This window comes from Sinorhizobium americanum (genome assembly GCF_001651855.1).
GTDB classification, from domain to species: Bacteria; Pseudomonadota; Alphaproteobacteria; order Rhizobiales; family Rhizobiaceae; genus Sinorhizobium; species Sinorhizobium americanum.
In genome coordinates this window covers 170,435-227,542 of the sequence record NZ_LNQC01000053.1, presented here as the reverse complement: position 1 = coordinate 227,542, position 57,108 = coordinate 170,435, and the positions used below count along the sequence as shown (strand labels likewise).

53 protein-coding genes and 1 pseudogene (2 of these 54 only partly in view) are annotated in these 57,108 nt (G+C 63.4%); 29 read left to right on the top strand and 25 right to left on the bottom strand.

The window, feature by feature from the left end:
* The 3 genes in view from ATC00_RS14985 to ATC00_RS14975 are tightly spaced (each overlapping or abutting the next) and all read left to right on the top strand, a layout consistent with a single transcriptional unit that may run on beyond the window.
* A protein-coding gene (locus tag ATC00_RS14985) for an ABC transporter permease (protein WP_064253395.1) crosses the window boundary here: on the top strand, positions 1-427 show its 3' end. The gene continues 524 nt to the left of window position 1, outside the view; 427 of the gene's 951 nt are visible here — the last part of the coding sequence; its start codon lies off the left edge, out of view; it ends in the stop codon at positions 425-427.
* Positions 424-1,290, top strand: coding sequence for an ABC transporter permease (locus ATC00_RS14980; RefSeq protein WP_082912346.1), 867 nt, complete (start codon positions 424-426; stop codon positions 1,288-1,290). Before ATC00_RS14985 ends, ATC00_RS14980 begins: the two co-directional genes overlap by 4 nt.
* Positions 1,290-2,951, top strand: a complete 1,662-nt coding sequence (locus ATC00_RS14975; RefSeq protein WP_064253393.1) for an ABC transporter ATP-binding protein — start codon at positions 1,290-1,292, stop codon at positions 2,949-2,951. Before ATC00_RS14980 ends, ATC00_RS14975 begins: the two co-directional genes overlap by 1 nt.
* A 212-nt stretch (positions 2,952-3,163) precedes the next feature.
* Here ATC00_RS14975 and ATC00_RS14970 read toward each other — a convergent pair whose 3' ends face one another.
* The gene (locus tag ATC00_RS14970) at positions 3,164-3,640 is read right to left on the bottom strand and encodes an Lrp/AsnC family transcriptional regulator (RefSeq protein WP_064253465.1); all 477 of its coding nucleotides are present in this window, start codon (positions 3,638-3,640) and stop codon (positions 3,164-3,166) included.
* Between the two features lie 241 nt (positions 3,641-3,881).
* On the opposite strand from ATC00_RS14970, the gene ATC00_RS14965 reads away from it, so the two are divergent.
* Entirely contained in the window at positions 3,882-5,207 is a 1,326-nt protein-coding gene (locus tag ATC00_RS14965) for an NAD(P)/FAD-dependent oxidoreductase (protein ID WP_064253392.1), read from the top strand.
* A 486-nt stretch (positions 5,208-5,693) separates the two neighbouring features.
* Here ATC00_RS14965 and ATC00_RS14960 read toward each other — a convergent pair.
* From ATC00_RS14960 to ATC00_RS14935, 6 genes and pseudogenes are all read right to left on the bottom strand, one after another.
* Positions 5,694-6,534, bottom strand: a pseudogene (locus tag ATC00_RS14960) (sugar phosphate isomerase/epimerase family protein).
* Complete coding sequence (locus ATC00_RS14955) at positions 6,534-7,739, bottom strand: NAD(P)/FAD-dependent oxidoreductase (protein ID WP_064253391.1); 1,206 nt, start codon at positions 7,737-7,739, stop codon at positions 6,534-6,536. The pseudogene ATC00_RS14960 and the gene ATC00_RS14955 overlap by 1 nt, the downstream one beginning before the upstream one ends.
* Before the next feature lie 62 nt (positions 7,740-7,801).
* On the bottom strand, positions 7,802-8,746 hold the full coding sequence (locus ATC00_RS14950) for a substrate-binding domain-containing protein (RefSeq protein ID WP_064253390.1): 945 nt from the start codon (positions 8,744-8,746) through the stop codon (positions 7,802-7,804).
* A 77-nt stretch (positions 8,747-8,823) separates the two neighbouring features.
* Entirely contained in the window at positions 8,824-9,135 is a 312-nt protein-coding gene (locus ATC00_RS14945; protein ID WP_064253389.1) for a MocE family 2Fe-2S type ferredoxin, read from the bottom strand.
* Entirely contained in the window at positions 9,132-10,166 is a 1,035-nt protein-coding gene (locus ATC00_RS14940; RefSeq protein WP_064253388.1) for a sterol desaturase family protein, read from the bottom strand. Before ATC00_RS14940 ends, ATC00_RS14945 begins: the two co-directional genes overlap by 4 nt.
* Positions 10,167-10,339: 173 nt before the next feature.
* Positions 10,340-11,341, bottom strand: coding sequence for a LacI family DNA-binding transcriptional regulator (locus ATC00_RS14935; protein WP_064253387.1), 1,002 nt, complete (start codon positions 11,339-11,341; stop codon positions 10,340-10,342).
* 190 nt (positions 11,342-11,531) lie between these two features.
* On the opposite strand from ATC00_RS14935, the gene ATC00_RS14930 reads away from it, so the two are divergent.
* The 4 genes from ATC00_RS14930 to ATC00_RS14915 all read left to right on the top strand — a co-directional run bounded on the left by ATC00_RS14930 (position 11,532) and on the right by ATC00_RS14915 (position 14,369).
* Entirely contained in the window at positions 11,532-11,942 is a 411-nt protein-coding gene (locus ATC00_RS14930) for a hypothetical protein (RefSeq protein ID WP_064253464.1), read from the top strand.
* Between the two features lie 149 nt (positions 11,943-12,091).
* Positions 12,092-12,574, top strand: a complete 483-nt coding sequence (locus ATC00_RS14925; protein ID WP_064253386.1) for a VOC family protein — start codon at positions 12,092-12,094, stop codon at positions 12,572-12,574.
* Between the two features lie 186 nt (positions 12,575-12,760).
* Positions 12,761-13,678 (top strand): aldo/keto reductase, encoded by a 918-nt coding sequence (locus tag ATC00_RS14920; protein WP_064253385.1) that lies wholly within the window; start codon positions 12,761-12,763, stop codon positions 13,676-13,678.
* 34 nt (positions 13,679-13,712) lie between these two features.
* On the top strand, positions 13,713-14,369 hold the full coding sequence (locus ATC00_RS14915) for a DUF6064 family protein (protein ID WP_064253384.1): 657 nt from the start codon (positions 13,713-13,715) through the stop codon (positions 14,367-14,369).
* 6 nt (positions 14,370-14,375) lie between these two features.
* Here the strand turns inward: ATC00_RS14915 and ATC00_RS14910 are convergent, their stop codons facing one another.
* From ATC00_RS14910 to ATC00_RS14880, 7 genes are all read right to left on the bottom strand, one after another.
* The gene (locus ATC00_RS14910) at positions 14,376-15,275 is read right to left on the bottom strand and encodes a carbohydrate ABC transporter permease (RefSeq protein WP_064253383.1); all 900 of its coding nucleotides are present in this window, start codon (positions 15,273-15,275) and stop codon (positions 14,376-14,378) included.
* Positions 15,276-15,290: 15 nt separating this feature from the next.
* Positions 15,291-16,223 carry a carbohydrate ABC transporter permease gene (locus ATC00_RS14905; protein ID WP_026187182.1) on the bottom strand — a complete coding sequence of 311 codons (933 nt, stop codon included), beginning with the start codon at positions 16,221-16,223 and terminating at the stop codon, positions 15,291-15,293.
* Between the two features lie 98 nt (positions 16,224-16,321).
* Positions 16,322-17,629, bottom strand: coding sequence for an ABC transporter substrate-binding protein (locus ATC00_RS14900; protein ID WP_064253382.1), 1,308 nt, complete (start codon positions 17,627-17,629; stop codon positions 16,322-16,324).
* 143 nt (positions 17,630-17,772) lie between these two features.
* Positions 17,773-18,840 (bottom strand): ABC transporter ATP-binding protein, encoded by a 1,068-nt coding sequence (locus tag ATC00_RS14895; RefSeq protein WP_064253381.1) that lies wholly within the window; start codon positions 18,838-18,840, stop codon positions 17,773-17,775.
* 70 nt (positions 18,841-18,910) lie between these two features.
* Positions 18,911-19,687, bottom strand: coding sequence for an SDR family oxidoreductase (locus tag ATC00_RS14890; RefSeq protein ID WP_064253380.1), 777 nt, complete (start codon positions 19,685-19,687; stop codon positions 18,911-18,913).
* 1 nt (position 19,688) lies between these two features.
* Positions 19,689-20,672, bottom strand: coding sequence for a D-erythronate dehydrogenase (denD, locus tag ATC00_RS14885; protein WP_064253379.1), 984 nt, complete (start codon positions 20,670-20,672; stop codon positions 19,689-19,691).
* 34 nt (positions 20,673-20,706) lie between these two features.
* The gene (locus ATC00_RS14880) at positions 20,707-21,483 is read right to left on the bottom strand and encodes a FadR/GntR family transcriptional regulator (protein WP_064253378.1); all 777 of its coding nucleotides are present in this window, start codon (positions 21,481-21,483) and stop codon (positions 20,707-20,709) included.
* Positions 21,484-21,745: 262 nt separating this feature from the next.
* On the opposite strand from ATC00_RS14880, the gene ATC00_RS14875 reads away from it, so the two are divergent.
* Complete coding sequence (locus ATC00_RS14875; RefSeq protein WP_082912345.1) at positions 21,746-22,681, top strand: DUF817 domain-containing protein; 936 nt, start codon at positions 21,746-21,748, stop codon at positions 22,679-22,681.
* Between the two features lie 86 nt (positions 22,682-22,767).
* Here the strand turns inward: ATC00_RS14875 and otnC are convergent, their stop codons facing one another.
* Both otnC and ATC00_RS14865 read right to left on the bottom strand, forming a co-directional pair.
* Positions 22,768-23,445 carry a 3-oxo-tetronate 4-phosphate decarboxylase gene (gene otnC, locus ATC00_RS14870; RefSeq protein WP_064253377.1) on the bottom strand — a complete coding sequence of 226 codons (678 nt, stop codon included), beginning with the start codon at positions 23,443-23,445 and terminating at the stop codon, positions 22,768-22,770.
* Between the two features lie 19 nt (positions 23,446-23,464).
* Positions 23,465-24,469 carry a LacI family DNA-binding transcriptional regulator gene (locus ATC00_RS14865; protein WP_064253376.1) on the bottom strand — a complete coding sequence of 335 codons (1,005 nt, stop codon included), beginning with the start codon at positions 24,467-24,469 and terminating at the stop codon, positions 23,465-23,467.
* A gap of 213 nt (positions 24,470-24,682) precedes the next feature.
* On the opposite strand from ATC00_RS14865, the gene ATC00_RS14860 reads away from it, so the two are divergent.
* From ATC00_RS14860 to otnK, 4 genes are all read left to right on the top strand, one after another.
* Complete coding sequence (locus ATC00_RS14860; RefSeq protein ID WP_064253375.1) at positions 24,683-25,999, top strand: MFS transporter; 1,317 nt, start codon at positions 24,683-24,685, stop codon at positions 25,997-25,999.
* A 71-nt stretch (positions 26,000-26,070) separates the two neighbouring features.
* Complete coding sequence (gene ltnD / locus ATC00_RS14855) at positions 26,071-27,006, top strand: L-threonate dehydrogenase (RefSeq protein ID WP_064253374.1); 936 nt, start codon at positions 26,071-26,073, stop codon at positions 27,004-27,006.
* A 12-nt stretch (positions 27,007-27,018) separates the two neighbouring features.
* Entirely contained in the window at positions 27,019-27,795 is a 777-nt protein-coding gene (otnI, locus tag ATC00_RS14850) for a 2-oxo-tetronate isomerase (RefSeq protein ID WP_064253373.1), read from the top strand.
* Between the two features lie 3 nt (positions 27,796-27,798).
* The gene (gene otnK / locus ATC00_RS14845; RefSeq protein WP_064253372.1) at positions 27,799-29,079 is read left to right on the top strand and encodes a 3-oxo-tetronate kinase; all 1,281 of its coding nucleotides are present in this window, start codon (positions 27,799-27,801) and stop codon (positions 29,077-29,079) included.
* A 191-nt stretch (positions 29,080-29,270) separates the two neighbouring features.
* Here otnK and ATC00_RS14840 read toward each other — a convergent pair whose 3' ends face one another.
* From ATC00_RS14840 to gcl, 6 genes are all read right to left on the bottom strand, one after another.
* A complete protein-coding gene (locus tag ATC00_RS14840; RefSeq protein WP_064253371.1) occupies positions 29,271-30,209 on the bottom strand; it encodes a DUF930 domain-containing protein in 939 nt (312 codons plus the stop codon).
* 80 nt (positions 30,210-30,289) lie between these two features.
* A complete protein-coding gene (locus ATC00_RS14835) occupies positions 30,290-30,781 on the bottom strand; it encodes an ureidoglycolate lyase (RefSeq protein WP_064253370.1) in 492 nt (163 codons plus the stop codon).
* Positions 30,782-30,822: 41 nt separating this feature from the next.
* A complete protein-coding gene (locus tag ATC00_RS14830; protein WP_064253369.1) occupies positions 30,823-32,091 on the bottom strand; it encodes a glycerate kinase type-2 family protein in 1,269 nt (422 codons plus the stop codon).
* A gap of 266 nt (positions 32,092-32,357) precedes the next feature.
* The gene (locus ATC00_RS14825) at positions 32,358-33,242 is read right to left on the bottom strand and encodes a 2-hydroxy-3-oxopropionate reductase (RefSeq protein WP_064253368.1); all 885 of its coding nucleotides are present in this window, start codon (positions 33,240-33,242) and stop codon (positions 32,358-32,360) included.
* Between the two features lie 5 nt (positions 33,243-33,247).
* Positions 33,248-34,063, bottom strand: coding sequence for a hydroxypyruvate isomerase (hyi, locus tag ATC00_RS14820; protein WP_064253367.1), 816 nt, complete (start codon positions 34,061-34,063; stop codon positions 33,248-33,250).
* A gap of 71 nt (positions 34,064-34,134) precedes the next feature.
* The gene (gene gcl / locus ATC00_RS14815) at positions 34,135-35,919 is read right to left on the bottom strand and encodes a glyoxylate carboligase (RefSeq protein ID WP_064253366.1); all 1,785 of its coding nucleotides are present in this window, start codon (positions 35,917-35,919) and stop codon (positions 34,135-34,137) included.
* Between the two features lie 175 nt (positions 35,920-36,094).
* Here gcl and ATC00_RS14810 point away from each other — a divergent pair, with 175 nt between their 5' ends.
* On the top strand, positions 36,095-36,925 hold the full coding sequence (locus ATC00_RS14810; RefSeq protein WP_037385083.1) for an IclR family transcriptional regulator: 831 nt from the start codon (positions 36,095-36,097) through the stop codon (positions 36,923-36,925).
* Positions 36,926-36,932: 7 nt separating this feature from the next.
* On the opposite strand, the gene ATC00_RS14805 is transcribed toward ATC00_RS14810, so the two are convergent.
* A complete protein-coding gene (locus tag ATC00_RS14805) occupies positions 36,933-37,808 on the bottom strand; it encodes a LysR family transcriptional regulator (RefSeq protein WP_037383951.1) in 876 nt (291 codons plus the stop codon).
* A gap of 241 nt (positions 37,809-38,049) precedes the next feature.
* On the opposite strand from ATC00_RS14805, the gene ATC00_RS14800 reads away from it, so the two are divergent.
* From ATC00_RS14800 to ATC00_RS32960, 13 genes are all read left to right on the top strand, one after another.
* Positions 38,050-39,399 (top strand): C4-dicarboxylate transporter DctA, encoded by a 1,350-nt coding sequence (locus ATC00_RS14800; RefSeq protein ID WP_064253365.1) that lies wholly within the window; start codon positions 38,050-38,052, stop codon positions 39,397-39,399.
* Between the two features lie 37 nt (positions 39,400-39,436).
* On the top strand, positions 39,437-40,273 hold the full coding sequence (locus tag ATC00_RS14795; protein WP_064253364.1) for a bifunctional allantoicase/(S)-ureidoglycine aminohydrolase: 837 nt from the start codon (positions 39,437-39,439) through the stop codon (positions 40,271-40,273).
* Positions 40,274-40,361: 88 nt separating this feature from the next.
* A complete protein-coding gene (gene ligD / locus ATC00_RS14790) occupies positions 40,362-42,815 on the top strand; it encodes a DNA ligase D (RefSeq protein ID WP_064253363.1) in 2,454 nt (817 codons plus the stop codon).
* 25 nt (positions 42,816-42,840) lie between these two features.
* Positions 42,841-43,725 (top strand): non-homologous end joining protein Ku, encoded by an 885-nt coding sequence (ku, locus tag ATC00_RS14785; protein ID WP_064253362.1) that lies wholly within the window; start codon positions 42,841-42,843, stop codon positions 43,723-43,725.
* Entirely contained in the window at positions 43,725-44,810 is a 1,086-nt protein-coding gene (locus tag ATC00_RS14780; protein WP_064253361.1) for a tetratricopeptide repeat protein, read from the top strand. The genes ku and ATC00_RS14780 overlap by 1 nt, the downstream gene beginning before the upstream one ends.
* A gap of 92 nt (positions 44,811-44,902) precedes the next feature.
* Positions 44,903-45,541 (top strand): alpha/beta hydrolase family protein, encoded by a 639-nt coding sequence (locus ATC00_RS14775; protein WP_037383932.1) that lies wholly within the window; start codon positions 44,903-44,905, stop codon positions 45,539-45,541.
* A gap of 6 nt (positions 45,542-45,547) precedes the next feature.
* Positions 45,548-46,321: an exodeoxyribonuclease III gene (gene xth / locus ATC00_RS14770; RefSeq protein WP_064253360.1), complete on the top strand. Its 774-nt coding sequence runs from the start codon at positions 45,548-45,550 to the stop codon at positions 46,319-46,321.
* Between the two features lie 182 nt (positions 46,322-46,503).
* The gene (locus ATC00_RS14765; protein ID WP_082912355.1) at positions 46,504-47,391 is read left to right on the top strand and encodes an NAD(P)-dependent oxidoreductase; all 888 of its coding nucleotides are present in this window, start codon (positions 46,504-46,506) and stop codon (positions 47,389-47,391) included.
* Positions 47,392-47,642: 251 nt separating this feature from the next.
* The gene (locus ATC00_RS14760) at positions 47,643-48,452 is read left to right on the top strand and encodes a TIM barrel protein (RefSeq protein ID WP_064253359.1); all 810 of its coding nucleotides are present in this window, start codon (positions 47,643-47,645) and stop codon (positions 48,450-48,452) included.
* A gap of 237 nt (positions 48,453-48,689) precedes the next feature.
* Positions 48,690-49,619, top strand: a complete 930-nt coding sequence (locus tag ATC00_RS14755; protein WP_064253358.1) for a sugar ABC transporter substrate-binding protein — start codon at positions 48,690-48,692, stop codon at positions 49,617-49,619.
* Positions 49,620-49,761: 142 nt separating this feature from the next.
* Entirely contained in the window at positions 49,762-51,303 is a 1,542-nt protein-coding gene (locus ATC00_RS14750) for a sugar ABC transporter ATP-binding protein (protein ID WP_037385080.1), read from the top strand.
* Between the two features lie 30 nt (positions 51,304-51,333).
* Positions 51,334-52,359, top strand: a complete 1,026-nt coding sequence (locus tag ATC00_RS14745) for an ABC transporter permease (protein ID WP_037383918.1) — start codon at positions 51,334-51,336, stop codon at positions 52,357-52,359.
* A gap of 200 nt (positions 52,360-52,559) precedes the next feature.
* On the top strand, positions 52,560-52,703 hold the full coding sequence (locus tag ATC00_RS32960; RefSeq protein ID WP_162843166.1) for a hypothetical protein: 144 nt from the start codon (positions 52,560-52,562) through the stop codon (positions 52,701-52,703).
* 21 nt (positions 52,704-52,724) lie between these two features.
* Here ATC00_RS32960 and ATC00_RS14740 read toward each other — a convergent pair whose 3' ends face one another.
* Positions 52,725-54,104, bottom strand: coding sequence for a sensor histidine kinase (locus ATC00_RS14740; protein ID WP_064253357.1), 1,380 nt, complete (start codon positions 54,102-54,104; stop codon positions 52,725-52,727).
* Entirely contained in the window at positions 54,101-54,778 is a 678-nt protein-coding gene (locus tag ATC00_RS14735) for a response regulator transcription factor (protein ID WP_037383914.1), read from the bottom strand. Before ATC00_RS14735 ends, ATC00_RS14740 begins: the two co-directional genes overlap by 4 nt.
* Positions 54,779-54,856: 78 nt before the next feature.
* On the opposite strand from ATC00_RS14735, the gene ATC00_RS14730 reads away from it, so the two are divergent.
* Both ATC00_RS14730 and ATC00_RS14725 read left to right on the top strand, forming a co-directional pair.
* Positions 54,857-55,924, top strand: coding sequence for an ABC transporter substrate-binding protein (locus ATC00_RS14730; RefSeq protein ID WP_064253356.1), 1,068 nt, complete (start codon positions 54,857-54,859; stop codon positions 55,922-55,924).
* Positions 55,925-56,177: 253 nt separating this feature from the next.
* Positions 56,178-57,108, top strand: the 5' portion of a protein-coding gene (locus tag ATC00_RS14725; RefSeq protein WP_037383911.1) for a Bug family tripartite tricarboxylate transporter substrate binding protein. 14 nt of this gene lie beyond the right edge of the window; 931 of the gene's 945 nt are visible here — the first part of the coding sequence; the start codon lies at positions 56,178-56,180; its stop codon lies off the right edge, out of view.

Here is a 57,108-nt window from a genome sequence, read left to right as displayed (position 1 = left end):
CCACAGCCTCACCGACATGTTGCGCATCTATGCCATGCCGGTGGTCACCCTGACCTTTGTCATTTCGGCGCAGATGATCCGCATGACACGCGCGGCGGTGATCGAGACGCTCAATACCCCCTATGTCGAGATGGCACTGTTGAAGGGTGCCTCCCGGCCGCGCATGGTGTTTCGCCACGCGCTTCCGAATGCGTTGGGCCCGATCGTCAATGCCGTCGCGCTTTCGCTTTCCTATCTGCTTGGCGGCGTCATCATAGTCGAGACGATCTTCAACTATCCGGGCATCGCCAAGCTGATGGTCGATGCGGTTTCCACCCGCGACCTGCCGCTCATTCAGAGTTGCGCGATGATCTTCTGTCTCGGTTACCTGCTGCTGATCACAACGGCCGACATCATCGCCATTCTTTCCAATCCGAGGCTTCGATGACAATGTCCACTTCGAGCACATCGACCACCTCCGTGCATAAGTACGGGAGCCGGTTCGGCTATCGCTTCAACCTCGTCGGCATCATCGGCCTCGCGGTCATCCTGTCCTGGGCCCTTGTCGCGGTCTTCGCGCCGCTGATCATCCCCTATCCCGTCGGCGAGATCGCCGACCTCGATTATTTCGGCCCGATGAGCCAAGACTTCTGGCTCGGCTCCGACTATCTCGGCCGCGACATGCTCTCGCGAATCCTGATGGGAGCCCGCTACACGGTCGGCATCTCGCTTGCGGCCGTGACCATCGCCTGCTTCTCGGGCGTGGTGCTCGGCATGATCGCAGCGGTCGCCGGCGGCTGGCTCGACACAGTCCTGAGCCGCTTCCTCGATGCGCTCAACTCAATCCCGAGCAAGCTCTTCGGCCTCGTCGTCGTCGCCGCCGTCGGCTCCTCCATTCCGGTGCTGATCCTGACCCTGTCGGTGATCTACATCCCCGGTGCCTATCGCTTTTCCCGGGCGCTCGCCGTCAACATCAATGCGATGGATTTCATCACCGTCGCCCGCATCCGCGGCGAGAGCACGCTCTATCTCATCCGCTCGGAAATCCTGCCGAACATCCTCGGGCCGGTGCTTGCCGATCTCGGCATCCGCTTCGTCTTCATCGTTCTGCTGCTCTCCGGCCTCTCCTTCCTCGGCCTCGGCGTCCAGCCGCCCTATGCCGACTGGGGCGCGCTGGTGCGCGAGAACATCGGCGGCCTGCCCTTCGGCGCGCCGGCGGTGATGTTTCCGTCGCTGGCGATCGCCAGCCTGACGATCAGCGTGAACCTGTTGATCGACAACCTGCCGCAGAAAATCAGGGACCGCGCATAATGGCAAACCTCGTCGAAATCCGCGACCTGAAGGTCGAGGCCACCACCGATTCCGGGCGCCGGGTCGAGATCATCAAGGGGATCAGCCTGGACATCGCCGACGGAGAAATCGTCGCGCTGATCGGCGAAAGCGGCTCGGGCAAGACGACGATCGCCCTGACGCTGATGGGTTACGCCCGCCCTGGCTGCCGCGTTTCCGGCGGCAGCGTTTCCGTCGCCGGCAAGAACATGGTCCGACTTAGCGAAAAGGAGCGCGCCCGCATCCGCGGCACGGAGGTTGCGTATGTGCCGCAATCGGCCGCCGCCGCCTTCAATCCGGCCGCCACCATCATGGATCAGGTGATCGAGATCACCCGCATCCATCAGCTGATGTCGCCCGACGAGGCGCGCGCCAAGGCGGTCGAACTCTTCCGGGCGCTCTCGCTGCCCGAACCGGAGACGATCGGCACCCGCTACCCGCACCAGGTCTCCGGCGGACAGCTGCAGCGCCTCTCCGCCGCCATGGCGCTGATCGGTGGCCCGAAGCTCGTGATCTTCGACGAGCCGACCACCGCGCTCGACGTGACGACGCAGATCGAGGTGCTGCGCGCCTTCAAGTCGGTGATGAAGGCCGGCGGCATTGCCGGCGTCTATGTCTCCCACGACCTCGCCGTCGTCGCCCAGATCGCCGACCGCATCGTCGTGTTGAAGGGCGGCGAAATGCAGGAGACCGGCACAACGCAAGAGATCCTCAACAACGCCAAGCACCCCTATACGTGTGAGCTCCTAGACGCCTTCGAGCCAAAGCCGCGCGGGGCGGCTGGTCCAGCCGACCCTCAACCGGCGCCGCTTCTGAAGATCAACACGCTGGTCGCCGGCTACGGGCCGCGGCAGACGGACGGGCTGCCGCTCGTGCGCGCGGTTCAGCACGTGTCCCTCGAAGTCGAAAAAGGCCGCAATCTCGGCATCATCGGCGAATCCGGCTGCGGCAAGTCGACCCTTGCCCGCGCCATCGCCGGCATTCTGCCCGCGGTTTCGGGCAGCATCCACTTCGACGGGCGCGAACTCGGCCGCAGCGCCCGCGAGCGCTCGCGCGAACAGCTGCGCGAGATGCAGATCGTCTTCCAATATGCCGACACCGCGCTCAACCCGGCAAAGTCCGTCGAGGATATCCTCGACCGGCCGCTCGCCTTCTACCACAGCATGCGTCGCAGCGCCCGCAGCGTCCGCATAGATGAATTGCTCGACATGGTCCGCCTGCCGCGCAACCTGCGCCAGCGCCGGCCGTCGGAGCTCTCGGGCGGCCAGAAGCAGCGCGTCAATTTCGCTCGGGCGCTGGCCGCCGAGCCGAAGCTGATCCTCTGCGACGAGATCACCTCCGCCCTCGATACGGTCGTTGCCGCCGCGATCATCGATCTGCTCAAGGAACTGCAGCGCGAGCTCGGCCTCTCCTACGTCTTCATCAGCCACGATTTGTCGACTGTCCAGGCGATCTGCGACGAGGTGGTCGTCATGTATGCGGGCGAGAAGGTCGAACAGCTCGCCGCGGCCGAGCTTGCGAGCGGCGCGAAGCACCCCTATTCCAAGCTGCTCTTCGCCTCCGTGCCGAAACTCGACACCGGATGGCTCGACGGCCTCGATCAGAGGCCGGAGATGGCGCGGGCGTTCAGCAAGGCGGGGTAGAAATCTTCTGCTGGCGAATGCAATTGCTCCTCATCCGCCTGCCGGCACATTCTCCCCGCCTACGGGGAGAAGGGACGAGCCGCGGGCTCCCAGTCCCGCCTTGACGACGGCCGCTGCTGTAGCCTGATAGGCCGCGAGCTCCAGTCCGCTCTCCCCGCGTGCGGGGAGAGGGTTAGGGTGAGGGGCAATTACACGGAAAGCGGTCGACTTTTCTACACCTGAAACAGGCTGGTCAGCGGCATATGCGATTTGACGATCGGCGACTTCAGCACGACATAGCTGAAATACTTGTCGATACCGACTTCCATGTCGATCAGCCGTTCCATGATCGTCTGGTATTCGACGATGCCGCCCGTGACGAACTTCAGAAGATAATCGTAACCGCCGGAAACGAGGTGGCACTCCACGACCGAGTCGACCTTCTCGATGGCGGCGAGAAAGCGGGCGAAGTCGATCTGGCGATGATTCTTGAGCGTCACCTCGGTGAAGACAGTCAGGGTCTGCCCGAGCTTGGCGATGTTGATCTGCGCCGAATAGCCGACGATATACCCCTCGGCCTGCAATTTCTTCACGCGCATCAGACAGGGGCTGGGCGAGAGATTGACGAGTTCGGCGAGCTCGACATTGGTGATGCGGCCGTTCTTCTGCAGTTCGTAGAGGATCTTGATGTCGATTCGGTCGAGTTTCATCGGCACCCCCCAATTGGCAGAAGCCGGATACGGCTACTGCGCCTCAGCATTTTATGCGGTCTGGACTGACTGACAAGCTGAACAAACCCGCCCCGTCGTGATAAGCTTATGAGATTTCCCTCAGAATAGACATTGGCCATTTTACCAGCGAACGGAAGAATATGCTGCGATCCGCTGATGTGCGGCAGCCTTGCAGTCGCCGAAACGCTAGAATGCCGTTCCGTTAGACCGGAGACCGCCGATGCCTGCCCCGCTTCTTCATATCGAAACGACGCCCGCGCTGCCAGCGAGCGCCGACGCCGTGGTCATCGGCGGGGGCATCGTCGGGGCATTTGCCGCCTACTATCTGGCACGGCGGGGCCTGAAGGTCGCCCTCCTCGAGAAAGGCCTGATCGGCGCCGAGCAATCCAGCCGCAATTGGGGCTGGTGCCGGCAGCAGAACCGGGATGCGCGTGAACTGCCGATGGCAACCAAAAGCCTGTCGCTTTGGGAAAGTTTCGCCGCGGAAACCGGCGAAGACACGGGCTTTCGGCGCTGCGGCCTGCTCTATCTCAGCAATGATGAAAGCGAGCTTGCCGGCTGGGCACGCTGGGGTGACTTTGCCCGCGGCGTCGGAGTGACGACCCACATGCTCGATCAGACGCAGGCGAGTGAAAAGGGTGCGGCGACCGGCCGCCGCTGGAAGGGCGGCGTCTTTTCGCCGAGCGACGGCACCGCCGATCCCTCGCGGGCCGCGCCGGTGGTCGCCCGCGCCGTCATGAAGCTCGGCGGATCCGTGCACCAGATGTGCGCCGCCCGCGGCATCGAGCTCGAGGGCGGGCGTCTCAGCGGCGTCGTCACTGAAGCCGGCACCATCCGCACCCGGATCGCCGTACTTTCCGGCGGCGCCTGGGCCTCCTCCTTCTGCCGGCAGCTCGGCATCCGCTTTCCGCAGGCCTCGATCCGCTCCTCGATCCTCTCCGTGGCGGCCGGTGCCGAGGACCTGCCGCCAGCGCTGCACACCGCCGCGGTCTCGGCGACGCGGCGCGGTGACGGCGGCTATACGCTGGCGATCAGCGGCCGCGCCCGGGTCGATCCGACGCCGCAGCAGATGCGCTTTGCCCGGCATTTCGTGCCGATGTTCGCGCGACGCTGGCGCAGCCTCGCGCCCGGGGGGATCGAGGGCTGGAAGTCCGGTCATGAGACGCTATCGCGCTGGCGGCTCGACAGGCCGACGCCGATGGAGTTCAACCGCATCCTCGATCCTCGCCCTGACCAGACGCAGATACGGTTGACTCTGGAGCGGGCCCGGGCGCTCCTGCCGGCGCTTGAGAAGCGACCGGTCAGCGCCGCCTGGGCCGGCTATATCGACAGCACCCCGGATGGGGTTCCGGCAATCGGCGAGGTCGGCTCGCTTCCCGGCTTGGTGCTCGCCGCCGGCTTCAGCGGCCACGGCTTCGGCATTGGCCCGGGCGCAGGCCACCTTATCGCGGATATCTTAACGGGTGAGCCGCCGATCGTCGATCCGAAAGCCTATTACCCCGACCGGCTGAACGGCTCGGCTTGGGGCAAGGTCGCCGATTTCTGACGGGGCGCGTGCTGGGGCGAAGGCAAGCCGCCTCCACCCCGTCGCCAGGAAGGCCGGGGCGCATATGATCTTGCCTTTCTTCATGCCACGCGGAACCATCGACGCGGTGTCTATTTCCTCTGAGCTCAGGCGTCGCGGCTGCTATCCTCACTACCGTTTGCATAGCTTTCACACGCAGGCGCAGCAGATGCAAAGAAGAGAGGTGGACGGGAGCCACCTCTCTTCTTCCAACCGCAACTCGTGGAGGTGAGTTGCGGTCCGGTTAGGGGGGCCGGGGCGAGGTTCTCGTTCTCGTGTCCTGACGTCGCATCGGTCCCGGATAGGATCGCGGCTCGATCAGCCGCCGTGCAAAAGGCTACCGGTCGGTAATGGATCACGACTCGAATAGACCTGCCTTCGTAAATCAAATCGAACGCGGTGTTGATCTCATCCAGGCCTTTGGTGTCGTTAAAATTGGATAGGCGACCGATCGCGATTGTTCGCGGGCTACGTTGGATCAGCGGTCGCGATCCACAGCTCACGCACCATCTGCCGAAGCAACAGAGCCTCCGCCCACCTGTCCGTCGAGTCGTTGCCGTCTCTCCCCGTGATCGCATAGGGTTTAGGGCCTAGCTCGCAGGTAAAGATCAGTTGGGCGTCCCGCGCAGCGCGCGATCGCCAATTCCGAAAACCGTACTCCCACCATTCAAGGAACAGATCGACCCAAGGACGGTGATGCGGGAAGGTGATCTCGATCTGAACCTGTTCGCGCGAGGCCGACGCGGCCGTGAAAAGCATGCGCATTCCGGAGAATACGCCTTATCAAGACGTGGTTCTCCTCGACGACCGGAAAGGCGAATTCCCGACCGACCAGAAAATGCGACAGGTCACCCAACAGCGGCAAATCGGGCCGCTGCCCCAGCAGATCCAGCGTGAAGAACAGATCCGTGGTCATCCGGTCCCGATGTGTTTCGATGAGCACCGGGATGCCTGCCTCTTCGGCAAGCCGCATCCACCCGTCAAGAAGCGGCAGGCATTCCTCGATCCGGCGCGGGCGGATATCGGGTTGCAGGTTGATGTGGCTGACCGGGAATTCCGCGGCAAGTTCGAGCGGCAGGCGCAAGTCCTCGACTGAGCGGGGAAAGCAGACCGCTTCGATCTTCAACCCGGTACCGCGGATAGTTTCATTCAGGCGAACGACATCCTGACGGTTCGTGTAATGCGCGCTGATACCATCGAATGAGGCCTCCGAGATCATCGCGATATTCTCGTCGAGGCTGCGCTCGTGGCCGTCCGTATGCCGGCGCTCCATGGCCCAGAGCGACTGGAAGACAAGCAATTTCTGCATCAAGCGGCCCGGGTGCTTTTCAGAAGAGCTTTGAGGTTCATGTCCGGGTCGGCCAATGCCTCAGAACCAGGCCTGACGCCTGCGGCAATCAACATCTCGGACAGCTTGATGTCCTTGGCCACGCTATTGCCGATCCCGAGACCAGCCGCGGCGACGAGGCGCCCATCGTCCAGATAGAACTCAAGCTCGCCGTCGCCGATAGAGCGCACGACGCTCTGATGCCATGGTTGCGGCAACCCCACCACCTGCAAGCCAAGATCGTATTGGTCGGACCAGAACCAGGGAATGGCGTTGAAGACCTCGGCCGCACCGGCCATGTTCCTGGCAGCAGTCCCGGCCTGTGTTCTCGCGTTCCGCCAGCTCTCGAAGCGAGCATGTCCGCCACCGGGCTGAGCCACCGCCGCGCAGTCGCCGGCGGCGAAAATCTCTGGCGCACTGGTGCGAAGGAACGTATCCGTCAGAATTCCGTCGCCCGTGGCCAGTCCGGCCGCTTCGGCCAAATCGATTTCGGGCAGGACGCCGATGGCGCTGACAACAAGATCTGCGGGCACCGTGCTGCCATCGGCCAGGATGACGCCATCATTGTCAATTGCCACAACGCCCCGATCCAGGTGGAAATGCACCCCTTCCGCAACATGTCTGGCATGCAACCTGTCGGCAAAGCGCTGGGGGACTGCGCGACCCAGGGGCTTCTGCGCGGCTTCGATCACACTTACATCGACGTCTTTTTCGCGAAGGACCGATGCCACTTCCATCCCGATCAACCCGCCGCCGATGATCGCAACCGCTTGAGCTGCCCCAACTCGGGCGAAAATCGCCTCGGCCTGAGCATGGGTACGGAACTCCAGCGCGCGCTCTGCACCGGGACAGGCGAGCCGTCTCGGACGCGCACCGGTGGCGAGAAGCAACTTTTCATAGCTTAGAACCCGGCCATCGCTTAACGTCACGGTTCCGGCATCAGCGTCCAGCTTCGAGGCCGACGAGCCCTGAAGGTAATTGATAGCGGCCGCCTCCAGCGCTTCCTTCGCGCAGATCAGCTTCATCTCAACCGCACCGTTCATCGGCTTCGACAGCGGTGGCCGTTCATAGGGCAGATGCGGCTCGGCTCCGACCAGTGTGACGGCCCCGGAATAGCCCGCTTCGCGCAGGGCGAATGCCGCTCGTGTGCCGCATTCCCCGGCACCGATGATGACGATACCGTCCATGGTTCTCTCCGTGTGAAAAATGGACCGGCACAATATTGGACAGATGCGCCGGTCGGGGAGGATCAGTTCTGGTGAGCGTATTCGGCCATGTTCTTGGGGGTGACGAGTTCGAAGGGAACCCAGACCTCCTTGTCGATGCTCTTTCCCTGGGCCAGCGCCACGGCCGCATCCACGGCACTTGCCGACTGTCCCTTGGCATTCTGGAAGACCGTCACGTCCAGGTCACCCGCTGCCATCGCCGCAAGCGCATCCTGCGTCGCATCGATGCCAACGACGATCACCTCATCCATCGACACGCCCGCGGCCTTGAGTGCCTGGATGGCGCCAATTGCCATCTCGTCATTGTTGGCGAAAATCACGTCGATAGGACGGCCGGCGGTGATCCAGTTCGTGGTCAGATCCATAGCGTTCGTGCGGGTCCAGGCGGCGGACTGCTCGTCGGCGATGGTCACTCCCTTGCAGTCACCTGCAGCCAGCGTTTCCTTGACCGACGACGTGCGATCGCGCGACGCCTGGTGCGCCAGATCGCCCATCAATATGTAGGCCTGCGCGTCGCCTGCCCTGCCCTTTGCTTTCAACAGCTCGCAGGCGGCCTCGGCACCGAGCCTTCCCGAGTCGGTCTCCTTCGAACCGACATAGGCCTGCCTCTCGGGGAGCTGGTCGATATTTTCCGGCTCGAGATTGAGGTAGACAAGCGGAATTCCCGCCTTCTGGGCCGCTTCGCTGATGCCGGGCGCCGCGGACGTATCCGCCACCGTCATGATGATCGCGTCTACGCCCGAAGCGATGAAGTTGTCCACCTGGCTGCGCTGCTTGGAGATGTCGGTCTGCGCATCCTCGATCTGGAGACTGACGCCGTTTACCGCGGAGGCCCTTTCACTGAGGCCGTTGCGCAGCAGCGTCTGGAAGTTGTTGTCGAAGCTCTGCATCGAAACGCCGATCGTCTCGGCCGATGCGGTGCCTGCCATCAGGGCCGCCAGAACGGCCGCCGTACAGATTGATCTCATGTCATCCTCCCTTGGGGTGCCGGGCCACCCCAGTTCAAATCCCGGAGGCCCACCGGGCCTAGCCAATCGTGCGCGCCCTAGCCGAGGGCCACGCGAATTTCTCCGTCGAACACCTCGGCGGGATAGGTTTTCAGGTTCTCGCAGGCCGGGAGCCTCAAGGCCTCGCCGGTGCGATAGTCGAAAGCGCCGGAATGCTTCGGGCACTCCACCTCGAAATCCATGACCAACCCGTCCGCGAGATGAATCGCCTCGTGTGTGCAGAGGCCGGCGGTGCAGTAGACGCTGTCGTCGGGGCCACGGTAGATCGCGTAGGTGCGGCTGCCGTGATCGAAGCGGATGGCGCCTTCCTGTTCGATGTCGTCAAGCTTGCAAACTGAGACCCAGGTCATCCAGCAGCCTCCCTGACTTCAACGCGCACCTTGCGAGCCGCGAGCTTTTCCTTCCGCTTGCGATAGCGTTCCTGCATGCGGGCCTCGCCCTCCGCAGAGCCGTCATGCCAGGTGCCGAACCACTTATCGAGCGGGATCAAGGCGTCGCCGTAGTTCACCTCGAAATACTTGTGGTGCAGGTAGTGAGCATAGGCATGGCTATCGACCAGCCTGTCCTCGCCGATCTCGACCTTGTCGAAGCCGACATGGCCAGGAATGGCTCCGAAGCCTGCATAGTGGACTTGGTAGAGCATGAGGATCGGGTTGGAGGGCAGGATCAGGTGGTAGAACGCCGTCCCGAAGTAGAAGAGGTGCTCGACCGGATGCATCGACAGCGACGACCAGGGCGACGGATTGACCGAGTTATGGTGGACCGAATGCACCCACTTGTAGAGGAACGGCGTGTGGATCACCCGGTGAATGCAGAAGAAGTGGAACTCGTGGATGATCGGTACCACCAGCGCGACAAATGCGAGCGTCCACGGATTTTCCGCAAAACTGAGCCAGGGCGCATAGCCGTTGGCATGGGCCCACAGCATGGCGACCTCGACCGCCGTCCAGATGGTCACGCCTGAAAGAAAGGTGCGCAGGATGTTGTCGAGGTTCTGGCTTTCGAACCAGAACGCCTTGCTCTTCTGATCAGCCGGGAACTTTCCGTTGTACTTGAACCGGTTCTCCTGTCGCTTCAGGACATAGAGGTGGAGCTCGAAGGCGCCATAGAAGAGGACCACGCAGATCGCGTTCACTGCATAAAGCCAGACGATCCAGCCGATGCTAATCGTCTGCATCGTCTCGATCGGCGGGATCGCCCATGCCCAGTAGGCCACGGCCGACGCCGCGAAGATCATGTTCCAGGGGAAGAAGTAGTGCGGCAACCACTTCAGGATTGCCGTCAGCCGGGGCGGGAAGACGAACAGCGGCGCGGTCTCGACCGGCTGGTTCGGCGCCCAGTCGCCGCGCTTGTTGCGCGTTCCAAATTTCAGGTCGTCCATTGCACTCTCCTTCGGGCGGATTGCTCGCGCCCGCGCAAATGTCTCTGGTGGAGGAGAGCGCCTTTTGCGCCTTTTGCCCGGTGTCGCTCCATCACGACGCTCCGGCTCTCCTCCCTGACCCGAAATTATCAGGGGGCCTTCCGAACGCCGAAGCCTTCTTTGATCTGATTAGATCAAAGCCCTTCCTTGGTGATGGTGATGAAGCGGATGGGAGCCTGATCCGGCTCGATATCGGTCAGCCCCGTGCGATGCAGGATCAGGTCCAGCGCACGCCGGGCCTGCGCCTCCGGCGCTTGGTCCAGCACCACATCCATGATGCCGTCGCGCAGGGCCGCGCGCGTGTTTTCGGTCAGTTCGTGCCCCACGAAGAACACATCAGGGCCGCGGGGGTGGCGGCGAAGCACCTCGATCAAGGCGGAATTCGCGCCTCCGGCGTTATAGAGACCGGCAAGATTGGGATACATCTCCAGTGCCGACCACAGCCGGTCGGCGCTGACGCGCTCCTCGTCGCGACCGAATCCAAGCCATTCGAAGCTGGAGCCGCCGGGGTTTGCACAAAAATAGTCCGAAAAGCCGCGGATACGGTCGCGATGCACCTGATAGACGGGGTGGCAGATTGCAACGATCGGCCCGATACGAGGCGCCATGCGGCTTATGTAAAGCGCCGCCGACCGGCCGGCGGCATGATTGTCAATGCCGATGAATTCTCCCGCGCGATCCGAAGCTCGCGTCACGACATGGACCACCGGCAGGCCTTGCGCATTCACCTTTTCAACCGCGGCGCTGATCACCGGGCTGGTGGGCACTGCAAGGATCAGGCCGGCGCGTGCTACGTCGGTGGACACGATGCGCCGGGCAATCTCCTCCGGCTTCCTCTCTTCGGCAAAGCTGCGTTGCACGACGACCAGCGGATCGAGGGTGGCCGCGATTCTTTCGAACGCCTTGGAGAGCCGCTGATAAAAAGTCGTTTCCGGACGAACCATCAGCACTTCGATGCGCAGCAATCCTCGATGCGCCTCGGGAAGTTTGCGCGGGTAGTTCAAGGCACGCGCGGCAAGGAGAACCTTCTCGACAAGTTCAGGGCGTACACTTCCCCGTCCGTTCAGGACCCGCTCGACGGTGGCGGTTCCCACTCCCGCGTGACGGGCGATGTCCCGGTAGTTCGTCTTGTTCACTCTGGCACCTTCAACGGGCTACGCTGCGTGGCGATCCCACACGTCCTTGAATCATATAGCTCGGCCCGCAGCCTAGATTAGAGCCAAGGAGCGCTGCATGGGAACCGCCTGCCCGTTCAAGGAACTCGAACGCCCTGCCGCCGTTTCCTCTGGGGACCACGTGACGGTCCGGATATGGAGGATCAACAAAATGGCACAAGAAAAACCAATCGGTTCGGCTGTCCCGCGCGGCGTCGTCGATACAAAGTCCGGCACGGTTGGCGTTGCGAACCAAAAGAGCATGGAGGAAGAAGTCCGCTGGCTTCGTGAGCAGGTCAACGCGCTGAAAGACACCCTGGCCGATCTCGGCATCCCGTCGGGCAGGGCCGTGGCGAACACCGTCAGGGATACCGGGCGCAGGGCCGGAGAGATGGCAAGGGAGCACCCGGCCTGGACCGCCGTCGCGTTGGTCGGCCTTGTCGGCCTCATCCTGGCAAGTACCAGCCGCCCCTCCTGGTCCATGCGGCGTTCTTCACGCGTCGAGGACGTCATCTCAGATATCGAGGATCGCCTGAGCGAGTTGAAGGAGCGTTACTGGTCGAGCGGCTGGCGGCCCTGGTAGCAGGGCTGCACCACCTGCGTGACCACGGAACCGGACCTTGCCGACGGAGCGCAACCTTTGATCCGACGGAACTTTTTGCGCTCCACTGTCGGTTTCCGGCACGCCGGGACGTCCTTGAGCCATTCGAAAATCTCGGAGGAGCACATTCGATGCCCAAGATCGTCTCTCATCTCTGGTTTGCCAAGGAAGCCCGCGAAGCGGTTGCCTTTTATGTTTCGACTATCCCGAACTCGACCATATCGGGCGAGACGGCTGTGCCGGCGGAGACGCCGAGCGGTCCTCCCGGTAGCGTCAAGGTGATCGAGTTCACTCTGGAGGGCCAGAATTTCATCGCGCTCGAGGCGGGGCCGCTCGATCCCTTCAACCACGCCTTCTCGATCCTGGTCGAGTGCGACAGCCAGGACGAGATTGACCGCATCTGGGACGCCTTCCTGGCCAATGGCGGCGAGGCGGAACAATGCGGCTGGCTGAAGGACCGGTGGGGCCTCTCCTGGCAGATCGCTCCGCGCGTCCTGGGAGAGATGATATCCAGCCCCGACCGCGACCGGGCCAAACGCGCCACCGAGGCCATGCTCGGCATGGTGAAGGTCGACATTGCCGCGCTCGAGCGCGCCTTCAACCAAAGCAACTGAGCGTCGGCTTTCGGCATCGATCACGGCTTCGTGGCTTCAGCGCTGTGGCCACCGGGTTCATTATGCGCCCACGCTACAGCGCCGCGTCTTATCAGCGCAATTTGAATGGCTGCATGCTTTTGTCCTCAAATCGCCTACGATCTAAGGAAGCATGCAGGAGTAGGGCTTTGCGAAAGGGGGCGACCGATGACGATCACTCGGCGCGCGACCGTTCAGGGGCTTGGCATCGGCGCATTGCTGCCGTTGGCGCCGCGGCTGGCTCTCGGCCAGCCGACCGGCATTCTCACCAGGCCGATCCCGTCCACAGGAGAACCGATCCCGGTGGTCGGTCTCGGCACCTGGATCACCTTCAATGTCGGGGACGATCCGGTGCTCATGGAGGAATGTGCCGCGGTGATGGCCGCCTTCTTCGAGGGCGGCGGACGCATGATCGATTCCTCGCCGATGTACAGTTCCTCGCAGCCGACGATCGGCTACGGTCTCCGAAAGCTCGGCTATCCGGAACGCCTGTTTTCAGCCGAGAAGGTCTGGATATCGGACGCGGGACAGGGAGGCGCGCAGATCGAGGCGTCGCGCGCCTATTGGGGCGTCGACAAGTTCGACCTCATGCAGGTGCACAATCTCGTCTCCTGGGAAGAGCACTTGCCGGCGCTCCTTGAATTGAAGGCGGCAGGACAGTTGCGCTATGTCGGCATCACGACATCGGAAGGGCGCAGGCACCGCGAGATCGAGAGAGTCATGGCAAGCCAGCCGATCGACTTCGTCCAGGCGACCTACAACATCCTCGACCGCGAGATCGAGGAGCGCATTCTGCCCTTGGCCCGGGAAAAGGGCATCGCCGTCATCGCCAACCGGCCGTTCCGAGAGGGTGACCTGATCCGCCAGATCGAGGACGAGCCGCTGCCGGAGTGGCTCGCCGAGGCGGGCGCGCGCAACTGGGCGCAGTTCCTCTTGAAATTCATCATCTCCCATCCGGCGGTCACCTGCGTGATTCCGGCGACCACGCGGGTCGACCACGTGCGCGAAAACCTCGAGGCCGCAGGCGGGATTCTGCCTCACGAGAAGCTACGCCGGCGCATGATCGACTATGTGGAAGCGCTGTGAGGGGCCGCGCGACTCCTGACGGGAAGCTTGGCTGATGTCCGATTGGGGGACCTACACGCTCGCCGACTTCCTGATGTTCTCGCCGCGCGTCTATTTCCGCCTCATCGAACGCTACAATCAAGAATTCTGGCCGCTTCAGCTTGCCTTTATCGCCGGAGCGCTCGCCCTGCTCGTTCCGGCGGCCCTGCAGGTTTCCCGTGCTCGGATTGCGGTTCTCCCGCTCTTCGCCCTGGCATGGGCGTTCTGCGCCTGGCAGTTCCTGTGGACGCGCTATGCCAGCATTAACTGGGCGATGTCCTATGCTGCTGCCGTCTTTTTCGCCCAGGCGGGATTGCTGGTTCTGACCGCCCTCCTGCCGCGCTCGCCCACCGATGCCGGCGGGCTACGTCGTCACGGCGGCATCGGCCTCGCGGTTTGCGGCCTGCTCGCCTATCCGTTCATCGCCCTTGTGGCAGGCCGCTCGCCCGCCACGGCGGAAACCTTCGGGATGATGCCCGATCCGACTGTTGCGACCACCTTCGGCGCCATGCTGATAGTCGGGCAGAAGAGGCTGTGGCTGCTTCTGCCCATCCCGATCGTCTGGTGTGTCTATAGCGGGCTCACCCTTTGGGCCATGGAGGATCTAGGTGCCCTGGCGCCATTCGCCGCGGTCCTCGCCATGCTTGTCGTCCTCGTTGTGGGCCGGCGGTGACAGCGATCACTCCTTCACCGCGCCAGTCATCGACGAGACGTAATAGTCGACGAAGAACGAATAGAGGATGACCACCGGCAGCGAGCCGAACAGCGCGCCGGCCATCAGCGCTCCCCATTCGAACACGTCGCCGCGCACCAGTTCAGTCAGCACGCCGACCGGCACGGTCTTGTTCTCCGACGACTGGATGAATGTCAGCGCATAGATGAACTCGTTCCAGGACAGCGTGAAGGCGAAGATGCCGGCCGATATCAGACCCGGCACGGCGAGCGGCAGGATGATCCGGACGAGGATCTGCCAGCGCGTCGCCCCGTCCACCAGCGCGCTTTCCTCGAGCTCGAACGGGATCGAGCGGAAATAGCCCATCAGCAGCCAGGTGCAGAACGGGATGAGGAAGGTCGGATAGGTGAAGATCAGCGCCAGCTTGGAATCGTAAATGCCGAACTTGAAGACGATGAAGGCGAGCGGGATGAAGAGGATCGACGGTGGTACGAGATAGGCGAGGAAGATCATCAGCCCGACCGGCCGCGAGCCGGTGAAGCGCACCCGCTCGATCGCATAGGCCGCGAAGATAGACGCCGCCAGCGAAAGGATCGTCGAGCCGACGGCAACCAGCATCGTGTTCCACAGCCAGCCCGGATACGAGGTCTCGAAGAGCAGATATTTGATGTGGTCGAGCGTCGGGCCGACGACCCAGAAGGGGCTGTAATTGTTGTAGTCGGTGAGCTGGGAGTTCGGCTTCACCGCCGTGATCGCCATCCAGTAGAACGGAAAGAGCAGCACGAAGACGAAGACCGCCATCGGCAGGTAGAGGGTGACGATCCGGCGCGGCAGGCGGTTGAGATAGCTCATGCCTTCGGCGGTATCGGTGAGGACCTCGTCTTGAGTTCTTGTGGTCGTGTTCATTTTATCCTCCCGATCTCAGTCCTGTCCGCCCTGCTGCCACTTGCGGCGCTGCAGGCCGAAGAAGCTGAACATGATGGCGGCGAGCAGGAAGGGGATCATGGCGACAGCGATCGCCGCACCTTCGCCGAGCTGGCCGCCTGGAATGCCGCGCTGGAAGGAAAGCGTCGCCATCAGATGCGTCGCATTCACCGGCCCGCCCTTGGTCAACACGTAGATGAGCTGGAAATCGGTGAAGGTGAAGAGCACCGAGAAGGTCATCACGACGGCGATGATCGGCGTCAGCATCGGAAGCGTAACGTAGCGGAAGCGCTGCCAGCTGGTGGCGCCGTCGAGCGAGGCGGCCTCCTGCAGCGATACCGGAATCGTCTGGAGGCCGGCCAGCAGCGATATCGCCACGAAGGGAATGCCGCGCCAGACATTGGCGGCGATGACCGATGCGCGCGCATTGGTCGGATCGCCGAGGAAGTTGATCGGCCCGTCGATCAGGCCGAGTTGCATCAGCGACCAGGAAATGATCGAGAACTGCGAATCGTAGATCCACCAGAAGGCAAGTGCGGAAAGCACCGTTGGCACGACCCAGGGGAGAAGCACGATGGCGCGGAAGAAGGATTTGAACGGCAGGTTCTCGTTCAAAAGCAGCGCCAGCCAGAGGCCGAGCACGAACTTCAGGATCGACGCCACGAAGGTATAGAGCAGCGTGTTGAAGACCGAGAGCCAGAAGACCGAATCGCGTGCCAGGAACTCATAGTTCTCAAGGCCGATGAAGATGCCGTCGCGGCCGATGCGGGTGTCGGTGAAGCCCAGCCAGACGCCGAGCCCCAGCGGATAGGTGAGGAAGCAGATGAGAAAAACCGCGGCCGGCAGCATGAACAGCAGGCCGAGCACATTGTTGTTCTGCATCAGCGAAGCCATGGCAGATGGCGGCTTTCCGGACGATGTGATCGACATCGAATTTCTCCGGCCACGAAATGGGTTCAGACGTTGGGCCGGCGATCTCCGCCGCCGGCCTGATCGATGATCATGGCGGCTGACAAGCCGCCGCGAGATCAGACGCGATAGTAGCGGTTCGCCCGCCGTTCGGCCTCGACAACGGCGTCCTCGGGCGTCATCTGGCCGGTCACTGCGGCTGCGAACATGTCGACCAGGACGTAATCCGCCATGACGCCTGCCGAGGCGTAGCCGAGCGGACCGGCATAGCCGTTCGGCCGAAGGGTCTCGGAGGCCTTGGCATAGGGCGCATGGATTGGGTCGGAGGTCCAGACCGGGTTGTTGGCGAAGGCCTTCAGCGGCTGGCAGCAATAGGCGCTCGAGCCTTGGATCCAGGCATTCATCTGCTCGGCTTCCATCATGAACTTGATGTAGGCCTTGGCCGCTTCCGGATATTGGCTGTGGCTGAAGAGCAGGATCGAGCTCGTCTGGTGCAGTTCGACGCTCTGGCCGACCGGGCCGATCGGGAAGTTGGTCGTGCGGATATCCGCCGCCAGCTCGGCAAGCGCCGCGTCCTTCTTGGCAGCATAGTAGAGCGAGACGCCGTTCGCCGTCAGCGATACCTGGCCGGCGAGGAAGGCGCGGTTGTTGTTGATGTCGAGCCAGCTCTCGGTGCCGGGAATGAAGGTCTCGTAGAGCTGCTTGGCATAGTTGATCGCAGCGAGCGTCTCCGGGCTGTTGATGGTCACCTTGCCGCTCTCGTCGACCATCTTGCCGCCGTGGCTCCAGAGCAGCCAGTGGGCATAGTTGTTGCCGTCGCCGACCGCCTTGCCGTGCGGGAAGCCGGCGGGGGTGCCCTTGGCCTTCATCGCCTTGCAGAGTTCGAGAAAGCCTGCCGTGTCCTTCGGGAATTCGCTGAAGCCCGCCGCTTTCATATGACTGTCGCGGTAGCACACGGCGTTGCCGATCGCCGTCAGCGGCATGGCGATGAACTTGTCGTCGCGCGTCGCATAGCCCTTCACGCCGTCGTACCAGCCGCCATATTTGTTGCCGAGGTAATTAGCGAGTTCGGTGACGTCGACGAGCTTGTCCGGATATTGATGCGCATCGTCGAACCAGCACATCACCATGTCCGGGCCGGAGCCGACATTCGCGGCGACGGCCGCCTTCGGGCGAATGTCTTCCCAGCTTTCCTTGTCGATGCGGACCTCGACGCCGGTCGCCTCTGTGAACTTCTTGGTGTTGGCGAGCCACGCGTCCTCGTCGCCCTTCACGAAAGGCGTCCACCGCAACACCCGAAGGCTTGCGCCTTCCTCCGGTTTGTAGCTCGGCTCGGCGGCCTGAGCGAAGGACGGGCGGATGCCCAGACCCGTAGCGCCGGCAAGGGCGGCGGAGGCTGCGAGAAAATCACGTCTCTTTATCGGCATTGGTACTCCTCCTTGAAACAGCGGGAGCAAATCTTCCGGCATTCGCCGTCCCGCTTGGCGAACGCCGCGACCTGATGCCCGGCCATTGCCTGGCATTGCCCGCGCGGCAGGGGAAGGCTCCTCCGTCCCTGTCCGCTCGGGCGTCAGTCGAACAATCGCCGCCCGGTCTCGGCGTCGAACAGGTGAACATGCGCGCCGTCGATCCCGAGACGGATCGTCTCGCCCGGCTTGGCATTCACCCTTTCGCGGAAGACGCAGGTCACATCGTTGCCGCCGAGCCTCGCGATCATCTGCGTTTCGTAGCCGGTCGGCTCGATCACCACGACCTCGGCGGGCAGGCCGTTCGGGTCGAGCGACATGTATTCGGGCCTGAGGCCGTAGACGAGATCGCGGCCCCGGGCGGCGGCAGTTGGCCGAGCGACGGGAAGCGCCGTTCCGTCCGCGGTCATGAAGGCCGTCGGATCTTTGGGGTGAAGCCGGCCGCGGATCATGTTCATTGCCGGCGAACCGATGAAGCCGGCGACGAAGAGATTGGCCGGATGATCGTAGAGTTCGAGCGGCGCACCAATCTGCTCGACGATGCCGTCATGCATGACGACGATCTTGTCGGCCATGGTCATCGCCTCGATCTGGTCATGGGTGACGTAGACGGTCGTCGTCTTCAGCCGCTGATGCAGTTCCTTGATCTCGGCGCGCATGGCGACGCGCAGCTTGGCGTCGAGGTTCGAAAGCGGTTCGTCGAACAGAAACACCTGCGGGTCGCGCACGATCGCCCGGCCCATGGCAACGCGCTGGCGCTGGCCACCGGAAAGCTGGCGCGGATAGCGGTCGAGCAGTTTCGCGAGCCCGAGGATTTCCGCCGCAACGCCGACCCGCTTGTCGATGTCCGCCCTCGGCTTGTTCGCCAGCATCAGCGAGAAGGCCATGTTGTCGGCAACCGTCATGTGCGGATAGAGCGCGTAGTTCTGGAACACCATGGCGATGTCGCGATCCTTCGGCGGCAACCGGTTGACGACCCGGTCGCCGATGCGGATTTCGCCGGCAGTGATGTTCTCGAGGCCCGCCAACATCCGGAGCAAGGTCGATTTTCCGCAGCCGGACGGGCCGACGAGAATGACGAATTCGCCGTCCTCGATCTCGATGTTGACGCCCTTGATGACCGGAAACTGCCCGAAGGATTTCCGGACATCGACAAAATCCACGCCTGCCATTCGCGTTCCTCCCAGAACTCATTCCTGGCTTCGCCACCATCCCTCCTCGTGGACGGGCGAAGGCTTTGATCTATCCGCGGCCGACCAGCGGCATCTTCGTCGCCATCACCGTCATCGTCAGCACGTTTGCCGAAAGCGGCAGGCTCGCCATGTAGACGACCGCATCGGCGACATGTTCAACGGGAATCGTCGGCTCCGCCGCGATCTCGCCATTGGCCTGCAACACGCCGCTGCTCATCTTCTGCGTCATGTCGGTTGCGGCATTGCCGATGTCGATCTGGCCGCAGGCGATGTCGAAGGGCCGCCCATCGAGCGCCGTCGACTTGGTAAGCCCGGTAATGGCGTGCTTCGTCGCTGTATAGGGCGCAGAATTGGGCCGGGGGGTCGTCGCCGAAATCGAGCCGTTGTTGATGATCCGGCCGCCGCGCGGCTCCTGCGCCTTCATCAGCCGGAAAGCCTGCTGGGTGCAGAGGAAGGCGCCGGTGAGGTTCGCGGCAAGAATTCCGCTCCATTGGTCGAACGTGACCTCTTCGAGCGGCACCGGCGGCACGCTCGAACCGGCATTGTTGACGAGCAGGTCGAGCCGCCCGAACTCCGTATGGATCGCCTCGAAAAGCGACGCCACCTGGCCGGGGTCGCCAACATCGCAGGTAATCGCCCGGACAACACCGCCGCTTTCCGCGGCGATTTCGGCAGCCGCTTTCTCCAACACGTCCGGACGGCGTCCGGTGATGACGAGGCGATAGCCTTCGCCACTCAGCCGCCGGGCAATACCGAGGCCGATGCCGGACCCTCCGCCCGTCACCAGCGCGATCTTTCCCTCGCCCGATCTGTTGCCTTGTGCCATGTCAGATCTTCCCTCCGAGTTCGTCCTCGACATGGATCCGGATGATGTCGTCGAAGCTGCTTTCGGCCGTGAAGCCCAGCTCGCGCGCGCGTCGCGCGTCGAAATTCGTCGGCCAGCCGGCGACGATCGCGGCGATGACCGGATCCGGTTCGCGGCGGATGAGGCCAGCCGCCTTCGGGCCGGCCATGCGCTTCAGCGCCTCGATCTCCTCGCCGACCAGCGCCGACAATCCCGGCATGGTCAGGTTGCGCCGCGGCCCGATCCGGCTCGTATCGATTCTCCCGGCATGGACGAAGAAGCCGACGGCCGAACGCGGACTTGCGAACCAGTGCCGGACGTTTTCGTCGACCGGCAGTACGGCCTCCTGCCCGGCGAGCGGCTCGCGCAGAATGTTGGAGAAGAAGCCGGACGCCGCCTTGTTCGGCTTGCCCGGCCGGATGCAGATGGTCGGCAGGCGGATGCCGATGCCGTCGAAGAGGCCGCGCCGTGAATAATCGGCGAGCAGCAACTCGCAGATCGCCTTCTGCGTGCCATAGCTCGTCAGCGGCGTCGTGAAGAACTCGTCGCCGATCTTTTCGGGGAAGGGTTGGCCGAAGACGGCAATCGAGGAGGCGAAGATGAGGCGCGGGAAATAGCGCTCGCGCTGACCCTCGGCGCGGATCGCTTCGAAGAGTGCCCGCGTCCCGTCGAGATTGACGCGGTAGCCCTTGTCCAAATCCGCCTCCGCCTCGCCCGAAACGATCGCTGCGAGATGAAAGATGACGTCCGGCCGTGTCGCGACGAGCTGCCCGGCGCTGCCTTCGGTCGAGAGATCAAGCGCGAGCGCCGTCGAGGTCGCGGAATAGGCCGCCGGAACCGGCGGCTCGATCACGTCGACGAGGGTGATCCGGCTAATCTCATAACCGAGGGCCTCCGGCTCGGCGGCCAGTTTCTCGACAAGTTTCCGGCCGATCATGCCGGCCGCACCGATAATCATGACATGCATTCGCGGCGAACCTCCTCGTTCGGCCACACCCGCATCACTCCGGGTTGCGCGTGCCCTTCTGTTTCTGTTTCCTGCCGTTTGCGTCGACGAGCAGTTCCTTCGTGGTCTGATAGATACGCATGAGGTGCTGGTGAAAGGCCGCGACAACCGCTTCGCGGTCGTGCCGCCGCAGCGCCTCGACGATTTCGCCGTGATCCTTGTAGCTGGCGTCGATCGCGCCCGGGCGCGACATGGCGCTGCGCCGGTAATCCATCATGTAAGTATAAAGGTCCGTCACGAAATCCGAGAGCAGCGGATTGCCGCAGGCCCTGTAGATCGCCACATGGAACTCGCGGTCGCAGATCAGGAAGCGCATCGCGTCGTCGCCGCAGAGTTTTTGCGCCTCGAGCAGGCTCTCGAGCTTCTTCAGCGTCTCTTCGTCGATGCCAGCGGCAGCGTCGCCCACCACCTTCAGCTCGATGTGCAGTCGAGCGGCATGGACGTCCTCGAGATCATAGCTGTCGATGGCGTTGGGCGACGCGATCGTCACGATGACATCGCTGAGATCGACATCGGCGACGCGGCTGCGGCTTCCCTGCGAGACCTCGATGATGCCGCGCGCTGCAAGCGCCTGAATGGCACCGCGCACCGTCTCGCGGCTGACATGGAGGACGTTGGCGAGTTCCCGCTCACCCGGGAGTTCATCGCCGGGCCGCAGCATGTTCGTCGCCACCAGCACCATCAGCTTGTCGGCAATCATCTCACGCGCCGTGCGGCGGTCGAGGCTGCGCCCCACCTTCGGCATCTGCGTGAGTATCGGACTGCCAGTCATCGGCGCTACTCCGGACTGATCCACTGGTTGGTCCACCGGATCAGTAATACGAATAAATGTCGCATAGAGCGGGAGGTCAACCCCAGTTCGTTGCGGCGACGCACCAAAAGCACACGGCACCGTTGTGCATTGCGAAATAGAGCGGACGTCAACGGGCGCACGAATGAGGTCTTTAGGGAGAGACGTCGGTAGCCTCTTGGACACAAAAAAAGCGCAAAACTCTCCTCATCGGTTGTAGGCATAATTCCAGCAACAAGCATGCATGACAGATCAGCCCAAATTCGAACGCTTCGACGATCTCGGCCATGGTCCGGCACCGTCAATCGACGTCCCGCCCGCACGCCGCTTCACTTCGGTTGAGGCGCGGATAGACGCAGCCGCGCATCGTGTCCTCGACGCCCTGCCCGCGCACGGCTTCGCAGGTGCGTTGGTTGAATTCACCGTCTTCGGCTTGAAGCAGGCATGGGCGTGCCTGTTCGGCGGATTGCTGCTGGCCCTGATCATCGCCTCTCACCAGTTCTGGCCCGAAAATGCTCTTCTGGCCCGCTATGACTTCCTCTTTCTGACGGCGCTCGGCATCCAAATTGCAATGCTGGCAGCAAGGCTTGAAACCTTGTCCGAGGCGAAGGTCATTCTGATCTTCCACGTCGTCGGCACGATCATGGAGGTCTTCAAGACCGCGGCAGGCTCATGGATTTATCCCGAGGAAAGCATCTTCCGGATCGGCGCCGTGCCGCTTTTCTCCGGTTTCATGTATGCGGCTGTCGGCTCCTACCTCGCCCGCATCAGCCGCATCTTTGATATGACCTACACGCGTTATCCGCCGGTCTGGTCGACCGCGCTTTTGGCAGTCGCGATCTATGTCAACTTCTTCAGCCACCACTTCACCATAGATGTTAGATACGGGCTGTTCGCGGCGACTGCGATGATCTATCTGCGCACGGTGGTGCACTATCGCGTCTTCCGCTTTCGCCACCGCATGCCCTTGATGCTCGGCTTCCTGCTGGTGGCGCTGTTCATCTGGTTCGCAGAGAACGTCGCCACATGGTCACGTGCGTGGATCTATCCGTCGCAGTCGCACGGCTGGGCGCCCGTATCCATCAACAAGCTCGGCGCCTGGTACCTGTTGATGATCATTTCCTTCGTGCTCGTCACGCTGGTGCATCGGCCACGCCAACTGGACGAGACGCATCGATAACCCCCGTGGTTGCTCGGACGAGCATCGGCGCACTTGCTCGTAAGCGGCAATGGGCCGTTTCGCGGCGGACGTTGGCAGGCGCCAGTTCAGCCATGATCATGTCCCTCATGATCATGATGCGAGGGAAGTTCGAGGCCGAAGGTCGTGACGAGATCGGTCACCTGGTTGGGCGTCAGATAGCGGGGGTTGAGGTTGCGCAGAAGCAGATACAGCTTCGCCGTCTCCTCGAGTTCCTCCGTCGCGAAGACCGCCGCTTCGAGGCTGTCGCCGGCGACGACCGGACCGTGATTGGCAAGCAGCACGGACGAATATTTACCGGCGAGTCCGCGGATCGCATCGGCAACCGCCGGGTCGCCGGGACGGTAGTAGGGCACCAGCGCCGTCTCGCCGGCGCGCATGAGGTAGTAAGGGGTCATCGGCGGCAGCGCGGCGCGTGGATCGATCTCGGGCAACATGGTAAGCGCCACCGCATGGGTCGAATGGAGGTGGACGATCGCGCGAGCGCTGCCGCGTGACTCATAAAGCGCTGTATGAAGCGGTATCTCCTTCGTCGGCTTGTCGCCGGATACGAGGCGCCCTTCAGCATCGAGCCGCGAGATGCGGGCCGGATCGAGAAAGCCGAGCGATGCGTTGGTGGGCGTCACCAGCCAGCCGCCATCGTCGAGCCTCAGCGAGATATTGCCGGAGGAGCCAGGCGTCAGCCCGCGTTCGAACAATGATCGCCCGTAACGGCAGATTTCCTCGCGCAGACGGCTCTTGGACATGGGGCAAATCCTCTCAATTCTATGCGGTTGCGCCTTCGACCAGTTCGAAGCCGAGATCGACCACCTGGGGCGGCGCGTTGGTGACGACAAGCTCGGCCGCCAATTGCCCCGTTCGGACACGGGGCGTGCGAATGGTCGAGAGCGGCTGCGGCGTCACCCTTCCGATATCGAGGCCGTTATAGCCGAAGATTGCCAACTGCGAGGGAACCGCAATCCCGCGCGCCAGGCAATGGAAATAGCCGCCAATCGCCATGTCGTCGTTGGAAAAATAGACGGCATCGAGATCGGCGTGCCGGGCGAGCAGCCGCTCCAGGCCCAGCCGTCCACTTTCCACCGACGATGCACCCGAACAGACTTCCCGGTCGATGAGCGGCGAGCCGGAAGAGGCGAGCGTTTCGCAGAAGGCGGCGAAGCGCTTGCCGGCGCGGGTATCGCGCTCAAGGTCATGGCCGACATAGCCGATGCGGCGATAGCCGCGCTTCAGCAGGAACTCGGCACTGGCGCGCCCGGCCGCACGATTGGAAAATCCGACTGCCAGATCGACCGCCGTGCCGTCGACATCGAGTACTTCGGCCACCCGGCAGCCGCTGGCGCGCAGCATCTTCAGCGTACCTTCCGTATGTTCGAAGCCGGCCAGCATCACCGCCGTCGGTCGCCATGCGAGCATGGCGGCGACAAGCGCCTCTTCGCGCTGCGGGTCGTAGTCTGTCACCGAAAAAACGGCCTGATGCCTGTTCGCCTCCAGGACGCCGCTTGCCCCGCGCAGCACGTCGGGAAAGACGATGTTCGAGAGGGAGGGAACGACGAACGCGACAAGCCGCGATCCGGCGGAAGCGAGCGTCCCGGCGATCCGGTTCGGCACATAGCCGAGCCGCTCGACGGCCTCCATCACGCGCTCCCTCGCCTTGCGCGAGAACGACCCCTCGTTTCTGAGCACGCGCGAAACCGTGCTTTCCCCGACGCCTGCCGCTTCGGCGACCTCGGCCAGCGTCACGGCGCCCTGCTGCTTGAAATCGAATTCCACGTTCGACCTGACTTTCTGGCTCCGGCTGCCGCAGCAACGCTCCCCGCGGTCGGCGCTTTGCCGTCGAATCCAGATACGCCATTTTTTTTGGCAGCGCTACCAACTTTGGCTTGGCAGCGCTGCCAAAATCGCATACAGCAGTGTGGCAGCGCTGCCATTCTTAGCGCCAAACCGTCGAGGGAGGCCCGACGGGACCTACTGGAGGAGGAAATCATGACCCTGGAAACCCCGGCGCCGATCGACGGCGTCTACGCAGATCGATCGGCGGAGGAGCGCGCCTATAGTAAGGTCTTCTGGCGAATTATCCCGTTCCTGATGCTCTGCTACGTGGTCGCCTATCTCGACCGCGTCAATGTCGGCTTCGCGAAACTGCAGATGTCGAGCGAGCTCGGCCTTTCGGAAGCAGCCTACGGCATCGGCGCCGGCATCTTCTTCATCGGTTATTTTCTGTTCGAAGTGCCGAGCAATATCATCCTCAACAAGGTCGGTGCCCGCGTCTGGATCGCCCGCATCATGATCACCTGGGGCATGATTTCCGCCGCCTTCATGTTCACAACCTCGGAGACCGTGTTCTACATCCTGCGCTTCCTGCTGGGTGTCGCCGAGGCAGGGTTCTTTCCCGGGATCATCCTCTATCTGACGACCTGGTATCCGGCACATCGCCGCGCCAAGATCATCACCACCTTCATGTCGGCAATCCCGATTTCGTCGATTTTCGGGAATCCGCTTTCCGGTCTGCTGATGGACAGTTTCCACGGAACGCACGGGCTTTCCGGCTGGCAGTGGATGTTCCTGATCGAAGCCATTCCCGCGCTCATCTTCGGTGTCGCAACCTTCTTCTATCTTGATGACACGATCGGCCACGCCAACTGGCTGACAAAGGAAGAGAAGAAGGTGCTGACCGCCAATATCGACGCCGAGAACCGGACCAAATCGTCGAGCCCGCACAGCGTTGCCGCAACACTCGCCGACCGCCGCGTCTGGCTGATGTGCCTCATCTATTTCTGCTTCGTGCTCGGACAATACGGCCTGAATTTCTGGATGCCGACGCTCGTCAAGGCGACCGGCGTCACCGGAAACCTGAATATCGGCCTGATTTCCGCCATCCCCTATATCTGCACCTTCATCGCCATGCTGGCGCTCGGGCGCTCGTCTGACCGGTTGCGCGAACGGCGCTGGCACCTCGTCGTCCCGGCCGTCATCGCCGCCGGCGGATTTGTCGCGGCGACGACGGCGACGAGCACGACGCTGGCGATCGTCTGCCTGTCGCTCGCTGCTGCCGGCGCCATCAGCTGCGCACCGCTCTTCTGGTCGCTGCCGACGGCATTTCTCGCCGGCACCGGAGCTGCGGCCGGTATCGCCTGGATCAACTCGGTCGGCAATCTCGCCGGTTTCCTCGGGCCTTTCCTGGTCGGCTATCTCAAGGACTTCACCGGCAGCAACAGCGCCGGCATGTATCTGCTGGCAGCTGCCCTCGTCATCGGTTCGCTGGCGGTGCTGGCGGTTCCCGCAAAGACCGTGAACCGGTAAGCTTCCAAACCGCACCGCCGGATTCGATCCGGTGGTGCCCGCCTGCCTCATCAGGGATGGAGAGTCTATTCATGTCATCGCATGCTGAAAGTCCCGAACGCGTCACCGCGGCGGTGATCGGCCTCGGATCGATGGGCTTCGGAATGGCCCAGTCGATGAAGCGCGCCGGCATCGAGGTTGTTGGCTACGACATCACGTCGGCAGCGGTCGAACGCTTCGCCGCAGAAGGCGGCCGTAGTGCGAATACGCTGCGCGCGGCCGTGGCCAATGCCGATATTGTCGTTTCGGTTGTCGTGAATGCCGCCCAAACCGAAGCCGTGCTGTTCGGCGCCGACGGCATTTCGGCGGCCATGAAGCCCGGCGCGGTCTTCGTCTCGTCGGCGACGATGGATCCGGCCATTGCACGCTGCCTGTCGGAGCAGCTCGAAGCGCTCGGCCTCCACTATCTCGATGCGCCGATCTCCGGCGGCGCCGCCCGCGCCGCAAAGGGCGAACTGACGATCATGGCGTCGGGCTCGCCGCAAGCCTTCGCAGCCGCCCGCCCGGCCCTCGATGCGATGGCCGCCAAAGTCTACGAACTCGGTGACGCCGCCGGCACCGGCGCGGCCTTCAAGATGATCAACCAGTTGCTTGCCGGCGTGCATATCGCAGCTGCCTGCGAAGCGATCACTTTCGCCGCCAAGCAGGGGCTCGATCTCGATAGGGTCTACGAGGTGATCACCGCCTCGGCGGGCAATTCCTGGATGTTCGAGAACCGCGTCCCGCATGTGCTCGCCGGCGACTATACGCCGCTGAGCGCCATCGAGATCTTCGTCAAGGACCTCGGCATCGTCCAGGACATGGCGCGCGCCGAGCGTTATCCGGTGCCGCTGGTGGCGGCCGCGCTGCAGATGTATCTCGCCGCTTCTGGCGCCGGCATGGGGCGCGACGACGATTCCTCGCTCGCGCGGCTTTACGCCCAGCTTTCCGGCGCCAAGTTACCCGGCCAAGAGCCGAACAAGGCATAGGGGACGATCGACATGCCTGTCTTCGCCGCCAATCTGACGATGATGTTCAACGAGTGGTCGTTCCTCGACCGCTTCGACGCCGCCGCGGCAGCGGGTTTCACGGCCGTCGAATATCTTTTCCCCTATGAGGCACCGCCGGAGGCAATTGCCGACCGGCTTGCCCGAAATGGCCTGCAGCAGGTGCTCTTCAACCTGCCGCCAGGCGACTGGGCGGCAGGCGAGCGCGGCATTGCCGCCCTCCCCGGCCGTTTCGACGAGCTGAAGTCGGATGTCGAGCGCGCCCTCGACTATGCAGCGGCGACGGGCGTCAAGCGGCTGCATCTGATGGCGGGTCTCGCCGACCCCTTCGATCGCGAGGCGGCAAACTGCTACCGGCGCGCGGTTGCCTATGCCACCGAGCGCCTAGCCGAGAAGGGGCTCGACCTCCTGCTCGAGCCGATCAACGGCCGCAACATGCCCGGCTATTTCCTCAATGATTTTGGGGCCGCCGAAGGGCTGATCGCCGAGCTTGGCATTGCCAACCTGAAGCTCCAGTTCGACATCTACCATCGCCAGATCATCCATGGCGACGTGGTGATGGCACTGCGGCGGCTGATGCCGATCACCGGCCATATCCAGATCGCCAGCGTCCCCTCGCGGCAGGAGCCGGACGGCGAAGAGCTGAACTACCCCTATCTCTTCGCCGAGATCGACCGGCTCGGCTATACCGGTTTCGTCGGCTGCGAATACACCCCGCGCGGCGGAACGCTCGACGGCCTCACCTGGTTCAAACCCTTTGCACGGAGCTGACGGATGACAATCCTCTTGGGATCGATCGCCGACGACTACACGGGCGCCTCCGACCTTGCCAATACGCTGACGAAGAATGGCTTGCGCACCGTGCAGACGGTCGGCATTCCCGATCCGACGCTCGCCCTGCCGGACGTCGACGCGGTGGTCGTCTCGCTGAAGATTCGCTCTGTCGCCGCCGACGAGGCCGTCGCTGCGGCAGGCAAGGCGGACCGCTGGCTGCGCGACCGCGGCGCCGCCCACGTCCTCTACAAGATCTGCTCGACCTTCGATTCCACCGATGAGGGCAATATTGGCCCGGTGACGGAGGCACTGAGCCGAGCCGCCGGTGGCGGTATCGTGCTCGTCACGCCGGCCTTTCCGGAAACCGGCCGGACGGTCTATCTCGGCCATCTTTTCGTCAATGGCCAGCCGCTCAACGAGAGCCCGCTCAAGGATCATCCACTCAATCCAATGCGTGACGCCAATCTGGTGCGCGTCTTGGTACGCCAATCTCGAGGTTCGGTTGGCCTCCTCGACCTGCCAACGATTGCCGCCGGGCCTGCCGCAGTCACGTCGCGGCTCGATCTCTTGCGCGGCAGGGGCATGACCGCCGCGATCGCCGACGCGATCTCGGAGCGCGACCTTGAAACACTCGGCGAGGTGGCGCTCAAGACGCCGGTATCGACTGGCGCCTCCGGCCTTGGTCTCGGTCTGGCCCGCGCCGTCGCGCGCTCCGCTCGCACATCGACAGCAAACGCCGCCACGGCCGAGGCCATTCGCCCGGTCGGGGGCCTCTCGGCGATCGTCGCTGGCAGTTGCTCGGCGGCGACGCTGCGGCAGCTCGAAGTGGCCGAAAGGTCGATGCCGGTGCTGAGGCTCGACACGGAGAAACTGCTCAAGGGTGCGGACGAGATCTCCGCCGCAGTCTCCTGGGCCGGCGAGCGGATTGCCGATGGACCCGTGGTCATTGCCGCCAGTGCCTCGCCCGAGGTGGTTTCACGCCTGCAGTCTCAATACGGCCGCGAGGCGTCCGGCCACGCGATCGAAACCGCAACGGCAACCGTCGCCAGCGAACTTGTGGCGCGCGGCGTCAAGCGCCTGGTCGTCGCCGGCGGTGAAACCTCCGGCGCGACGGTCGACAGACTCGCGATCCCCGCCTTCCTGATCGGCCCCGAGATCGCCCCGGGCGTGCCGGTGCTTCGCACGGTCGGCAATGCCCAGGGCGACATGCTGCTGGCGCTGAAATCCGGCAATTTCGGCGGCGAGGATTTTTTTGGCGCTGCACTCTCAATGATGCGCTAAGGGCCCCTCCCCAACCCCTCCCCACAAAGGGGAGGGACATAACCTGCCGCACTGGCTCCGTTTCTCATCCTGAGATTTCAGCCTGATCCGACGGTTGAAATGGTACGCGATTGCCACGCGCACCAAAGCCCCTCCCACCTGTGGGGAGGGGTGAAATTTGCACGTTAGCCACCCTCCAAGTCATCCAGCCCTCACTCCTTCGGCAACTGGCGCGTGCTCCACTCGCCCTTGGGAATCGCCTCGCCGATCGCAAAGCTGAAGGAGGCGACCGACGTCGTCTCCGGGTTGACCTCGCATTTGAAGTCGACCGCGTACCATTTTCCGCGGCTACGAAAGGCGCCGCCGCTGGCGTTGAGACCGGAAGCCGAAACCAAACCGCCCACGGGGCCGAACGGCACAAGCATGTCCGGGAAGGCATCCGGCCTCTGACGGCGTATCTGCTCGAGCGCCTCGATGGTACAAAGCTGCACGATGCGCCGCTTCGGCGGCAGCCGCCCGATCGCCTGTTTGACGCGGGGGTCCGACAGGGCATCCTTGGAATAGATTTCCTTCGCCTCGACTAGATTGCTCTGCTGGCGCCCGGAGGCGGCCTCTGCCGGATTTTGCGCCGCTTCCGCCTTCGCTTCTTCCGGCAGCGGCTTCTCCCGCGGTACAGGCGCGTTTTGCGCCGCCGGCGCAGCATCGCCCGCCGTGTTCACCGCCCCCTTTGTATCGACGTGCAACTCCGCAAATGCGGTCTTTGCTTCGGACGGCTGCGCGGCGCCCTCAGGTTTGGCCGGGGCGGGGTTTGCCTGCTCTGAGGCTGGTTGCGGCGTCTCCGGTTTGCTCGGGGCGGCGGGAGGCAATTGCGGCTGGACCGGCTTTTTCTTGTCGGCCTCAGCCGAGGCGGATTCGAATACCTGCGGCTGCGATCGGGACGGCTGGACCTTTGCCTCCTTCGGCTTCTCTTGAGGCTTTTCCGCGCGCTTCGGCGGCGGAACGAGCTCGACGTTGATGCTCTCATCCTTTGCCGGCGCGGAATGCTCGGGCAGTCGCACCAGCAGCAGAAACGCCAGCGCCAGATGCAGGGCGACCGAGGTCGGCACGCCCCACCCGGTCTCCCCCCACATTTTCCTCGCCGACTGCAGCATCGCTCAATAGACCACGGACTCGATTGGCCCGAACCTAAGAGCTTGACGGCCCCGCAACAAGGGCGGGGCGACAATGTCCGCTACGCGTATTCGACCCGGTAGGGCGTGTCGAAGAAATGTTCCTCGAGGTTGCAGCCGTCGCCGCCGCGGTCGACGACGACGAAATCGGAGACGCCGTAGAGTGGCGTCAGAATGCCGTGCCAGACATTGCGGGCGATGTTGACGCCCTGGCCGGGCTCCGTCTCGAAGGCGATCGGTTCGCCCGGCCTGCCGCCCTCATCCGGAGCAACCACGACAAGAAAGGCGTTCTCCGTCAGCGGCACGAAGGCCTGGCTGCCAAGCGGATGGCGCTCCACCATCTTGAGCGGCAGCGGTATCTCGTAGGGTTCGCCGCGCAGCAGGCTGATCAAGGCTCGCCCCTCCGGACCGGTCGTCTCCACCGTTGCGAGATCGTGGTAGCGGATGCATTTTCCCGCGTTGATGGGGAAGCTTCTTGCCTCGTCGAGTTCGATCACGTCGCCGAAGGGGGCGAATTCGGCCCGCGACAGCGGCCGGATCGGCAGGGATTTCATTAGCATTTCCTCCCGTCTGTTGTCGTTTTCTCCGGCCGCGCTCACTGAATCAGCATCGCCCGGAAATCGTTGACGTTGGTGCCGGTCGGCCCGGGCTTGAAAAGGTCGCCGAGCGCATCGAAGGCCGACCAGCTGTCGTTGCGCTGAAGCAGCGCCGCCGCATCGATCCGCCGGCCGAGCAGCCGGGCGATTGTCGTGTCGTCGGCGAAGGCGCCGGCATTATCTTCCGAACCGTCGATACCGTCGGTGTCGGCAGCGAGTGCCGAAATGCCGCCGACGCCGTCGATGCCGAGTGCAAGCGACAACAGGAACTCGCCGTTGCGGCCTCCCCTGCCGACACCGTTCACCGTCACGGTGGTTTCGCCGCCGGAAAGGACGACAACCGGCTTTTCGAAGGGACGGCTGCGGGTCGCCACCTCGCGCGCGATCGCCGCATGGACCAGCCCGACATCACGGGCCTCGCCCTCGATCGAATCCGAAAGAATGATCGCCTCGACGCCTGAGGCACGCGCTTGGGCCGCGGCCGCCTCCAGCGAGACGCCGGCCGATGCGATCAGCCGAACGTCGTTTCGGGCAAAACGCGAATCGTCAGGCCTTGGCGCATCCGCCGCTTCACCCGACAGCCATTCGATCGCCTTTTCCGGCAAAGCCAGGCGGTACCGCTCGATGACCTTCAAGGCGTCCGCGCGCGCAGTCTCGTCGGCAATCGTCGGACCGGAGGCGACCAAGGCCGGATCGTCGCCGGGAATGTCGGAGACAACGAGCGACACGACCCGCGCCGGATAGGCTGCGGCGGCCAGCCGCCCGCCCTTGATCATCGAAACGTGCTTGCGCACAGCGTTCATCGCCCGGATCGGCGCGCCCGACGCAAGCAGCGCGCGGTTGACGGCAATCTCGTCCTCAAGCGAGAGCCCTGGCGGCGGCAACGGCAGCAGCGCCGAACCGCCGCCGCAGATCAGCGCCACGACGAGGTCGTCCTTCGTCAGGCCGCCGACCTCGGAAAGAAGTCGTTTCGAGGCCTGCAGCCCGCTTTCATCCGGCAAAGGATGCGAGGCTTCGAGCACATCGATTCGCCGGCAGGGAACGCCGAAGCCGTAACGTGTCACGACAGCGCCGCTGAGCGGTCCCTGCCACCGCGCCTCGAAGGCCTGGGCCATCTGTGCAGCACCCTTGCCGGCACCGATGACGACGGTGCGGCCTCTTGGCCGTTCCGGCAGATTGGCGGCAAGAACGCGTGCCGGATCGGCGGCGGCGACGGCCGATGTGAATAGCGTTTCCAGGAAGCGACGCGGATCGGCGATGGCGGCCATTATTCCTCCCGTTGGCAAAGGCCGGGCGGCGGCTCCTCCTTCCGCCGCCCGGATGCATGATTGCCGCAGTGGATGGGGACGCCCGCCCGGCCGATCATGCGCAATTCTGAAGAGTAAGCGGGATGCGGGCGGAAAACCGCACACACTTTTCCTCATCCCGCTCTCGCGCATCGGCCCCAAAATCGGGATCGATTTTCGGAAAGCACGATGCGTAGATTCAAAGTGCTACAGCGTCGTTTGCGTCTGAAAAGACGCGCGGCGCTAGTTCAGGCGACCTCGTGGTTCGCCATGCGCTCGAGCGCCCGGACGAGGCCGGAATGGTCGAGGCCACTGTCGCCATTGGCGGCGCAGTTGTTGAAAAGCTCCTGCGTCGCCGCCGTGTTCGGCAGCGAGATGCCGAGGCTTTTTGCCCCCTGCAGTGCCAGGTTCAGGTCCTTCTGGTGCAGCGAGATGCGGAAACCCGGCTCGAAGGTCCGCTTGATCATCCGATCGCCATGGACCTCGAGAATGCGCGAAGAGGCAAACCCGCCCATCAGCGCCTCGCGAACGCGCGCCGGGTCAGCGCCCGCTTTCGAGGCGAAAACCAGTGCCTCGGAAACCGCCTCGATCGTCAGCGCGACGATGATCTGGTTGGCAACCTTGGTGACCTGACCGTCGCCGCAATCGCCGACGAGGGTGATGTTCTTGCCCATCAGCTTGAAGAGCGGCAAGGCGCGATCGAAGCTTTCCTGGGTGCCGCCGGCCATGATGCTCAGCGAGGCATTCCTGGCCCCAACCTCGCCGCCGGAAACCGGCGCGTCGATGTATTCCGCCCCCGTCGCGCGGATTTTCCTGGCGAATTCCTTCGTCTCGATCGGCGAGATCGAGCTCATGTCGATGACCAGCTTGCCCTTGCCGAGACCGTAAGAGACGCCGTTCTCGCCGAAGAGGACATCCTTCACTTCCGGCGTGTCCGGCAGCATCAGGATGATGGTGTCGACGGTCTCGGCGAGCGCCTTCGGCGTCCCGACGAGCTGCAGGCCATGATCAAGCAGTTCCTGACGCGGCGGGATGGAGAATTTGGACGTGATGACGGTGTGGCCGGCATCCTGCAGGTGGCGCGCCATCGGCGTGCCCATGATGCCCAGTCCGATAAAACCTATAGATGCCATTGTCCTTAGCTCCTGATCTTGATGATGTCTGCGGATTGGTTGCGCTTGCGCTCGGCCCCCAGCCAGCCGAGCCCCTCCGCCGTCGTCGTGCGCGGCTTGTACTCGCAGCCGATCCAGCCCTCGTAACCGGCTGCTTTCAGCGCGTCGTAAACGAAGGGGTAATTGATCTCGCCGGTACCCGGCTCGTTGCGGCCCGGATTGTCGGCGAGTTGGATATGCGCGATCCGATCCGAATAGCGCTTATAGGCGCCGATCAGTTCGCCCTCGGTCCGCTGCTGGTGGTAGAGGTCGTACTGGATGTAAAGGTTGTCGCTGCCCACTTCCTCGATGATCGCGGCCGCCTGTCCGACCGTATTGAGGTAAAAGCCGGGAATGTCGAAGCGGTTGATCGGCTCGATCAGGAGGCGGATGCCTTCCTTGCCGAGTTCGCTCGCCGCGAGTCTCAGATTGGCGACAAGGGTGGTGCGCAGTACGCTGTCCGGCACGCCGTCCGGCGCGATACCGACGAGGCAATTGACCTGTTTGCAGTCGAGCGCCCTCGCATAATCGATGGCGCTTGCGACACCCCGGCGGAATTCGTCGATCCGATCCGGCAGGATGGCGATGCCGCGTTCGCCGCGCGCCCAGTCGCCGGCGGGAAGGTTGTGAAGAACCTGCGTCAGTCCGTAGCGATCGAGAGCACTGCGCAGGGCGATTTTCTCGAATTCATAGGGAAACAGATATTCCACGCCTTCGAAACCAGCCTTGGCGGCAAGCGCAAAGCGATCGAGGAACGGCGCCTCGTTGAACAGCATGGTCAGGTTTGCCGCAAATCTCGGCATGCGTTTACTCCTCTTCAAAGGGAAAGCAGGATGCAGCCGGAAGACCTCCCTCATCCTGCTGTTGAGGGCTTTCAATCGAGCAGGGCGGCGATCGCGGTCGGCGCGTCCTCGCCGCGCTCGGCAAGCTCCTCGAACTCGACGACCGCATTGATGTCGGCGCCCATGGCGATGTTGGTGACGCGCTCGAGGATGATCTCGATGACGACCGGCACCTGGTGTTCCTCCATCAGGGCCTGCGCCCGTTCGAAGGCATCGGCGAACTCATTGGGGCTCCGAACCCGGATCGCCTTGCAGCCGAGCCCTTCGGCGACGGCGACGTGATCGACACCGTAACCCTTCTCGGCGTCGCCGCTGGCATTGATGTTGTCGAAGGCGAGGCTCACCTCGAAATCCATGTCGAAGCCGCGCTGGGCCTGGCGGATCAGGCCGAGATAGGAGTTGTTGACGACCACATGCAGGTAGGGGAGCTTGTGCTGCGCCCCGACCGCGAGTTCCTCGATCAGGAACTGGAAGTCGTAGTCGCCGGAAAGCGCGACGATCGGCCGGTTCGGGTCCGCCGCGCGGACGCCGAGCGCCGCGGGAAGCGTCCAGCCGAGCGGCCCGGCCTGACCGCAATTGATCCAGTTGCGCGGCCTGTAGACATGCAGGAACTGTGCGCCGGCGATCTGGCTCAAGCCGATGGTCGAGACATAGCAGGTGTCGCGGCCGAAGGCTTTGTTCATCTCCTCGTAGACCCGCTGGGGTTTCAGCGGCGTCTGGTCGTAATGGGTCTTGCGCAACATGGTGCGCTTGCGCTCGCGGCATTCCGCCGCCCAGGCAGACCAGTCACGCAATTTGCCGGCCGTCTTCCACTCGGTGGCAACATCGAGGAAGAGTTTGAGCGCCGCCCCCGCATCCGAAACGATGCCGAAATCCGGTGCGAAGACGCGGCCAATCTGAGTCGGCTCGATATCGACATGGATGAACTTGCGCGCCTCGGTGTAAGTCGGGACGTTGCCGGTGTGGCGGTTGGCCCAGCGGTTGCCGATGCCGAAGACGAAGTCGGAGGCAAGCAGCGTCGCGTTGCCGTAGCGATGCGAGGTCTGCAGGCCGCACATGCCAGCCATCAGCGGATGGTCGTCGGGGATCGCGCCCCAGCCCATCAGCGTCGGGATGACCGGGACGCCGGTGATTTCGGCGAACTCGGTGAGCAGGTCCGACGCATCCGCATTGATGATGCCGCCGCCGGCGACGATCAGCGGCCGCTCCGCCGCGTTCAGCATGGCGAGCGCCTTTTCGGCCTGGGCGCGGGTCGCGGCCGGCTTGTAGGGCGCGAGTGGCTCATAGGTCTCCGGATCGAACTCGATCTCGGCCAGCTGAACGTCAACCGGCAGGTCGATGAGTACCGGACCGGGACGGCCCGAGCGCATCAGATGGAAAGCCTTCTGGAAGACGAAGGGGACGAGCGCCGGCTCCATGACCGTGACGGCCCACTTGGTGACGGGTGCCGCGATCTTGGCGATATCGACCGCCTGGAAATCCTCCTTGTCGAGACGCGCCCGCGGCGCCTGCCCGGTGATGCAGAGGATCGGGATTGAATCGGCCGAAGCCGAGTAGAGGCCGGTGATCATGTCGGTGCCGGCCGGCCCTGAAGTGCCGATGCAGACGCCGATATTGCCGTGCTTTGCCCGCGTATAGCCCTCCGCCATATGCGAGGCACCTTCGACATGGCGGGCAAGAATATGGCGGATCGGTCCGCGCGCCTTAAGCGCCGAATAGAGCGGATTGATCGCCGCGCCCGGGACGCCGAAGGCACAATCGATCCCCTCCTTTTCCAGAACATGAACCGCTGCATCGACAGCACGCATCTTGGCCATGGGAACTCCTCCTGTTTGATGGAAACATAATCCATATTTCGCGACCGTCAACATAAAAATGGAATTAATTACCATCAGATGGAAATTACGACGACAGCACTGTTGCGCGCGGCACTGGTCAAAGCCGCGCGTGGCAGCTATTGGCTAATGAGAGAGTCGTGACGGGGTATTGGCGGTGGCGGTCGTATCGGAGCAGGCAAAAGGCAAGCGCGGCCGGAAGGCGGGCGCCAATTCGACGCCCTCCTCGGTCCAGGTGCTCGACCGCAGCCTGGCACTGTTCAGCCTCGTGGCGGATCGCGACGGTTCGACATTAACCGACCTGGCAGACGAGACGGGGCTCGCGCCGTCGACAATCCATCGTCTGCTGACATCGCTTTCAAGCCACGGCATGGTCGCGCATGATCCCGACACCGGCGAGTGGACAATCGGCGTGAGGGCCTTCGAGATCGGCAACGCCTTCCTGCGCTTCCGAAAGCTCGGTACGATCAGCCGGCCCTACCTGAAGCGGCTGATGGACGAGAGCGGCGAAACCGCCAATATCGGCATCGAGGACGATGGCGACGTCGTGTTCATCTCGCAGGTCGAAAGCCATGCACCCATGCGGGCCTTCTTCCGCCCCGGACGGCGAGGCCCGAGCCATGCCTCAGGGATCGGCAAGGCGATTCTTTCGACCTGGTCGGATACTGAGATCGCCAAGACGCTTGGCGGAAGGACGTTGACGCACTTCACCGACCGGACGCTCGACACTTTGCCGGCGCTGATCCGCAACATCCAGGAGATCCGTAATCGCGGCTGGTCGATCGACGACGAGGAACATACGCTCGGCATGCGCTGCATCGCCGCGCCGCTGTTCAACGAATATGGCGAGGCGATCGGCGGCATATCGATCTCCGGGCCGTCGGTCCGTATCGACGACAACAGGCTCGAGCCGCTCGGCTCACTCGTGCGCCGGACGGCGGACGAATTGACCCGTGCCATCGGCGGCCACCGGCCTGGAGAGGGGTGAAACGCGGCTAGCCGGACATCGCCTCGGTCGCTTCCAGAAAGCTCGCAACCACCGGACCGTGGTTCGGCCGGCTGAGGACGTAGACATCGGCTTCCGGGGCGGGATCAGCAAGCGCACGATAGACGACACCGGGACGCGAGAGATTCCTGATGCATTCCGGAACGAGCGCCACGCCGAGGCCGGCGGAAACCAGGCTCGTCAGCGAATAGGATTCCACCACCTCGTTGGTGATGTTCGGCACGAAGCCTGCCGCGACGCAGCAGTCGTGCAGGTAGCGGGCAAAGCGGGACTCCGCCAGTCGGAGAAAGACGAAGCTCTCCTGCCGCAGCGCGCCGAGCTCGACCGTTTCATGCCGGGCGAGCGGGTGATCGGCCGGCAGTGCGACTCCAACCTTTTCCTGCCACGCAACCTTGCCAACTAGGTCCGCATTGTATCGCGGCTTGCGCACGAAGCTGAGGTCGGTGCGGTGCGAAAGCAGCGCCAGTTCCTGCGCCTGCGGATCCATTTCATGGATGCGCACAAAGACACCCGGCCAACGGTTCCGGAACCTCGCAATCAAAGTCGACAACTGACCGAGGAGGACCGAGCCGGTGGTGCCGATATTGAGCATGCCCACCTGGCCGGATCCGATGACGCGCGCCTGATGCGCGGCGTGTTCCACCTGGCCGAGAATCATCCTCGCGTGATCGAGAAAACTGGCGCCGGCCTCGGTGAGTTCGACATGCCGGCTCGAACGCTCGAAGAGACGCGTGCCGACCTCTTCTTCCAGATCCTTGATCTGCTGGCTCAAGGGCGGCTGCGAGATGTTCAAGTTCTTCGCCGCCGCCGTGAAACTCGCCGCTTCGGCGACGGCAATGAAATAGCGCAGGTGCCGTAACTCCATCGCGACCTCCCGATAATCGTCGATAGGCTATACGTCTTAATCCAGTCAAACAATATATTGGACATATCACCCGCCTTTTGTTCCCATCACTATGGATGGCCGAGCGTCGCACGAGGAGGGTGCACGCCGTTGGAGACGGCCAATCCTTGGGCGGGCGGCGGCACCAGGCCGCGCAGTGGCTTCGGCACAAGCCGTTGCCTCGTCGCAACGCCCGGGCTCACAGCATTTCGGGAGGAAGCAAATGTCCAGGTTTAGCAGGTCTTTGTTCGGACAAGTCATCATCGCACTCGTCCTCGGTATCCTTGTCGGCGTTTTCTGGCCGCAATTTGCGGCACAGCTGAAACCGCTCGGAGACGGCTTCATCAAATTGATCAAGATGGTGATTGCGCCTCTGGTCTTCGGCGTGGTTGTTCATGGCATCGTCGGCGCCGGGGACCTGAGAAAGGTCGGCCGGGTCGGCCTCAAGTCGCTCATCTATTTCGAAGCCGTGACTACGCTGGCGCTCGCGCTGGGGCTGATCGCCGCCTATGTCTTCGGCCCCGGCCATGGGATGAATGTCGATCCGACGACGCTCGATGCAAGCGCCTTGGGCGCCTATACCGAAAAGGTCTCGCAGGTCACCGGTACCGTCGACTTCCTGATGCGGATCATTCCCACGACGATCGTCGACGCTTTCGCGAAGGGCGACGTTTTGCAGGTGCTGCTGTTCGCTGTGCTGTTCGGATCGGGCCTTGCCCTCATCGGCGAGCGCGGCAAGCAGGTTGCCGAAGTGATCGACCAGACGACGCAGGTGCTCTTCAAGGTGATCGGCTTCATCGTCCGGCTCGCGCCAATCGGCGTCTTCGGCGCCATCGCCTACACGGTCGGAAAATACGGCATCGGCTCGCTGCAGCAACTCGGCTATCTGGTCGTTCTGCTCTATGCGACGATCATCCTCTTCGTGTTCGGTGTCCTCGGACTGATCATGAAAATCGCCGGCTTCAGCATCTTCAAGTTCCTCCGGTACCTGCGCGAGGAACTGATGATCGTCATGGCGACGGCGTCCTCCGACAGCGTTCTGCCGCAGGTCATGCGTAAGCTTGAACGGCTTGGAATCAAGGATTCGACGGTCGGTCTGGTCATTCCCACCGGCTATTCATTCAACCTCGATGCGTTCTCGATCTATCTGACGCTTGCGGCCGTGTTCATCGCTCAGGCGACCAATACGCCGCTTGCACCCGGCGATCTTTTGCTGATCCTCGGCGTTGCGCTGCTGACCTCTAAGGGCGCCCACGGCATCCCCGGCTCCGCCATCGTCGTGCTGGCGGCGACGCTTTCCGCCATTCCGGTCATTCCGGCCATCGGCCTTGTATTGGTCCTGTCGGTCGACTGGTTCGTCGGCATTGCCCGGGCACTCGGAAACCTGATAGGCAATTGCGTTGCCGCCGTCGTCATCGCCGTCTGGGAGGGCGACATCGACCGTGAGCAGGCGCAACAGGTGCTCGATGGTGACCAGGCCGCAAACCCCAAGCCCGCACCCGTGTTCCAAACCCCTATAGCCAGCGATGTCGTCCCGACCTCGGCGCTCGCGCATCCCGTCAACGGCCGCTAGTCCGGTTCGAACAGACACTTCAACAGGTAACGAACAGATGCAAAGCAACTACTACTTTCCCGAAGGTGGTCATCCGCCGCAAACGAACCTGCTGACGGATCGGGCGGTGTTCACCGAGGCCTACGCGATCATGCCCAAAGGCGTGATGCGCGACATCGTCACCAGCTACCTGCCGCACTGGACGAACACCCGTCTCTGGGTCCTTTCGCGGCCGTTGTCCGGGTTCTCCGAGACTTTCTCCCAATACATCATGGAGGTCGGGCCCTCGGGAGGCAGCGATCGACCCGAAAGCGACCCCCGCGCCGAAGCTGTGTTGTTTGTGGTCGATGGGGACTTCCGGCTCACGATCGGCGATGCAACCCATCGGATGCGGCCCGGCGGCTACGCCTTCATTCCGCCCGGCTCCGACTGGAGCATCCACAACGACGGGTCGACGCCGGCCCGGTTCCACTGGTTCCGCAAGGCCTACGAAAAGGTGGAGGGAATCCCCATCCCCGAACCGATCGTCACCAATGAGCGTGAAGTCACGCCGACGCCGATGCCCGGTACGGACGGTCGCTGGGCGACGACCCGCTTCGTCGACCCTTCGGACATGCGCCACGACATGCATGTGACGATCGTCACCTTCGAGCCCGGCGGCGTCATCCCTTTCATGGAGACCCACGTGATGGAACACGGCCTCTACGTTCTCGAGGGCAAGGCCGTCTACCGCCTCAATTCCGATTGGGTCGAGGTCGAAGCCGGCGACTATATGTGGCTGAGAGCCTTCTGCCCGCAGGCCTGCTATGCTGGCGGACCGGGCAAGTTCCGTTACCTGCTCTACAAGGACGTCAATCGCCATATGGCCCTCGGCACGCCGGGCCGTTTCGCCTGAGAGCTGGAGCCGCGCGAGCCGGGACGCTTCGTTCCGGCTCGCATCGGCCGATATTGCGGGTTCAATGAAGAGGCCATAGCTTGGTCGCATGGCGACGTCGAAGCTTGAGATCTACCGCAAGAAACGCGATTTTTCGAAGACGCCGGAGCCGGTCGGGCGTCCCGCCGGCGGCGGCAACCGCTTCGTCGTGCACAAGCACCATGCGACAGCGGACCACTACGATCTGAGACTTGAGGTGGGGGGCGTGCTGAAGAGCTGGGCGGTGCCCAAGGGCCCGTCGCTCAACCCCGCCGACAAGCGCCTGGCGGTGGAGACCGAAGACCATCCGATCGACTATATCGACTTCGAAGGCGTCATTCCGGAAGGTGAATACGGCGCCGGGCCGATGATCGTCTGGGACACCGGTGTCTGGGCACCGATGGACGACATCGAGGCTAGCCTGCGCAAGGGTGCCTTCAAGTTTCGCCTGGCTGGCGAAAAGCTCAACGGCGGCTGGATGCTGACGCGACTGAAGCCGAAGCCCGGCGAAGAGGATCATCGCAACTGGCTTCTCTTCAAGGAACGCGATCCGGCCGCCGATCCCTCCACCGACATCCTCGCCGCCCGGCCGGAAAGCGTCAAATCCGGACGGCGGATCGAGGAACTCGTCGAGAAGCCGAAACCCCCGGCCAAGCCCGCCAAGCTCGATCCCGGCACGCTTGCCGGCGCCGTCCGGGGCGCCGCACCCGCGCGCATCGAGCCCCAGCTCGCGACGCTGACGATCGTTCCACCCGACGCCAAGGAAGGCTGGCTCCACGAGATCAAGTTCGACGGCTACCGCACCATGGCGCATCTGGCCGGCGGCACCGTGCGCCTCATCACCCGTGGCGGGCTCGACTGGACGAAGCGCTATGGCGACCTGCCGGAGGCCTTTCAGCGGCTGCCCTGCCGCGACGCGATCATCGACGGCGAGATCGTCGTGCTCGACGAGTCGGGGATAAGCCGCTTCGCGCTGCTGCAGGAGGCGCTCTCCACCGGCTCCGGCAACAAGCTCGTGTTTTTCGCCTTCGACCTCCTTCATCTCGAAGGCTGGAATCTCACCGCCTCGCCGCTCGAAGAGCGCAAGGCGCTGCTCGCAAAATTGCTCGCCGGCCAGATCCACAGTCGCTCGGCCATCCAGCTCAGCGATCATGTGACCGGCGAAGGGCGCACGCTCTATGAGCAGGCCTCTGAGATCGGCCTCGAAGGGATCGTTTCGAAGCGCGCCTCGGCCCCCTATCATTGCGGTCGCTCCAAGACTTGGACCAAGACGAAGGCACTGAAGGCGGAGGATTTCGTCATCATCGGCTACACCGTGTCGGAGGCGGCCGAGGGAATTGCTTCGCTGGCCCTCGGCGAATGGGTCGACGGCGAGCTGCAGTATCGCGGCAAGGTCGGGACCGGCTTCGATTCAGAGATGCTGAAGCAACTGCTGGTCAGGCTCGACCCCCTGCGCAGCGGCGCAGTGAAGCTCGAGGGCGCACCCAAGGAGATCATCTGGGTGCGCCCGGTGCTCAGAGCGCATGTTCACTACGGCAACCGCACGGCCGACAACCTGCTGCGTCACGCGGTCTTCAAGGGCCTTCGCGATGTCGAGCTCTCGACACCCGTCTCGATCTCGCGAAAGCGGCTGATCTCGGACGCCGACCTCGCCAGCATCTCGATCACCAATCCGACCCGACGGCTGTTCGGCAAATCCGGCCCCACCAAGCTCGACCTCGCCGTTTACTACGCCATGATCGGCGATTTCATGCTGCCGCACATCCTTGGCCGACCCGTTTCACTCGTGCGTTGCCCGACGGGGAAGTCGGAGGACTGCTTCTTCCAGCGCCACCCCTTCACCGGCATGCCGCCTTCGGTCGCGACCTTTCAATCCCCAAACTCGGAAGGCGAGACGAAAACCTATATCTCCGTCGAGGATGCGAAGTCCTATCTGGCGCTGGCGCAGTTCGGCGTCGTCGAATTCCACAATTGGGGTACGACACGCATGCTGCTCGACAAGCCCGATCGCATGGTCTTCGATCTCGACCCCGGCGAAGGCATAGCCTGGCGGGAGGTGGTTGAAGCGGCCATACACATCAAGAGCGAACTCGAGGCAATCGGCCTCGTCCCCTTCGTCAAGACCTCGGGCGGCAAGGGAGTCCATGTCGTTCTGCCGATCAGGCCGAAGCTCAACTGGAAGAAGTTCCACCAGGCGGCAAGCGCGATCGCCACCCGCCTGGCGGCGACCGCGCCGGAGACCTTCACAACCACCATGGGCAAAGGCAATCGCGTGAGGCGCATCTTCATCGATTTCCACCGCAACGCGCGCAGCCACACCTGGGCCGCACCCTATTCGCTGCGCGCCCGGACCAACCTGCCGGCCTCGACGCCGCTCAGTTGGACCGATCTCGAAGCTATCGACGCTCCCGGGGATTTGAATTATTCTTCGCTGCCGGGCCTTCTGGCCACATCCGGCGATCCCTGGGCCGACATCGGCGACTTCGCCAGGGAGCTGCCGCCTCAGTCCGGGCCGGAAAAGTAATCGTAGTGCCGCGTAGGAGACGACCATGGCACCCAGGGCAAGTTGGAAGGGATATCTCAGACTCAGTCTCGTGAGCTGCCCGGTAAGGCTGTATCCGGCCACCAGCAGCAGCGAGCGCATCACCTTCAATCAGTTGCACAAGGATACCCACAACCGGATCAACATGAAGCCAGTCGATCCGGAGCTTGGCCTGGTCGAACGATCCGACCTGGTGAAGGGCTACGAATACGAAGACAAGAAATACATTGTCATCGATGAGGCCGATCTCGAGAGTGTCAGGATCGAATCCAACCACACGATGAACATCGAGGCCTTCGTCGATGAAGGCTCCGTGGACCTGATCTACCAGGACGCGCCCTATTACCTGGCGCCGGACGGGGCCATGGCCGAGGAGACCTTCATCGTCCTGCGGGAGGCCCTGCGGCGGAGCGGCAAGCTCGCCATCGCCCGCCTGGTGCTTTCGAGCCGCGAGCGGGTGATCGCCATCGGCCCGCGCGAGACCGGCATGTTCGTGTGCACGCTCAGGAACCCGAACGAGGTGCGCGGCACGGCCGAATATTTCGGCAACATCCCGGTCGGCAGTCCCGAGCCGGAAATGCTGCAGCTCGCCGAAGCGCTCATCCAGCAAAAGACGACGACCTTCGATCCGAAGAACTACGAGGATCGCTACGAGATCGCGCTGATGCAGATGATCCGCGAGAAATTGAAGGGCCACAAGCCGATCATCGCGGCGCCGCCGGATCGCGGCAACGTCATCAACCTGATGGATGCGTTGAAGGCGAGCCTTTCGCAGGCGAAGCCGCCGGCAAAAAGCAAGAGCAAGACCGAACCGACTGCAAAGCCCGCAGCGAAGAGCGCTGCTGCCAAACCCGCCGCGGCAAAGAAGACGACCACACAGAAGAAGGCCTGATGGCGGTCGCTGGCAAGACATTCGGCATCGTCGGGCCGCTTTCCGCGTTCCCGCGGCGGCTGATCGCACGCGAGGTCGAGCGCCAAGGCGGACATCTGCGACGCGGCGTCACCCGGCAAACTACGCATGTGGTCTTCGGCCGCGGCTTGCTCTTGAAGGCGACCGATGCGGAAATCGAGGCGCGTCTCGAACGCGAGGCCGGCAACGGCCGGCGCCTCCTCAGCGAGAACGGCTTCCTGCGCTTGCTGAACTTGGCAACGGCGCCCGAGACATCGGCGCTGCCGCGGCAATCGCTGATCGACCAGGCGAAGATTGCGCCGCGGCTCTTCGATCTCCTGTCGCTGTTCGACGCCTTCGAACATGACTGCGAACCCTATTCGTTCCGCGACGTGATCCTCGCCCGCAAATATGCGGGCTTGATCGCCAGCGGCGCCGGTTGGGGAACGATCGCGCGTTCCGTCCAGCGCTCCAGCCACGCTTCGCTGACGGCGCTGTCGCTCCACCACGAAAGATCGAGGACGATCTATGCACGACGGGCCGAGGGCTTGAGCGAGCTCGACGGACAATTGCTGCTCGATCTCGGGGCGGTCGAGGAGGCGGAACTCGAAGAGCTCTTCGCGCAAGCGGAAGAGGCCGAAGAAGAAGGCGAATATGGCGAAGCGGCCGCCGTCTATCAGCGTTACCTCGCTATTGATCGCACCGACTCGGTCGCCGCCTTCAACCGCGCCAACTGCCTTCGGGCTGCGGGCCACGAACTCGACGCCGCGCATGATTACGCGCGGGCGCTCAAGCTCGACCCGTCCTTCGCCGAGGCCTGGTTCAACCTTGCCGGGCTTATGGGCGAGCGCGGCCGCATCGACACCGCCCGCAGGCACCTCCAAAAAGCGATCGACGTCGACGGCGATTACGCCGATGCGATCTTCAACCTGGCAAAGCTCGAGTTCGATGCCGGCAATCTCGGCGAGGCACGCCGCTGGTGGAAGCGTTATCTCGAACTCGACAGGGACTCCGAATGGGCGCGGACGGCCGAGCGCGGCGTGCAGTTCGTGAATCTTCACCTGCTTCCGACGGCGCCGCGCGCCTGACCAGAGGCGGTGCTGTGGCGCTTTGGACTGCCGCATGATCTTATCCTGAGATCGCTCGATTAACGGAATCATCCAGAGGACGGCTGCCTGAAATGGTCGGAAAATTCCTGTTCGACGGACCGGAGGACGCGCCGGTCACCATTCTTCTCGCGCATGGCGCCGGCGCGCCGATGGATTCGGCCTCGTTGACCGCAACGGCCAAGGAGCTCGCCGCGGCAGGCTTCCGCATTGCCCGCTTCGAATTCGGCTATATGGCAGCGCGACGCTCGGGCGCGCGCAAGCCGCCGCCCCGCGCCGAAACGCTCAATCCGGAATACCGGGCTGCCGTCGCGGATCTCGGCGCGAAAGGCACGCTCGTCATCGGCGGAAAATCGATGGGCGGGCGCGTCGCCAGCATGGTCGCCGACGAGCTTCATGCCGAGGGAAAGGTCGCCGGGCTCATCTGCCTCGGCTATCCGTTCCACCCGCCGGCCAAGCCCGAGCAGCTTCGCACCAGGCATCTCGCCGGGCTCCAGACGCCGACGCTGATCTGCCAGGGAACCCGCGACGAGTTCGGGACACGCGAAGAGGTTCAGGGCTATACGCTGTCCGACCAGATCGAGTTCCTCTGGCTGGAGGACGGCGACCATGACCTGAAGCCGCGCAAGAGCATCTCCGGCTTCTCCGCGGCCGATCATCTGAAAACTCTCGCTGACGCGGTCACGCGATGGACCGGCGGCTTGGTTCACTGAGCTGGCATGAAGATCGCCACCTTCAACATCAACGGCGTCAACAAGCGGCTGGACAACCTGCTCGCCTGGCTCGCAACGGCCGAGCCGGATGTCGTCTGCCTGCAGGAGCTCAAGGCGACGGACGGGCAGTTTCCGAAGCAGGCGATCGAAGCCGCCGGATATGGCGCCGTCTGGCGAGGCCAAGCGACCTGGAACGGCGTCGCTATTCTCGCCAGCGACAGCGAACCGGTCCTGACGCGAACGGACCTGCCCGGCGACCCGTCCGACACGCAGAGCCGGTACATCGAAGCGGCCGTCAACGGCATTCTGATCGCCTCGCTCTACGCCCCGAACGGCAATCCGCAGCCGGGACCGAAATTCGACTTCAAGCTCGCTTGGCACCGGCGTCTCGCCAGCCACGCCGCAGACCTGTTCGAGACTGGCCTGCCGGTCGTGCTTGCCGGCGACTACAATGTCGTCCCGGAACCCCGCGACATCTATCCGACCCGCTCCTACGACGACAACGCCCTCGTCCAGCCGGAAAGTCGCGCCGCCTTCCGGCAACTGCTCGACCAGGGCTGGCTCGACGCACTCCGCAAGACCTATCCGGACGAGCAGCTTTTCACCTTCTGGGACTATCGCCGCAATCGCTGGCAGCGCGACGCCGGCCTGCGGCTCGACCATATCCTTCTCAGTCGAAAACTCAGGCGCCGACTGACCGGCGCCGGCATAGACCGGGACGTGCGCGGGCGGGAAAATGCCAGCGACCATGCGCCGGTGTGGATCACCTTGCGGGACTAAAGCGCGTCGCGTTCAAACGTATTCACGCGATGCGCTTTAGGTCTTTGTTTTTCTGCATGTCGGTATCCCAAAATCGCTGCACACTTTTGGGCGACATGCACTATCAGGCGGAGCGGCCAGAATTTCGGTCTGGCGATCCCCCGCCAATCGTGCACCATGGCATCAACACCATGGAGGCGAACATGACAAAGGCGAATGTGGGTTTCATCGGGCTCGGGCTGATGGGCCAGGGCATGGCCGCCAACATCCTGAAAAAGGGCTGGCCGCTGTCGGTCATGGCGCATCGCAACCGCGCGCCGGTCGAGGCGCTTGTTGCAGAAGGCGCGAAGGAGGTGAGGACGCCGCGCGAGATGGCGGAGCACTGCGACATTGTCGTGCTGTGCGTGACCGGCTCGCCCGAAGTGCTTGCCGTCGTCGAAGGCTCGGATGGCATTGCCGCCGCCGGCAGGCCGCTGACCATCGTCGACTGCTCGACCTCCGATCCTTCGGTGACGACGAAGCTCGCCGCGGATCTGGCTCGGAAGGGCATTACCCTCATCGATGCGCCGCTGAGCCGCACGCCGGCGGACGCCGCCGCCGGCACGCTCGATGTGATGGTCGGCGGCGCCGAAGACGAGGTGCGCCGCGTCTGGCCGGTGCTTGAATGCTTCGCGGGCCGCATCATTCACACGGGCCCGACCGGGACCGGCCACACGATGAAGCTGCTCAACAACTTCCTGTCGATGGGCTACGCGGCGCTCTATTCCGAAGCGCTGATGCTCGGGCGGAAAGCCGGCCTCGAGCCGGAGATCTTCGACAGCGTCATCCGCGGCGGCCGCATGGATTGCGCCTTCTACCAGACCTTCTTCCGTTGGGTGCTGGATCGCGACCCGAATGCCCACAAGTTTGCCATCCGCAACGGCTTCAAGGATATGAGCTACCTCGCCGCCTTCGCCAATGCGGCCGGCGTCGCCAATCCGATCGGCGCGGCCGTCAGGAATTCCTTCGCACAGGCCGTCGGGGCCGGACGCGGCGAGGACTATGTGCCGATGCTCTCGGATTTCGTTGCCGAGGCCAACGGGGTCAAGTGAACCCGCGCAGGCGGACCTGCCTGACTCGATCGGGCCTTGCCTGTCGAATTCTGAAAACCGATCGCCGGCGCATCGCACCGCCGCAATGACAGAATCCCCTCATCGCCGCGGCGCAATCTTGCAGGAATGCAATGCCGCTGCGCGACTAGCACTTTGACTGGACGCGCCTTCACGGTGAATGTGGTCGCCGAAATGGAACAAACGTTCCGAACAACGGCGACAGCCATTCCAAACATTCCCGGAGGACATCCATGACCGCCCTTCCTTTCGCCCTCAACCATATGGCCGCTCCGGCGCTGCCGCTCGATGCCTTCTTCGCGCTGGCGAAATCGCTCGGAATCGCGGCGGTGGAAATTCGCAACGACCTTTCGGGCAACGCAATTCTCGACGGAACCGGGCCCGCGGAAGTGAAGGCACTTGCCGAAAAGCACTGCCTGACGATCATCTCGATCAACGCCCTGCAGCGCTTCAATGAATGGAACGAGGCACGTGAGGCGGAGGCATGCGGGCTTATTTCCTATGCGCGCGATTGCGGCGCCGAGGCGCTGGTGCTGGTGCCGGTCAATGACGGCAGCGGCCAGAAGAACGGCGAGCGCCAGGAAACCCTCCGCAAGTCCTTACGAGCACTGAAGCCGCTGCTCGACGCCGCCGGCATCATCGGGCTTGTCGAGCCGCTCGGCTTCGAGATCTGCTCGTTGCGCTCCAAGGCCGAAGCCGTCGAGGCGATTCGGGAAATCGGCGGCGAGACCTTCCGCCTCGTCCATGACACGTTCCACCATCATCTCGCCGGCGAGAACGCCTTCTTCCCGGAACTGACCGGCCTCGTCCACATTTCTGGCGTCAGCGACGAGGCGGTTTCCGTCTCAGAGATGCGCGACCCTCACAGAATCCTGGTCGATGCCGCAGACCGGCTGGACAATGCGGGACAGATCCGCCGGCTGCGCGCCGAAGGCTACAAAGGCCCCTTCTCGTTCGAGCCCTTCGCGCCGTCCGTCCATGCCTTGAGCGAGCCGGCCAAGGCCGTTCGCGAGAGCATGGATTACCTGCAGTCCCGCGCCTGATCGCTTGACGCGCTGAAAGCGCGGAATTCGGCCCGGACGCCGCAAGATGCACTTGACGGCGTCCGGATAAAATGGAATACATATTCCGTAATGACGAACCACTGGTTTGTTTGTTCCGTTTTCATCGGAAGCGCAAATGGGAGTGCTGCTTCTGACAGGAGATGAGCTCGATCAACGAAAATCGAGTTTCCGGCAAGAGAGGGTGTGGCCGGCACCAAAGTGGAGGAGAAAGTAGACATGAAGAAATTCATTCTGGGCACTGCGATGGCTGTCATGATGTCGACGGCTGCGCATGCGGAGACGATCGGCGTCTCGATGGCGCTGTTCGACGACAACTTCCTGACGGTTCTGCGCAACGGTATGTCCGACTACGCAAAGACGCTGAACGGCGTCGAACTGCAGATCGAAGACGCGCAGAACGACGTCGCGAAACAGCAGAGCCAGATCCAGAACTTCATCGCCGCCGGCGTCAGTGCGATCATCGTCAACCCGGTCGACACGGACGCCACCGCTGCGATGTCGAAGATCGCCGCCGACGCCGGCATTCCGCTCGTCTACGTCAACCGCGAGCCGGTGAACATCGACTCGCTTCCGGAAAAGCAGGCCTTCGTCGCCTCGAACGAAGTCGAATCCGGAACTCTGGAGACGCAGGAAGTCTGCAAGATGCTCGGCGGCAAGGGCAAGGCCGTCGTGATGATGGGCGAGCTCTCCAACCAGGCGGCCCGCATGCGCACCAAGGACATCCACGACGTTCTCGCCACCGACGCCTGCAAGGGCATCGAGATCGTCGAGGAGCAGACCGCCAACTGGTCGCGCACCCAGGGCGCCGACCTGATGACCAACTGGCTTTCCGCCGGTGTTGAGTTCGATGCCGTGATCGCCAACAACGACGAAATGGCGATCGGTGCCATCCAGGCGCTGAAGGCTGCCGGCCGGTCGATGGACTCGGTCGTCATCGGCGGCGTTGACGCCACCCAGGACGCGCTTGCCGCCATGGCTGCCGGCGACCTCGACGTGACCGTGTTCCAGAACGCGGCCGGCCAGGGCCAGGGCTCGGTCGATGCCGCGCTCAAGCTCGCCAAGGGCGAAGCTGTCGAGAAGAAGGTCTACATCCCCTTCGAGCTCGTCACCAAGGACAACCTGGACAAATACCAGGCGAAGAACTGATTGTTCCTCTTGGGAGCGCGGCCTCCGCCGCGCTCCCATTCGAAGCAAGTCCCGCCTGAGGCCCGGAAGGGCCTATGAGAGGGCTGTCCCGCCCTCTGCGTGGACTTTCCGGCCAAGGCCGGAAGATGGGGAGGCAATGACCATGACGCTCAGTCCCACAACGATGGCAGCCGTGCGCGCCAGCGGTGCCGTACCCAATGCCGAGTATCTCCTGACCGCCGAAGGCGTGCGCAAGGAATTCCCCGGCGTCGTCGCGCTCGACGACGTTGAGTTCAAGCTGAAGCGCGGCACCGTGCACGCGCTGATGGGCGAGAACGGCGCCGGCAAGTCGACGCTGATGAAGATCCTCGCGGGCATCTATCATCCGGACCAGGGCGAGGTGAAACTCCGCGGCGTCGACATCCAGCTGAAGTCGCCGCTTGACGCCCTCGAAAACGGCATCGCCATGATCCATCAGGAACTGAACCTGATGCCCTTCATGACGGTCGCCGAGAACATCTGGATCCGCCGCGAGCCGAAGAACCGTTTCGGCTTCGTCGACCACGGCGAGATGCGCCGCATGACCGCCAAGCTCTTCGAGCGGCTGAAGATCGACATCGATCCGGAAATCGAAGTCCGCCACTTGTCCGTCGCCAACCGGCAGATGGTCGAGATCGCCAAGGCAGTTTCCTACGAATCCGACGTACTGATCATGGACGAGCCGACTTCGGCGCTGACCGAACGCGAGGTGGCGCATCTTTTCGAGATCATCCGGGATCTGCGCTCGCAGGGGATCGGCATCGTCTACATCACCCACAAGATGAACGAGCTGTTCGAGATCGCCGATGAATTCTCGGTCTTCCGCGACGGCAAATATATCGGCACGCACGCGTCGAGCCAGGTCACCCGCGACGACATCATCCGCATGATGGTCGGCCGTGAGATCACCCAGATGTTCCCGAAGGAAGAGGTGCCGATCGGCGACGTCGTCCTGTCGGTCAAGAACCTCACGCTGAACGGCGTCTTCCACGACGTCTCCTTCGACGTGCGCGCCGGCGAAATCCTCGGTGTCGCCGGTCTCGTCGGCTCGGGCCGCTCGAATGTCGCCGAAACGCTGTTCGGCGTCACTGCGGCAAGCTCGGGCACGATCGCGATCGACGGCAAGGAGGTGGTGATCGACAACCCGAATACGGCGATCCGCAACCGCATGGCCTTCCTGACCGAGGATCGCAAGGACACCGGCTGTCTGCTGATCCTCGACATCCTTGAAAACATGCAGATTGCCGTGCTGCAGGACAAGTTCGTCAAGCGCGGCTTCGTCTCCGAGAAGGAAGTCGCCGCGGCCTGCGAGGAGATGAGCCGCAAGCTGCGCGTCAAGACGCCGAACCTGCAGGAGCGAATCGAAAACCTCTCGGGCGGCAACCAGCAGAAGGTGCTGATCGGGCGCTGGTTGCTCACCAATCCGCATATTCTGATCCTAGACGAGCCGACACGCGGCATCGACGTCGGCGCAAAGGCCGAAATTCACCGTCTGGTAACCGAACTCGCCCGCAACGGTGTCGCCGTCATCATGATCTCATCGGAAATGCCCGAGGTGCTTGGCATGAGCGACCGGATCATGGTCATGCATGAGGGGCGCGTCACCGGCTTCCTCGACAGGGCAGAAGCCACCCAAATCAAGGTCATGGAACTTGCCGCGCGCTAGCGCGGATGCCGACCGCAGGGAGGAAAGACAATGGAAACCAATATCGCTGCACAGGGCGCGGGCTCTCCGCTTGCCGGGTCGAGACGGCGCCTGCCGCCAGAGCTCAACATCTTCCTGGTGCTGATCGGCATCGCGCTTGTCTACGAAGTTCTCGGCTGGCTCTTCGTCGGCCAGAGCTTCCTGATGAACCCCCAGCGCCTGACCATCATGATTCTGCAGGTCTCGGTGATCGGCATTATCGCCGTTGGCGTGACGCAGGTGATCATCACCGGCGGCATCGATCTCTCTTCAGGCTCCGTGGTCGGCATGACGGCGATGATCTCGGCGAGCGTTGCGCAGGCCTCGACTTGGCCGCGGGCGCTCTATCCCTCGCTGACCGACCTGCCGGCCGTCGTGCCAATCGGGCTTGGTGTCGGCATTGGCCTCCTGGCCGGCTACATCAACGGGCAATTGATTGCCAGGACGAAAATCCCGCCCTTCATCGCCACCCTTGGCATGATGGTGTCGGCGCGCGGGATCTCCAAGTGGTACACCAAGGGCCAGCCGGTCTCTGGGCTCACCGAGCAATTCAATTTCATCGGCACGGGCATCTGGCCGGTCATCGTCTTCCTCGTCGTCGCGCTGATCTTCCATATTGCGCTCCGCTACACCCGCTACGGCAAGTTCACCTATGCGATCGGCGCCAACGTCCAGGCCGCACGCGTCTCCGGCATCAATGTCGAAGCGCATCTGATCAAGGTCTACGCCATCGCCGGCATGCTGGCCGGCCTTGCGGGCGTCGTCACCGCAGCCCGGGCACAGACCGCCCAGGCCGGCATGGGCGTCATGTACGAACTCGACGCGATCGCCGCGACGGTCATCGGCGGCACGTCGCTGACCGGCGGCGTCGGCCGCATCACCGGCACCGTGATCGGCACGATCATCCTCGGCGTCATGACCTCCGGCTTCACCTTTCTGCGGGTCGACGCGTACTACCAGGAGATCGTCAAGGGCGTGATCATCGTTGCCGCCGTGGTCGTCGACGTCTATCGCCAGAAAGGCCGGAAAAAGACGTAAAGAAACTGCCTCCCAGTGCAGCCGCTCGCCGGGATGAAGAAATTCATCCCGGCATTTTTGTTGTCTGCTACGCGGATCTATCGATATTCTTGCCACTCGACATATGCTTCCCTTGCAAAGCAGCTCGGTAGACTCTGCCGTGGCAATCGGCTCGTCGATAGACTATATGAACGGCATTCCAAACCTATCGGAGATTTGTCATGTCATCGCAGCGCAAGCCTGCGAACCAGGTTCAATCGCGTTTCGCTCGCCAGCTCTGGAACGAGCTGCTGCGGGTTCAGACCCGAGACGCCGCATCTCTTCTCGAAGCCCGCGACCGCGAGGAAAGCGAAGAGCGCTCGTAACGGCTTCGCGGCTGCGGCTCTTCACCCTGCCGGAAAAGTCACGACCACCTTCAGACCGCGACCGCCCTCGCCGTCCTCGAGGCGCATCGTTCCGGCATAAAGCGTGGCGATTTCCTCGACGATCGGCAGGCCGAGCCCGGTGCCGGGCGCCTCATTGCCGCCGCGCCGGAAGCGCTTCAGCACCGCCTCGCGCAGCTCCGGCCTGATACCCGGCCCGTTGTCTTCCACCTCAAGCGCAATCTCGTCATCCGAGCTTGAGACGCGCACCGTCACCTCCGCCCCGCGCCCGGCATAGAGCAGCGCATTGCCGATGAGGTTCTTCAGGAGCTCTCCGACAAGCAGCGGTTCGGCGCGGATCCAATGCTCCCCCTCGCCGGCAAAACCGAGATCGATGCCCACCTCGCCGGCCGCCGGCACGTGCTCGGCGGTGACGCTGCGTGCCAGCCGAGCAAGTTCGATCCGCTCCGATCCGCGCGCTTCCTCCTTGGCCGCCGCATCGATCTTCGCCATCAGCAGCAACTGCGCCAGGATGCGCTCGGCATTGGCGACCGCCTCATCGGCCTTCGCGGCGGCCGAGAGCGCTTCTTCCAACGTCGCCGCCCGGCGGGCGAGCGCCAGCTGCGTCCGGATTATGGCCAGCGGCGTGCGCAGCTGGTGGCTGGCATTGCCGGTGAAATGGCGCAGCGCATCGAGCGCCGACTGCAGCCGCACCATGAAGGTATTGACCGTGTCGACTAGGCCCTGCACCTCGCTCGGCACGCGTTCGCCGATCGGATGCAGATCGTCGGGACTGCGTTCGGCGATCGCGTCCCCAAGCCGGTAGAGCGGTCTCAGCGAAAAGGTCACCGCCACCCAGACGATCAGGGCCGCCCCGGCGATCATCAGGCCTAGGCGGAGCGCCGAGTGCAGCAGGATCGTCTGCGTCAGCTGGCGTCTCGCAATCGTCGTCTCGGCGACGGTGACGGCGAAAGGGACGGAATTGACACCGGTGGAGGCGGAGCGGCGAAGCACCGCCAACCGGATCGGCTCGCCGCGGAAGACCGCATCGGCAAAGCTGGTCGACTGGCCGGCGGCTTCGGGAAGCGACGGCAGGGTCTGGTAGCCGGTGATGAACGCACCCGGCGGGCCATCCACCCGATAGAAAACGCGGTCCTGCGCGGCCGAGGTCAGCATTTCAAGCGCCACATAGGGTATGTCGACCTGAAGCGTGCCGTCCTCGGCGACGACAACGCGCTCGGCGATCGCCAGTGCCGAGCCTGCGAGCACCCGGTCCGAGACGACATTCGCCGTCTTGACCGCTTCCCGATAGGTGTCCATCAGCGCGACCACGCCGATCACGGCGGTCGAGATCAACAGCCAACCGAGCAGCCTGCGTCTCAGCGAATAGACGGCCGTCCTCATTCGGGGTTTGCCGCCTTGTCGAGGTAATAGCCGATGCCGCGCGCCGTGCGTACCGTCAGCCCATAGGGCGCCAGGCGCTTGCGCAGGCGGCTGACATATTGCTCGATCGCATTGGGGCTGAGATCGTCATCGAGGCCGGTCAGCGACTGAACGATCGCGTCCTTGGCGACCACCTTGCCGGCCCGCATGAACAGGAGCTCGAGGAGCCCGAGTTCGCGCGCCGGAATTTCGATCGGCACGCCGCCGGCAGAAAAGCTGCGGGCGTTCAGATCCAGCGAGACGTTGCCGTAGCTGACGATCGAACTGCGCAGGCCGGCCTGACGGCGGAGCAGGACCCGCACGCGCGCCTCGAACTCGCCGATGTCGAAAGGCTTGATCAGGTAGTCGTCAGCGCCGAGATCAAGGCCCTTGATCCTTTCTTCGGGCGAGCCTCGGGCCGTCAGGATCAACACCGCCGCCCGGTTCTGCCGGGCGCGCATGGCGCGCAGTACGTCGAGCCCGTCCATCTCCGGCAGGTTCAGGTCCAGGATCACCAGATCGAAGCTCTCGGCGGCTGCGACCGCATGCGCCGAGGCGCCGTCGTTCACGACGTCGACGGCATAGCCGCTGCCGCGCAAAAGCGCCGAGAGACCCTCTGCCAGGGCCTGATTGTCTTCAACGAGCAAGATACGCAAATCGTCACTCTCCCCCGCTTCACCTTATCGGTCGCGACGTTGCTTGTGAACGGCGTGCGGGTGAGGCATTGTGAAATTATGCGGTTCTTGATTTCCTTCGCTTTTTGGTTGTTTTTTGCCCGGCTCGCCTGTGCCGCGCCGGTATTCTTCCCCGCCGTTTCCGGCGATGCGGCCGCGCCGGTTCTCGTCGTCTATTCCTCGCTCGACGAGCCCCTGGCGCGCCCGATGATCGTCGGTTTCCAAAAGGCCAATCCTGACGTCGCGGTGCGCTACGAGGACATGCTGACCGGCGAGATCTACGACCGGATCGTCAAGGAGACCGATGCCGGTGAGAGGACGGCCGATTTCGCCTTCTCCTCCGCCATGGACCTGCAGGTGAAGCTCAGCAACGACGGTTATGCGCAGCGCAGCGACCTGCCGATGAGCGGCCGCTGGCCGGCCTGGGCGAACTGGCGCAACACGGCCTATGCACTGACCTTCGAGCCGGCCGTGTTCGTCTATCACAAACCCAGTTTCTCGACAGGGAGGCCGCCGGCGACGCGCGCCGAGTTCGTCGACTACCTGAAGCGTCAGGGAAGCGAAGTCTTCGGCCGCATCGGCACCTATGATATCGAGCGATCTGGCGTCGGCTTCCTGTTCATGGCGCGCGACCAGGAACAGTTCGGCGACATCTGGAGCGTCATCCAGGCAATGGGCGCGGCGGGCGTCAAGCTCTATTCGACGAGCCAGGCGATCCTCGAGCGGGTGGCGGACGGACGCTTCGTGCTCGGCTACAACATCCTCGGTTCCTATGCCGCCGACTGGGCCTCCAGGCATCCCGATGTCGGCATCGTGCTGCCGAAGGACTATACCGTGGTGATGTCGCGAATCGGCCTTGTGCCGCAGGCGTCCGCCTCTCCCGACCTTGGCCGGCGCTACCTCGAATTCTTCATGTCGAAGGAAGGCCAGACGATCATGGCGCGCGAGCTGCAGATCCCTGCCGTCAGCCCGGAAGTCGCCGGCGAGAATACCGCCAATACCATGCAGGAAATGCTCGGTGGGCAGTTGAAGCCCGTGCCGGTCAGTCCCGGCCTGATGGTCTATCTCGACCAGGTGAAGCGTGCCCGGCTGATCGCCCGGTGGAACGAAGTACTTAGACTCCAGTGATATTCCTACTCCAGCGATATTCCTGGAGCCGAAACAAACCGTTTACGAGCCAGCAGGTTGATGTCAGGTTAATGTCAGCTTTCTATGTTGGTTTAGGGCCGCTGGCGACCCGTGGAGGCGGAATGCCAGCAGCGCATCGGGAGGAAATCACCAATCCGGTCGGAGGCTGCCGCTTTCAAGGTCAGCCGCCCGTTTCTCCCGTTCGCGACAACAATCACCGCGCGGACGAACCGCGCCCTACGGAGGACCGACCTTGAAACATTTCTTCCTCGCATCCATTCTCGCCGGCGCGCTGGCGCTTCCGGCCTATGCCGCCGACTACACGATCATCGCGCCGGCAAATCCCGGCGGCGGCTGGGACCAGACCGCCCGTTCGCTGCAGACCGTCATGCAGCAGGAAGGCATTTCCGGCAATGTCCAGGTGCAGAACGTGCCCGGCGCCGGCGGCACGATCGGGCTCGCCCAGTTCGCCAGCCAGCAGAAGGGCAACCCGAATGCGCTGCTCGTCGGCGGCTACGTCATGGTTGGCGCCATCCTCACCAACAACTCGCCGGTCACCCTCAAGGACGTGACGCCGATCGCTCGCCTCACCGGCGAATACGAGGCGATCGTCGTTCCGGCCGCTTCCGAGATCAAGACGATGGCCGATCTCGTCGAAGCCCTGAAGAAGGATCCGGGTGCCGTATCCTGGGGCGGCGGCTCCGCCGGCGGCACCGACCACATCGCCGTAGGCCTCATTGCGAAGGCCGCCGGCGTCGACCCGACCAAGATCAACTACATCGCCTATTCCGGTGGTGGCGAGGCGCTCGCTGCGATCCTCGGCAGCCAGGTGACGGCCGGCATCTCCGGCTATGGCGAATTCGAGTCGCAGGTCAAGGCCGGTACGCTCCGCCTCCTCGCTGTCACGAGCGCCGAACGCCTGCCGGGCATCGATGCCCCGACGCTGAAGGAATCCGGACTCGACGTCGTCGTCGAGAACTGGCGCATGGTCGCCGCCGCTCCGGGCCTCACCGATGAGCAGAAGGCTGCCGTTTCCGCCGACATCGAAAAGCTCGCCAAGTCCGCCGGCTGGCAGGAAGTGCTGAAGACCAAGGGCTGGCAGGACACCTATCTCGCCGGCGACGCCTTCAATGAGCAGCTCGCCAAGGACGTTTCGGCTACCGAAGCTGTCCTCAAGGACATCG

Bases quoted from the DNA above. Each gene is read 5' to 3' on its own strand.
- ATC00_RS14980 (WP_082912346.1), top strand. From the start codon at position 424: ATGACAATGTCCACTTCGAGCACATCGACCACCTCCGTGCATAAGTAC.
- ATC00_RS14975 (WP_064253393.1), top strand. From the start codon at position 1,290: ATGGCAAACCTCGTCGAAATCCGCGACCTGAAGGTCGAGGCCACCACC.
- ATC00_RS14970 (WP_064253465.1), bottom strand. From the start codon at position 3,640: ATGAAACTCGACCGAATCGACATCAAGATCCTCTACGAACTGCAGAAG.
- ATC00_RS14965 (WP_064253392.1), top strand. From the start codon at position 3,882: ATGCCTGCCCCGCTTCTTCATATCGAAACGACGCCCGCGCTGCCAGCG.
- ATC00_RS14955 (WP_064253391.1), bottom strand. From the start codon at position 7,739: ATGGACGGTATCGTCATCATCGGTGCCGGGGAATGCGGCACACGAGCG.
- ATC00_RS14950 (WP_064253390.1), bottom strand. From the start codon at position 8,746: ATGAGATCAATCTGTACGGCGGCCGTTCTGGCGGCCCTGATGGCAGGC.
- ATC00_RS14945 (WP_064253389.1), bottom strand. From the start codon at position 9,135: ATGACCTGGGTCTCAGTTTGCAAGCTTGACGACATCGAACAGGAAGGC.
- ATC00_RS14940 (WP_064253388.1), bottom strand. From the start codon at position 10,166: ATGGACGACCTGAAATTTGGAACGCGCAACAAGCGCGGCGACTGGGCG.
- ATC00_RS14930 (WP_064253464.1), top strand. From the start codon at position 11,532: ATGGCACAAGAAAAACCAATCGGTTCGGCTGTCCCGCGCGGCGTCGTC.
- ATC00_RS14925 (WP_064253386.1), top strand. From the start codon at position 12,092: ATGCCCAAGATCGTCTCTCATCTCTGGTTTGCCAAGGAAGCCCGCGAA.
- ATC00_RS14920 (WP_064253385.1), top strand. From the start codon at position 12,761: ATGACGATCACTCGGCGCGCGACCGTTCAGGGGCTTGGCATCGGCGCA.
- ATC00_RS14915 (WP_064253384.1), top strand. From the start codon at position 13,713: ATGTCCGATTGGGGGACCTACACGCTCGCCGACTTCCTGATGTTCTCG.
- ATC00_RS14910 (WP_064253383.1), bottom strand. From the start codon at position 15,275: ATGAACACGACCACAAGAACTCAAGACGAGGTCCTCACCGATACCGCC.
- ATC00_RS14905 (WP_026187182.1), bottom strand. From the start codon at position 16,223: ATGTCGATCACATCGTCCGGAAAGCCGCCATCTGCCATGGCTTCGCTG.
- ATC00_RS14900 (WP_064253382.1), bottom strand. From the start codon at position 17,629: ATGCCGATAAAGAGACGTGATTTTCTCGCAGCCTCCGCCGCCCTTGCC.
- ATC00_RS14895 (WP_064253381.1), bottom strand. From the start codon at position 18,840: ATGGCAGGCGTGGATTTTGTCGATGTCCGGAAATCCTTCGGGCAGTTT.
- ATC00_RS14890 (WP_064253380.1), bottom strand. From the start codon at position 19,687: ATGGCACAAGGCAACAGATCGGGCGAGGGAAAGATCGCGCTGGTGACG.
- denD (WP_064253379.1), bottom strand. From the start codon at position 20,672: ATGCATGTCATGATTATCGGTGCGGCCGGCATGATCGGCCGGAAACTT.
- ATC00_RS14880 (WP_064253378.1), bottom strand. From the start codon at position 21,483: ATGACTGGCAGTCCGATACTCACGCAGATGCCGAAGGTGGGGCGCAGC.
- ATC00_RS14875 (WP_082912345.1), top strand. From the start codon at position 21,746: ATGACAGATCAGCCCAAATTCGAACGCTTCGACGATCTCGGCCATGGT.
- otnC (WP_064253377.1), bottom strand. From the start codon at position 23,445: ATGTCCAAGAGCCGTCTGCGCGAGGAAATCTGCCGTTACGGGCGATCA.
- ATC00_RS14860 (WP_064253375.1), top strand. From the start codon at position 24,683: ATGACCCTGGAAACCCCGGCGCCGATCGACGGCGTCTACGCAGATCGA.
- ltnD (WP_064253374.1), top strand. From the start codon at position 26,071: ATGTCATCGCATGCTGAAAGTCCCGAACGCGTCACCGCGGCGGTGATC.
- otnI (WP_064253373.1), top strand. From the start codon at position 27,019: ATGCCTGTCTTCGCCGCCAATCTGACGATGATGTTCAACGAGTGGTCG.
- otnK (WP_064253372.1), top strand. From the start codon at position 27,799: ATGACAATCCTCTTGGGATCGATCGCCGACGACTACACGGGCGCCTCC.
- ATC00_RS14840 (WP_064253371.1), bottom strand. From the start codon at position 30,209: ATGCTGCAGTCGGCGAGGAAAATGTGGGGGGAGACCGGGTGGGGCGTG.
- ATC00_RS14835 (WP_064253370.1), bottom strand. From the start codon at position 30,781: ATGAAATCCCTGCCGATCCGGCCGCTGTCGCGGGCCGAATTCGCCCCC.
- ATC00_RS14830 (WP_064253369.1), bottom strand. From the start codon at position 32,091: ATGGCCGCCATCGCCGATCCGCGTCGCTTCCTGGAAACGCTATTCACA.
- ATC00_RS14825 (WP_064253368.1), bottom strand. From the start codon at position 33,242: ATGGCATCTATAGGTTTTATCGGACTGGGCATCATGGGCACGCCGATG.
- hyi (WP_064253367.1), bottom strand. From the start codon at position 34,063: ATGCCGAGATTTGCGGCAAACCTGACCATGCTGTTCAACGAGGCGCCG.
- gcl (WP_064253366.1), bottom strand. From the start codon at position 35,919: ATGGCCAAGATGCGTGCTGTCGATGCAGCGGTTCATGTTCTGGAAAAG.
- ATC00_RS14805 (WP_037383951.1), bottom strand. From the start codon at position 37,808: ATGGAGTTACGGCACCTGCGCTATTTCATTGCCGTCGCCGAAGCGGCG.
- ATC00_RS14800 (WP_064253365.1), top strand. From the start codon at position 38,050: ATGTCCAGGTTTAGCAGGTCTTTGTTCGGACAAGTCATCATCGCACTC.
- ATC00_RS14795 (WP_064253364.1), top strand. From the start codon at position 39,437: ATGCAAAGCAACTACTACTTTCCCGAAGGTGGTCATCCGCCGCAAACG.
- ligD (WP_064253363.1), top strand. From the start codon at position 40,362: ATGGCGACGTCGAAGCTTGAGATCTACCGCAAGAAACGCGATTTTTCG.
- ku (WP_064253362.1), top strand. From the start codon at position 42,841: ATGGCACCCAGGGCAAGTTGGAAGGGATATCTCAGACTCAGTCTCGTG.
- ATC00_RS14780 (WP_064253361.1), top strand. From the start codon at position 43,725: ATGGCGGTCGCTGGCAAGACATTCGGCATCGTCGGGCCGCTTTCCGCG.
- ATC00_RS14775 (WP_037383932.1), top strand. From the start codon at position 44,903: ATGGTCGGAAAATTCCTGTTCGACGGACCGGAGGACGCGCCGGTCACC.
- xth (WP_064253360.1), top strand. From the start codon at position 45,548: ATGAAGATCGCCACCTTCAACATCAACGGCGTCAACAAGCGGCTGGAC.
- ATC00_RS14765 (WP_082912355.1), top strand. From the start codon at position 46,504: ATGACAAAGGCGAATGTGGGTTTCATCGGGCTCGGGCTGATGGGCCAG.
- ATC00_RS14760 (WP_064253359.1), top strand. From the start codon at position 47,643: ATGACCGCCCTTCCTTTCGCCCTCAACCATATGGCCGCTCCGGCGCTG.
- ATC00_RS14755 (WP_064253358.1), top strand. From the start codon at position 48,690: ATGAAGAAATTCATTCTGGGCACTGCGATGGCTGTCATGATGTCGACG.
- ATC00_RS14750 (WP_037385080.1), top strand. From the start codon at position 49,762: ATGACGCTCAGTCCCACAACGATGGCAGCCGTGCGCGCCAGCGGTGCC.
- ATC00_RS14745 (WP_037383918.1), top strand. From the start codon at position 51,334: ATGGAAACCAATATCGCTGCACAGGGCGCGGGCTCTCCGCTTGCCGGG.
- ATC00_RS32960 (WP_162843166.1), top strand. From the start codon at position 52,560: ATGTCATCGCAGCGCAAGCCTGCGAACCAGGTTCAATCGCGTTTCGCT.
- ATC00_RS14740 (WP_064253357.1), bottom strand. From the start codon at position 54,104: ATGAGGACGGCCGTCTATTCGCTGAGACGCAGGCTGCTCGGTTGGCTG.
- ATC00_RS14730 (WP_064253356.1), top strand. From the start codon at position 54,857: ATGCGGTTCTTGATTTCCTTCGCTTTTTGGTTGTTTTTTGCCCGGCTC.